The sequence below is a fragment of the Lactonifactor sp. BIOML-A5 genome, from assembly GCF_009677585.1.
Lineage (GTDB): Bacteria > Bacillota > Clostridia > Lachnospirales > Lachnospiraceae > Lactonifactor.
Genome location: NZ_WKYV01000010.1, coordinates 1 through 57,671 on the forward strand (window position 1 = coordinate 1; position 57,671 = coordinate 57,671).

56 protein-coding genes and 2 pseudogenes (1 of these 58 running past the window's edge) are annotated in these 57,671 nt (G+C 46.8%); 22 read left to right on the top strand and 36 right to left on the bottom strand.

All coding sequences use genetic code 11. The annotated features are described in order from the left end of the window. The first annotated feature begins 214 nt into the window (after positions 1 to 214). Positions 215 to 2,836: an N-acetylmuramoyl-L-alanine amidase family protein gene (locus tag GKG41_RS23280; protein WP_154258355.1), complete on the top strand. Its 2,622-nt coding sequence runs from the start codon at positions 215 to 217 to the stop codon at positions 2,834 to 2,836. A 96-nt stretch (positions 2,837 to 2,932) separates the two neighbouring features. Here the strand turns inward: GKG41_RS23280 and GKG41_RS09915 are convergent, their stop codons facing one another. The 9 genes and pseudogenes from GKG41_RS09915 to GKG41_RS09955 form a co-directional block, all read right to left on the bottom strand. After that, positions 2,933 to 3,955: a sensor histidine kinase gene (locus GKG41_RS09915; RefSeq protein ID WP_154258356.1), complete on the bottom strand. Its 1,023-nt coding sequence runs from the start codon at positions 3,953 to 3,955 to the stop codon at positions 2,933 to 2,935. Further along, positions 3,952 to 4,623, bottom strand: coding sequence for a response regulator transcription factor (locus tag GKG41_RS09920; protein ID WP_154258357.1), 672 nt, complete (start codon positions 4,621 to 4,623; stop codon positions 3,952 to 3,954). The genes GKG41_RS09915 and GKG41_RS09920 overlap by 4 nt, the downstream gene beginning before the upstream one ends. Before the next feature lie 21 nt (positions 4,624 to 4,644). Beyond that, entirely contained in the window at positions 4,645 to 6,753 is a 2,109-nt protein-coding gene (locus GKG41_RS09925; protein ID WP_154258358.1) for an ABC transporter permease, read from the bottom strand. Further along, positions 6,743 to 7,510, bottom strand: coding sequence for an ABC transporter ATP-binding protein (locus GKG41_RS09930; protein ID WP_154258359.1), 768 nt, complete (start codon positions 7,508 to 7,510; stop codon positions 6,743 to 6,745). Before GKG41_RS09930 ends, GKG41_RS09925 begins: the two co-directional genes overlap by 11 nt. A gap of 141 nt (positions 7,511 to 7,651) precedes the next feature. Further along, positions 7,652 to 7,899: pseudogene (locus tag GKG41_RS09935) on the bottom strand (phage portal protein); the annotation flags it as partial. Positions 7,900 to 7,909: 10 nt separating this feature from the next. After that, positions 7,910 to 8,125 (bottom strand): type II toxin-antitoxin system RelE/ParE family toxin, encoded by a 216-nt coding sequence (locus GKG41_RS09940; protein WP_154258360.1) that lies wholly within the window; start codon positions 8,123 to 8,125, stop codon positions 7,910 to 7,912. Positions 8,126 to 8,157: 32 nt separating this feature from the next. Beyond that, positions 8,158 to 8,385, bottom strand: coding sequence for a type II toxin-antitoxin system RelB/DinJ family antitoxin (locus GKG41_RS09945; protein ID WP_154258361.1), 228 nt, complete (start codon positions 8,383 to 8,385; stop codon positions 8,158 to 8,160). Positions 8,386 to 8,755: 370 nt separating this feature from the next. After that, on the bottom strand, positions 8,756 to 9,250 hold the full coding sequence (locus GKG41_RS09950) for a CarD family transcriptional regulator (protein ID WP_072852925.1): 495 nt from the start codon (positions 9,248 to 9,250) through the stop codon (positions 8,756 to 8,758). Then, positions 9,243 to 9,680 (bottom strand): hypothetical protein, encoded by a 438-nt coding sequence (locus GKG41_RS09955; protein WP_154258362.1) that lies wholly within the window; start codon positions 9,678 to 9,680, stop codon positions 9,243 to 9,245. Before GKG41_RS09955 ends, GKG41_RS09950 begins: the two co-directional genes overlap by 8 nt. Between GKG41_RS09955 and GKG41_RS09960 the strand changes: the two genes are divergently transcribed. Then, complete coding sequence (locus tag GKG41_RS09960; protein ID WP_154258363.1) at positions 9,662 to 11,278, top strand: zinc-ribbon domain-containing protein; 1,617 nt, start codon at positions 9,662 to 9,664, stop codon at positions 11,276 to 11,278. The genes GKG41_RS09955 and GKG41_RS09960 overlap by 19 nt on opposite strands. Here GKG41_RS09960 and GKG41_RS09965 read toward each other — a convergent pair. Both GKG41_RS09965 and GKG41_RS09970 read right to left on the bottom strand, forming a co-directional pair. Then, complete coding sequence (locus tag GKG41_RS09965; RefSeq protein ID WP_154258364.1) at positions 11,260 to 12,090, bottom strand: DNA-formamidopyrimidine glycosylase family protein; 831 nt, start codon at positions 12,088 to 12,090, stop codon at positions 11,260 to 11,262. The genes GKG41_RS09960 and GKG41_RS09965 overlap by 19 nt on opposite strands. A 94-nt stretch (positions 12,091 to 12,184) precedes the next feature. Beyond that, positions 12,185 to 12,502 (bottom strand): annotated as a pseudogene (locus GKG41_RS09970) (GNAT family N-acetyltransferase); the annotation flags it as partial. Between the two features lie 332 nt (positions 12,503 to 12,834). On the opposite strand from GKG41_RS09970, the gene GKG41_RS09975 reads away from it, so the two are divergent. From GKG41_RS09975 to GKG41_RS09985, 3 genes are all read left to right on the top strand, one after another. Then, positions 12,835 to 13,758, top strand: a complete 924-nt coding sequence (locus tag GKG41_RS09975) for a LysR family transcriptional regulator (RefSeq protein ID WP_072852917.1) — start codon at positions 12,835 to 12,837, stop codon at positions 13,756 to 13,758. 116 nt (positions 13,759 to 13,874) lie between these two features. After that, entirely contained in the window at positions 13,875 to 14,429 is a 555-nt protein-coding gene (locus GKG41_RS09980) for a hypothetical protein (protein ID WP_154258366.1), read from the top strand. Between the two features lie 109 nt (positions 14,430 to 14,538). Continuing rightward, positions 14,539 to 15,135, top strand: a complete 597-nt coding sequence (locus tag GKG41_RS09985) for a S24/S26 family peptidase (protein WP_154258367.1) — start codon at positions 14,539 to 14,541, stop codon at positions 15,133 to 15,135. Positions 15,136 to 15,155: 20 nt separating this feature from the next. On the opposite strand, the gene GKG41_RS09990 is transcribed toward GKG41_RS09985, so the two are convergent. After that, positions 15,156 to 15,626 carry a hypothetical protein gene (locus GKG41_RS09990; RefSeq protein WP_154258368.1) on the bottom strand — a complete coding sequence of 157 codons (471 nt, stop codon included), beginning with the start codon at positions 15,624 to 15,626 and terminating at the stop codon, positions 15,156 to 15,158. Continuing rightward, on the bottom strand, positions 15,623 to 16,591 hold the full coding sequence (locus tag GKG41_RS09995) for a uroporphyrinogen decarboxylase family protein (RefSeq protein WP_072852909.1): 969 nt from the start codon (positions 16,589 to 16,591) through the stop codon (positions 15,623 to 15,625). The genes GKG41_RS09990 and GKG41_RS09995 overlap by 4 nt, the downstream gene beginning before the upstream one ends. 161 nt (positions 16,592 to 16,752) lie before the next feature. Here GKG41_RS09995 and GKG41_RS10000 point away from each other — a divergent pair, with 161 nt between their 5' ends. Then, positions 16,753 to 18,279 (top strand): helix-turn-helix domain-containing protein, encoded by a 1,527-nt coding sequence (locus tag GKG41_RS10000; protein WP_154258369.1) that lies wholly within the window; start codon positions 16,753 to 16,755, stop codon positions 18,277 to 18,279. Between the two features lie 63 nt (positions 18,280 to 18,342). Here the strand turns inward: GKG41_RS10000 and GKG41_RS10005 are convergent, their stop codons facing one another. Both GKG41_RS10005 and GKG41_RS10010 read right to left on the bottom strand, forming a co-directional pair. Then, positions 18,343 to 18,597 (bottom strand): hypothetical protein, encoded by a 255-nt coding sequence (locus tag GKG41_RS10005; RefSeq protein ID WP_154258370.1) that lies wholly within the window; start codon positions 18,595 to 18,597, stop codon positions 18,343 to 18,345. A gap of 19 nt (positions 18,598 to 18,616) precedes the next feature. After that, positions 18,617 to 18,898 (bottom strand): HU family DNA-binding protein, encoded by a 282-nt coding sequence (locus GKG41_RS10010; RefSeq protein WP_154258371.1) that lies wholly within the window; start codon positions 18,896 to 18,898, stop codon positions 18,617 to 18,619. A gap of 150 nt (positions 18,899 to 19,048) precedes the next feature. Here GKG41_RS10010 and GKG41_RS10015 point away from each other — a divergent pair, with 150 nt between their 5' ends. After that, positions 19,049 to 20,500, top strand: coding sequence for a GntR family transcriptional regulator (locus GKG41_RS10015; RefSeq protein WP_154258372.1), 1,452 nt, complete (start codon positions 19,049 to 19,051; stop codon positions 20,498 to 20,500). A 3-nt stretch (positions 20,501 to 20,503) separates the two neighbouring features. Here GKG41_RS10015 and GKG41_RS10020 read toward each other — a convergent pair whose 3' ends face one another. From GKG41_RS10020 to GKG41_RS10030, 3 genes are all read right to left on the bottom strand, one after another. Beyond that, on the bottom strand, positions 20,504 to 21,406 hold the full coding sequence (locus GKG41_RS10020) for a helicase associated domain-containing protein (RefSeq protein WP_154258373.1): 903 nt from the start codon (positions 21,404 to 21,406) through the stop codon (positions 20,504 to 20,506). Between the two features lie 368 nt (positions 21,407 to 21,774). Beyond that, a complete protein-coding gene (locus GKG41_RS10025; protein ID WP_072852895.1) occupies positions 21,775 to 22,611 on the bottom strand; it encodes a tyrosine-type recombinase/integrase in 837 nt (278 codons plus the stop codon). Between the two features lie 295 nt (positions 22,612 to 22,906). Next, positions 22,907 to 23,773, bottom strand: a complete 867-nt coding sequence (locus tag GKG41_RS10030; protein ID WP_154258374.1) for a LysR family transcriptional regulator — start codon at positions 23,771 to 23,773, stop codon at positions 22,907 to 22,909. A 121-nt stretch (positions 23,774 to 23,894) separates the two neighbouring features. On the opposite strand from GKG41_RS10030, the gene proB reads away from it, so the two are divergent. Then, positions 23,895 to 24,689: a glutamate 5-kinase gene (gene proB / locus GKG41_RS10035; protein WP_154258375.1), complete on the top strand. Its 795-nt coding sequence runs from the start codon at positions 23,895 to 23,897 to the stop codon at positions 24,687 to 24,689. On the opposite strand, the gene GKG41_RS10040 is transcribed toward proB, so the two are convergent. The 15 genes from GKG41_RS10040 to GKG41_RS10110 form a co-directional block, all read right to left on the bottom strand. Then, entirely contained in the window at positions 24,672 to 25,424 is a 753-nt protein-coding gene (locus tag GKG41_RS10040) for a hypothetical protein (protein WP_154258376.1), read from the bottom strand. The genes proB and GKG41_RS10040 overlap by 18 nt on opposite strands. A 134-nt stretch (positions 25,425 to 25,558) precedes the next feature. Then, on the bottom strand, positions 25,559 to 26,842 hold the full coding sequence (locus GKG41_RS10045; RefSeq protein WP_154258377.1) for a GHKL domain-containing protein: 1,284 nt from the start codon (positions 26,840 to 26,842) through the stop codon (positions 25,559 to 25,561). After that, positions 26,842 to 27,555 carry a LytTR family DNA-binding domain-containing protein gene (locus GKG41_RS10050; protein WP_154258378.1) on the bottom strand — a complete coding sequence of 238 codons (714 nt, stop codon included), beginning with the start codon at positions 27,553 to 27,555 and terminating at the stop codon, positions 26,842 to 26,844. Before GKG41_RS10050 ends, GKG41_RS10045 begins: the two co-directional genes overlap by 1 nt. A 21-nt stretch (positions 27,556 to 27,576) precedes the next feature. Next, the gene (locus tag GKG41_RS10055; RefSeq protein WP_154258379.1) at positions 27,577 to 31,791 is read right to left on the bottom strand and encodes a leucine-rich repeat protein; all 4,215 of its coding nucleotides are present in this window, start codon (positions 31,789 to 31,791) and stop codon (positions 27,577 to 27,579) included. An 81-nt stretch (positions 31,792 to 31,872) separates the two neighbouring features. Next, positions 31,873 to 32,481: an LPXTG cell wall anchor domain-containing protein gene (locus GKG41_RS10060; protein ID WP_154258380.1), complete on the bottom strand. Its 609-nt coding sequence runs from the start codon at positions 32,479 to 32,481 to the stop codon at positions 31,873 to 31,875. A 55-nt stretch (positions 32,482 to 32,536) separates the two neighbouring features. Continuing rightward, positions 32,537 to 33,538, bottom strand: a complete 1,002-nt coding sequence (locus GKG41_RS10065; RefSeq protein WP_154258381.1) for an LCP family protein — start codon at positions 33,536 to 33,538, stop codon at positions 32,537 to 32,539. Continuing rightward, entirely contained in the window at positions 33,528 to 34,310 is a 783-nt protein-coding gene (srtB, locus tag GKG41_RS10070) for a class B sortase (protein ID WP_226904267.1), read from the bottom strand. The genes GKG41_RS10065 and srtB overlap by 11 nt, the downstream gene beginning before the upstream one ends. After that, positions 34,294 to 35,070 (bottom strand): Wzz/FepE/Etk N-terminal domain-containing protein, encoded by a 777-nt coding sequence (locus GKG41_RS10075; RefSeq protein WP_154258382.1) that lies wholly within the window; start codon positions 35,068 to 35,070, stop codon positions 34,294 to 34,296. The genes srtB and GKG41_RS10075 overlap by 17 nt, the downstream gene beginning before the upstream one ends. 38 nt (positions 35,071 to 35,108) lie before the next feature. Further along, entirely contained in the window at positions 35,109 to 35,801 is a 693-nt protein-coding gene (locus GKG41_RS10080) for a CpsD/CapB family tyrosine-protein kinase (RefSeq protein ID WP_226904268.1), read from the bottom strand. Continuing rightward, entirely contained in the window at positions 35,782 to 36,516 is a 735-nt protein-coding gene (locus tag GKG41_RS10085; RefSeq protein ID WP_154258383.1) for a CpsB/CapC family capsule biosynthesis tyrosine phosphatase, read from the bottom strand. The genes GKG41_RS10080 and GKG41_RS10085 overlap by 20 nt, the downstream gene beginning before the upstream one ends. Before the next feature lie 44 nt (positions 36,517 to 36,560). Then, entirely contained in the window at positions 36,561 to 37,316 is a 756-nt protein-coding gene (locus GKG41_RS10090) for an immunoglobulin-like domain-containing protein (protein WP_154258384.1), read from the bottom strand. A gap of 160 nt (positions 37,317 to 37,476) precedes the next feature. Continuing rightward, entirely contained in the window at positions 37,477 to 37,998 is a 522-nt protein-coding gene (locus tag GKG41_RS10095; protein WP_154258385.1) for a VanZ family protein, read from the bottom strand. 39 nt (positions 37,999 to 38,037) lie between these two features. After that, positions 38,038 to 39,573 carry a BCCT family transporter gene (locus tag GKG41_RS10100; RefSeq protein ID WP_347563319.1) on the bottom strand — a complete coding sequence of 512 codons (1,536 nt, stop codon included), beginning with the start codon at positions 39,571 to 39,573 and terminating at the stop codon, positions 38,038 to 38,040. 378 nt (positions 39,574 to 39,951) lie between these two features. Further along, positions 39,952 to 41,409, bottom strand: coding sequence for a recombinase family protein (locus tag GKG41_RS10105; protein WP_173015583.1), 1,458 nt, complete (start codon positions 41,407 to 41,409; stop codon positions 39,952 to 39,954). Between the two features lie 15 nt (positions 41,410 to 41,424). Continuing rightward, a complete protein-coding gene (locus GKG41_RS10110) occupies positions 41,425 to 41,907 on the bottom strand; it encodes a helix-turn-helix transcriptional regulator (RefSeq protein WP_154258387.1) in 483 nt (160 codons plus the stop codon). A 383-nt stretch (positions 41,908 to 42,290) separates the two neighbouring features. Here GKG41_RS10110 and GKG41_RS10115 point away from each other — a divergent pair, with 383 nt between their 5' ends. Further along, positions 42,291 to 42,596 carry a helix-turn-helix transcriptional regulator gene (locus GKG41_RS10115; RefSeq protein ID WP_154258388.1) on the top strand — a complete coding sequence of 102 codons (306 nt, stop codon included), beginning with the start codon at positions 42,291 to 42,293 and terminating at the stop codon, positions 42,594 to 42,596. 38 nt (positions 42,597 to 42,634) lie between these two features. On the opposite strand, the gene GKG41_RS10120 is transcribed toward GKG41_RS10115, so the two are convergent. The 3 genes from GKG41_RS10120 to GKG41_RS10130 all read right to left on the bottom strand — a co-directional run bounded on the left by GKG41_RS10120 (position 42,635) and on the right by GKG41_RS10130 (position 45,708). Beyond that, positions 42,635 to 43,204 (bottom strand): hypothetical protein, encoded by a 570-nt coding sequence (locus GKG41_RS10120; protein WP_154258389.1) that lies wholly within the window; start codon positions 43,202 to 43,204, stop codon positions 42,635 to 42,637. Continuing rightward, on the bottom strand, positions 43,201 to 44,127 hold the full coding sequence (locus GKG41_RS10125) for a Kiwa anti-phage protein KwaB-like domain-containing protein (protein WP_154258390.1): 927 nt from the start codon (positions 44,125 to 44,127) through the stop codon (positions 43,201 to 43,203). Before GKG41_RS10125 ends, GKG41_RS10120 begins: the two co-directional genes overlap by 4 nt. Positions 44,128 to 44,226: 99 nt before the next feature. Beyond that, positions 44,227 to 45,708, bottom strand: coding sequence for a recombinase family protein (locus GKG41_RS10130; protein ID WP_347563320.1), 1,482 nt, complete (start codon positions 45,706 to 45,708; stop codon positions 44,227 to 44,229). A 234-nt stretch (positions 45,709 to 45,942) separates the two neighbouring features. Between GKG41_RS10130 and GKG41_RS10135 the strand changes: the two genes are divergently transcribed. From GKG41_RS10135 to GKG41_RS10190, 13 genes are all read left to right on the top strand, one after another. After that, on the top strand, positions 45,943 to 46,956 hold the full coding sequence (locus GKG41_RS10135; protein ID WP_154258392.1) for a DUF6017 domain-containing protein: 1,014 nt from the start codon (positions 45,943 to 45,945) through the stop codon (positions 46,954 to 46,956). 23 nt (positions 46,957 to 46,979) lie between these two features. Then, positions 46,980 to 47,201 (top strand): DUF5348 domain-containing protein, encoded by a 222-nt coding sequence (locus GKG41_RS10140; protein ID WP_002569164.1) that lies wholly within the window; start codon positions 46,980 to 46,982, stop codon positions 47,199 to 47,201. Positions 47,202 to 47,242: 41 nt separating this feature from the next. Continuing rightward, positions 47,243 to 47,719 carry a PcfB family protein gene (locus tag GKG41_RS10145; protein ID WP_002569165.1) on the top strand — a complete coding sequence of 159 codons (477 nt, stop codon included), beginning with the start codon at positions 47,243 to 47,245 and terminating at the stop codon, positions 47,717 to 47,719. Continuing rightward, positions 47,716 to 49,524, top strand: coding sequence for a VirD4-like conjugal transfer protein, CD1115 family (locus GKG41_RS10150; RefSeq protein ID WP_002569166.1), 1,809 nt, complete (start codon positions 47,716 to 47,718; stop codon positions 49,522 to 49,524). Before GKG41_RS10145 ends, GKG41_RS10150 begins: the two co-directional genes overlap by 4 nt. Further along, positions 49,511 to 49,681: a hypothetical protein gene (locus tag GKG41_RS23135; protein ID WP_002569167.1), complete on the top strand. Its 171-nt coding sequence runs from the start codon at positions 49,511 to 49,513 to the stop codon at positions 49,679 to 49,681. The genes GKG41_RS10150 and GKG41_RS23135 overlap by 14 nt, the downstream gene beginning before the upstream one ends. Before the next feature lie 421 nt (positions 49,682 to 50,102). Beyond that, positions 50,103 to 50,318 (top strand): Maff2 family mobile element protein, encoded by a 216-nt coding sequence (locus GKG41_RS10155; RefSeq protein ID WP_002569168.1) that lies wholly within the window; start codon positions 50,103 to 50,105, stop codon positions 50,316 to 50,318. A 19-nt stretch (positions 50,319 to 50,337) separates the two neighbouring features. Continuing rightward, complete coding sequence (locus tag GKG41_RS10160) at positions 50,338 to 51,207, top strand: VirB6/TrbL-like conjugal transfer protein, CD1112 family (RefSeq protein ID WP_002595174.1); 870 nt, start codon at positions 50,338 to 50,340, stop codon at positions 51,205 to 51,207. Between the two features lie 177 nt (positions 51,208 to 51,384). Continuing rightward, positions 51,385 to 51,786, top strand: a complete 402-nt coding sequence (locus GKG41_RS10165) for a PrgI family protein (protein WP_002569171.1) — start codon at positions 51,385 to 51,387, stop codon at positions 51,784 to 51,786. Beyond that, complete coding sequence (locus GKG41_RS10170; RefSeq protein WP_002569172.1) at positions 51,737 to 54,175, top strand: VirB4-like conjugal transfer ATPase, CD1110 family; 2,439 nt, start codon at positions 51,737 to 51,739, stop codon at positions 54,173 to 54,175. Before GKG41_RS10165 ends, GKG41_RS10170 begins: the two co-directional genes overlap by 50 nt. Continuing rightward, entirely contained in the window at positions 54,172 to 55,131 is a 960-nt protein-coding gene (locus tag GKG41_RS10175; RefSeq protein WP_002569173.1) for a site-specific DNA-methyltransferase, read from the top strand. Before GKG41_RS10170 ends, GKG41_RS10175 begins: the two co-directional genes overlap by 4 nt. A 35-nt stretch (positions 55,132 to 55,166) precedes the next feature. Beyond that, positions 55,167 to 57,236 (top strand): CHAP domain-containing protein, encoded by a 2,070-nt coding sequence (locus GKG41_RS10180; protein ID WP_002569174.1) that lies wholly within the window; start codon positions 55,167 to 55,169, stop codon positions 57,234 to 57,236. Between the two features lie 34 nt (positions 57,237 to 57,270). Further along, positions 57,271 to 57,549 carry a DUF4315 family protein gene (locus tag GKG41_RS10185; RefSeq protein WP_002569175.1) on the top strand — a complete coding sequence of 93 codons (279 nt, stop codon included), beginning with the start codon at positions 57,271 to 57,273 and terminating at the stop codon, positions 57,547 to 57,549. Next, positions 57,542 to 57,671: the beginning of a DUF4366 domain-containing protein gene (locus GKG41_RS10190; protein WP_002569176.1), read on the top strand. 572 nt of this gene lie beyond the right edge of the window; 130 of the gene's 702 nt are visible here — the first part of the coding sequence; the start codon lies at positions 57,542 to 57,544; its stop codon lies beyond the right edge, outside the window. The genes GKG41_RS10185 and GKG41_RS10190 overlap by 8 nt, the downstream gene beginning before the upstream one ends.

Sequence of the window (57,671 nt, forward strand, 5' to 3'; positions counted from 1 at the left end):
GATTTTGGGACGTGTTCTTTCTAGAAAGAACACGTCCCAAAATCAACCCGCCCTGTCCCTTTTTACTTTAAATGTAATTGACTCTAACCAGCTAACCCCGTATAATTGTCTATATACATATAGGTAAGGTATATTTTAATCGAACAATTTATTTATACCACATTATACTGTCTGCAATATCATCTGCAGATCTTGTATCGAAAAGGGGGATTTTATGAAAAGAAAAAGACAACACATGAAAACGCTGTATCTGGCATTCACTGCCGCAGTCTTCCTGGCTGTTCTATGGGCGGTTCCTGTTCTGGCAGGCTCTGCGCCGGCACATGCAGGTGCGCAAATCAGTGCGGAGAATGTCCACAGTCTTACTATTCAGGATTCTGTTACCTGCAGTGACGGCAATACGCTGGTATTTGACAGAGATTTTGCCGAAACCTCCGGCGGGGAGAGGTTTTATTTTGCTGATGTGAAAATAGCAGCGGGTTCACCTTATTATTTTGCCCCTGTCACCCAGGAGGGCTGGACATTTACCACCGGCGACATATCCGGTACCGCCCCGGATCAAGATCTGGTTTTGGTCTTTCATTACACGACAGATCTTACTTCTGAAGAAGTTACCTATGATTATTCGGATGACTCTTACATACCTGAAAGCCGTACCGGCAAAGCAGTGAGAACACTGCAGTTCGAGGCAGAAAGAAATGGCGAACCGTGGCCCGGTATTACACTTAAAACAGAGAGTCCCATTGCCCTGGGTAAATACCCGGGCAGTTATGTACCAGACAGCTCTGCGGAGGAAATGGAATGCTATGAAGAGACAGAACCACTGTCTTTTGTCACCGGAGAGGACGGACGGAACAATCTTGTAACAGAGTTTCCTGCAGCCGGAGAGTCCGGGGATACTGCTTATTATACGATCCCCCAGCTGCAGCTCTCTTCCACCATTACCATGATTTATAACAACGGGATCGGTACGCTCAAAGACCCCTATGGAAATACCTATGGAGGATATTCTCTATATGAACCCTCAGATTCCTTGCCTTCCAGTACTGTCATCAGTGTATTCAATGGGGAAAACGAAAAAGCACTGCAGGCTTCTGTCTCTCTTTCCTACGAAGAAAATACTTACTACTTTACAAGTGATAATGAATCAGATAATTTCTGGCTTCCGGATACTTCCTTTATAACAGAATATATAAAGAAAGGCTGCTCACTGGATGTGGAAAACACGTCAACCGGATCCACGGTCATTGCTGAACTAAATGCAACATATGTAAAGCCTTCAAACCCCGGCTCAACAACCAAACCCCCTGTTAAGTGGCTGATAACCAACAAAGGCCAGCGGCGGTATATCCGCCCGGACGGCACCTACCCCATAAATATGTGGGAATGCGTTGACAGTACCTGGTATTACTTTAACAAAGACGGCTATTGCGTCAGAGGATGGCAGTACCTTCACGGAAAATGGTATTATATGAACTCTGTTGGCGCCATGCAGACCGGATGGCAAAAAATAGACGGTTCCTGGTATTACTTCGACAGTTCGGGAGCCATGCAGACCGGATGGCTTCTTGACGGCAAAACCTGGTACTTCCTGGACAGCAGCGGTGCCATGAAAACCGGGTGGGTGCAAACAGGCGGTTCCTGGTATTATTTTGAACCCTCCGGAGCGATGAAAACCGGGTGGCTAAAAAACGGCAGCTCCTGGTATTTCCTGAAAAATTCGGGAGCCATGCAGACCGGATGGCTTCTGGACGGCAAAACCTGGTACTTCCTGGACGGCAGCGGCGCCATGAAAACCGGATGGGTGCAAACAGGCGGTTCCTGGTATTACCTGGAATCCTCAGGAGCCATGAAGACCGGGTGGTTTAAGCAGGGAAGCACCTGGTATTATCTCACCGGCAGCGGTGCCATGAAAACTGGGTGGCTTCTTGACGGCAGCACCTGGTACTACTTCAATTCCAGCGGAAAGATGCAGACCGGATGGTTAAAACAGGGGAGAAACTGGTATTACCTTACTGGCAGCGGCGCCATGAAAACCGGATGGTTCCGGCAGGGCAGCTGGTACTATTTCCGCACAGACGGAACGATGGCCACCGGATGGTATCTGGATAAAAATACCTGGTATTACGCTAACAGCGGCGGTGCCATGCAGACCGGATGGCTTCGCCAGGGAAACACCTGGTATTATCTCACCGGCAGCGGCGCCATGGCCACCGGATGGTATCAGGTCGGCGGCACCTGGTATTACGCTGACAAGAGCGGAAAAATGTTGACCGGATGGATCAAAGACGGCAGCATCTGGTATTATCTTACTTCCTCCGGTTCCATGGCAAAAAACCGTTGGATCGGCAATTACTATGTGGGAAGCTCCGGTGCCATGTATGTATCGCGCTTTACCCCTGACGGCTTCTACGTAAACGGATCCGGACAGTGGATCCCCATCTCCGGCAGTGAATTCAAGCAGGACGGCCTGCGTTTGGTATCCAGCTACTTCTATCTCACGCTTCCTGAGTCATGGGCCGGCAAAGTGGCTTATTATTCAGAAAAAGATTTCTGGGGGATATGGTATAATGAGACCGCTTCCTCTGCAGAAGGTGAGATATCCGCTGATATCCTGGATGTCTTTGCCTTCAATAGTGAAAGTGAAAGCCTTGCAGGACTCACAGAACTTGAAAACACCAGGAACCATGGACAGCATGCAGGACGATGGTTTATATCCGGCAACAGCACCTCAGATACTATAGATATCAGTATATTTACTCAGGAACAGCAGGAGGAGATTCAGAAATTAAGGACAGAAGCCTCATCCATCCTTGATTCCATCGTGTTCAGATAAGCTTAAATTCGATTTTGGGACGTGTTCTTTCTAGAAAGAACACGTCCCAAAATCGATCTGCCCTGTCCCCAACCGCTTTCGCTACTTATTCCCTATTTAGTTTCTGTCCATTGTGAGTACAGGAAAATGTACCGATATTTTAAAATACCTTTTATATTCAGACTCAGCCTCCAACTTCAAGTTAAGATCATCTGCCATTTTCTTAGTCAAATACAATCCCATGCCAGTAGCTTTGTTTCTGCTGTCAGTGGAATCACCAGTAAAACCTTTTTGGAAGATATAAGGGAGATCATAACTTTTTACACCATTACCATTGTCGGTTATAGAAAGCACAATTTCAATGCCAGTATGCTCTGCTGATATAATAAGCATAGGGCTGTCACTGCTATATTTAATGACATTACTGATAATTTGCCCTAGCATAAATTGAAAGCCCCTGCGATCTGTAAAAACTGTTTCAGCTCCTATTTCATTTTGAACGGTAAACTGCTTTTCTTCGAGAAGCGGAGCATAATCTGCCAAAACTTCTACCAAGAGATATTGTAGATTTAATTCTTCAAACCGATAATCTTTGGTACTGCTTTTTAATCTGGCATAGTAGAGCATCTGTGAAATATCCTCTTGAAATTGATTGCACACATAATCTAATTTAGTTTGAATATCAGATGGGATCTCATTTGCTCGATTATCTAAAATCATGGCAAGCAAAGACAGCGGTGTTTTGGCTTCATGTGCCCAGCTTTCCACATATTCCTCATAATCCCGGAGTTCTTCTGCAAGATTATATTGGATCAACTGTCCTTTTCTCAGAACGGAAGCTAAAAGCTGAATTTGTTCCCTTTCCTGCTGACTGACTGCTCTAATTAGTCGTTCTTCATTGACTGCATCTGGATTTGAAAGGAACGCTTGAAACAGACTTTGTTTCCTCCGCTCTTTTAAATCGGTATAAACCAGCACCAAAGCAAAAAGTGTCAGGCTCCACAGCAAAATCATACCTGCTAATGCCTGAAATGCCTGAACATTGGAAAGCCAAAGTAATAGCGCAGAAAAAATACTTGCAATCAATAACACGAGCAGCCATGGGGCATTTCGTTTTATAGTAGTCCAAAAATGTTTCATAAGTCTACCGCTCTTTCCAGCCGATAGCCCACACCGCGAACTGCCACAATTTTTTGTCTCATTCCCAATGCTGCCATGGTCTTTTTTAATCGGGACAAATTTACCTGTAAAGCATTTTCGTCAATGAACTCCATTGTCCCCCAGAGAGTTTTGCAAAGTTCCTCCGATGTTGCCATGTCACTGGAGAGAAGTGCTTCCAAAAGTTTCCCTTGATTTTTGGGAAGTACCACCGAAGTGTTATGAATATAGAGAGTATAAGTTCCCCGATCCAACAAAAAATCCTGTCCTTCCAGAAGATTTGGACGGCCTTCATATCGTTTAAGAATATTAGTTATCCTTGCAAGAAGCCGCTCTTTACGGCAGGGTTTTGTTAGATATTCATCAGCTCCCAGCCGAAGCGCTTGCAGTTCATCCTGCATCTGATCTCTGGATGTCAAAACCAGAACAGGGATGGCTGTTTTTTGTTTCAAATCCTGACAAATTTGAAATCCGCTAATTCCGGGGAGATTAAGATCCAAAAGCACAAGGTCAGGAATGAGGACTGTTAAATGTTTTACAGCATCTTCAAAGACCGTCACTTCTAATGCCTCATATCCTGCCTTTTTTAGCATACTGCAAAGTTCTTCCCGCATATAAATTTCGTCTTCCACAACTGCAATTTTTTTCATAACAGCCCCGCCTCCTTTCTTTTATTCTTCTCTTTGTGGCTGCATTAACGTCAGCAGATACCGATCACTGGAACGCTTAATAACAGCCATGTAAATATATTCAACTACACAGAGCAGCATAATAATAATTGCAGAGATAGTAAGCATTTTTCCCTGAATACTTTGTGCTTCTGCAGAGAGAACACCAGTGAACAGCGCTTTAACCCCGAACACACTACTGATAGCGGCAACTAAAACAGGAAGCCCCATAAACCAGTTAATTTGTTTTCTTGCAGAATGACACAGGGTTTGATATGTAGCTCCAAGTCGTGCCAGGGTTTGATATCTGCGCCCTGTCCTCTGCTGACTCATTAAAAACTGAACTCCCATAATCGTGTTGGATACTACCAAAAAGATAATAGCAAGATAACTTGTAATATAACTGGCGGCCACCATATAAAAGAGCTGCCTGCCCATGTTTTGGAGATAGCTTTCATATTCAAAGCCTTTTCTTTCTAAATCAAGGGTATCTAACTTTTCATTGATTATAGAATAAGCGTTCATCAATTCGCTCCCCTTAGTTGCCTCTTCACTTAACACACCATTAACATAAACATCATAATTTCCTTGTGTATAGTAAAAGAATTGTTCATCTGGTAAAATCAGAGCAAAATCAAGAGTAATGGAGCGATCCGTCACTAAAGAAACGGATTGTACTTTACCAACCAGATAAATAAGATTACTGTCCATTTCAGTTTGAGGATGTGTGGCAAGGATCTTATTTAGCATAGCATTTCTTGTCTCATTTGTTGTACTATCAGGATCACGGTACACTGCCGCTTCATCAGAGGCAAGTTCTAAAACAGGCTTACCGGCTAACTCCAATAGTTTATTATAGTCTGAAAGGCAGATTATATATGGATAGTCCGCATAGCCTAGATTGTTCAATAGAATATCACGGTCTTGCGACTCCGGCAGTTTATACAGTGATTCCATGACAGACTCCATGTTGAAAACATTTTCGGTTTTACCCGTACTGTAAATGTGCCCCAATCTTATTGGAAACAATTCTGAAAACTGATTTGTGAGTCCATTATCTTCCAGTATGGTCTGTATGCCTGGGAAAATTTGAGCAGGGACTGGTTTATTATCAAACACAATATTATCGTTTAGCTTAAAAGTATAGTCCAGCGTATGCGCATTCGATTGGCTGCTTGTATTTGCAATTCCAATTCCTGCACCAAAGAAGCATAAAGCTGCTAAAATCAACATAGAACTAACAGCTAAAGAAGTAGACTGCTGAATAACATTCTCCTGAATTTGACGGAAATTAAAAATGCGAAGTTTCCCGCCGGATTTTCCTGCCTTAATGAGCAGCGCGATAAATGATCGCATACCATAAAACAGAAGAATAGTTCCTGTCATGCCAAGCAGCAGAGTAAGTAACATCATGGTTGGTTTCTGCCATGCGATCCCTTTAATTGCCATAGCATAAGCAATTACCAGCATAGCAATTCCGCAAACAGAAGAAAGTCCGTAAACAATCCCTGGTTTTTGCTTTTTTGCATTACGAGATGTGTTTGTCAAGAGAGCGCCTATTTCTTGACGGCTGATATTCCCGCTTAAAATTAAAAATGCCATCAACTTGATAACCAAAAATCCAATAACAGTCAGAACCACAGCAGGCAGGGAAAGGGTAAAGCGATGCCCGATAATTCCCATTCCGACCAGTTTGGCAGTAATAAGACTAATCATTTCAGAAAGCAGGACTGCCACAGGAAGCCCAATCAATAAAGCCAGAATACTACTGACAAAGTCTTCTGCCAAAAGCATAGAAAAAAGTTTACTTCTGCGCATACCCATCATCAAATAAACACCGAACTCATGCCTGCGGCGTTCCAGCTGATACTTGCAGGCAAAGTAAATCAAGAAAAACAGTATTCCTAAAGTCATTGTATAGAATACCGGGATCATGAGCAATAGTTTATCTACTGCATCGCTCTCCATTTTCCGCAGGAAGCGCATTACGTCCTGATTAGAGATAGAAAGAATAATGTAAAAAGCTATTATGGAAATTACCAGCGAACTAAAAAACAATCCGTTTTCCTTTCGGTTGCGTTTACTATTTCTTAAAATTAAATTAGAGAACATTACAACTGCCACCTCCCAGCTGAGCCATGACCTTTAAGATACGCTCGTAAAAAACCCGCTGGGTTTCGTCCCCGCGCCGGAGTTCATGGAAGATCACGCCATCCTGAATGAATAGTATTCTCTTGCAAAAGCTGGCGGCGTTGGAATCATGGGTCACCATTAGTATAGTAGCCTGTTCGTTCCGATTAAGGCCAGAAAGTTTCTCCATAACATTCTTCGCGTTTTTGGAATCCAAAGCGCCTGTGGGCTCGTCGGCAAGAATCATTTTAGGATGGAGGATCATGGCTCTGGCGGCTGCTACACGCTGCCGCTGACCGCCGGACATCTGCATCGGAAATCTATCTAGCACATCAACAATTTCTAAATATTCCGCAAGTCTTTTCAAACGCAGGCGGCTTTCTTTTTCAGGCAGATTGTGAAGTGATGTAGGTAATAAAATATTTTCACAGCCAGTGAGATTGTCCAATAATTCAAAATTCTGAAATAAATAGCCAACCTTTTTTCCCCTGTACTCTGCCAGCTCCTTTCCATTAAGAGAACTGAGATTATTCCCTTCTATCGCAATACTACCGCCACTGGATTCAATGACCGTTGCAATACAGTTAAGAAGTGTAGATTTTCCCGAACCGCTGCTCCCCATAATACCAAGGAACTCACCTGGCATGACCTGAAAGGTAATGCCATTCAGAGCCTTTGTTTGGTTGGGGATATTTCCATAAATCTTTGTTAAGTTTTCTATATTTAGAATGGGTTCCATTTTGCTGCCTCCTATGTTTTCTATATAAAATGATAACATAAGGTTTCCTAAAATAACACTTACAGTCCATGTAAGGTTTCATCAGCACAACTTGACGCCGACGCGTTCGCTGCAAAGTCCCAGTCAAAGGTTTCCTGTTAAGGAAGTCATCTCCGGGTTCAGCTCATCATGGAGCAGATGGTACAGCGAATGGTCATACACCCTCTCTTTTCCGTTATCCGTATAACGGTACACCTGACAGGCAGGAATGCTACGGTTTCTGCAAGAATCCGCACACAGGAATACACCGCCGTGATCTGCATGGCCGGCCGCTCATTCACATATTTTCCGTTGGCACTCCTTTCAAAAGATATAGAAAAAGAAAGCACCCCTGAAGAAATGCTTCCCATTCCCACTATATTATATTGTCGTATTTCTCAACTGCACATCTATGTACGGTTCTTTTTCATAAAGTTTAAACTTTCCTGGCATATCTGCCAATTTCAAAATGTTTTCTTTCAGACGGTCAAGCTGCCCTGCCGCATTTTCCGGTTCCACGAGGCTGAATGCAATATACTCATAAATCCCCCGCAAATCAGAATCTGCCTGTTCTGTAAGGGCTATATGGTATATCATAGGCCATAATCCTTACGGATTTCCGCAAACGCCTACGCCGCCGGTTTTGTTTTGCTCTGCACAAAATCCGTATACCCTTTCTCCAGTTCCTGGTTCATTTCTGCTTCTGTCAATGCACCGGCTTCTAGAGGTTTTGCGGCAGGCAGCTTCACATCAAAGGGAATCCCCCTTTGCATGACCACCTGTTTTAAAAAAATATTAACCGCATTGGACACCGGAATCCCAAGTTGTCCAAGCACACTCTCTGCCTCTTCTTTCAGCCCCGGTTAATTAAATTTTTTATATCTGACAAAGATTTCCTTCTCGACATTGTTCAGATTATATCCTAAAAATCAAAATCCCTCTGTCATCATAAACACTTCCGCCAATAATTTCTTCATTTCGTATCGCCCGGTCAAGCGCCATCACCGTTGCCACAGCCCCGTCGATCCTCTCCGTAGACTTCTCCCTATCCGTCTATATATACCTGCAATTATTGTTCTAATTTTGTAGTCCATAACCGTCTACTGCAACTTCCAGAAAAATAAGCACCCCGCTTTCGCGCAGAGTGCCTACTGTCCTATTATATTTAATTACCTTTTAATCTCAATCTGAATCCATTTTCCCGGCAGTCCCGTTTAAATAGCCTCTCTAATTCTCATACAGCACAGACATCTTTTCCTTCACCTGATCCACTGAGCTGTTAAATACTACCGCCAGTTCACCCAAGAGTATTTTTTCCACCCGTTTCAGGTTCTTATCATCATCTGCATTCAGTTTCTTACCTATCGCTAATCTTCTGTGTTCTTCCTGCTTAATTCCTTTGAGCATACGAAAACAGCCGCCGCACTCGCTGCTTTTCAGAACACCCTGATACTCTCTGTCTCTGGCTCTGCTGTCCTTATCATATAAACTGTCCAGATCCCTAAGTTCAGACAAATAACTCTCAGCTTTTTGTCTGCTGATCAGGTTACGCATAGAAATCTTATTGCTGGATGTTTTCACATAGATCGTGCTGCCGTCACTGCAGGCCGGCTCCAGACTATAATATTTCTCATTGGAATCCAGAAAGTCCAACTGGCCGATACTGGCAATCCTATATACGCCTCTGTCTCCATATACTACAAAATCATTGACTTTAAACAATATAAACACCTTGCTTTCTTAAAAGTCCCAAAAAGGGAAAAACTGTTTTCATAAGCATTGCAATGCTATCAAAACAGCCGGTTACTTTATCATTATAACACATTTTTTCAGAAATTTCTATCAAAATGTTCATCAGCCGGAACAGCGGGCGGAAACGGCAGCATACCCGCACTGTAAAAAGGATATTGATTCCACATTTTGACAAATTCCCCGTAATACGGTAAAGTTTTATAGTAAGAAAATCCGTAACAGAAGAGGACATCCTATGAAAGCAAAAATCACGTTTCAGGACTGGTGTGTCAGGAACCAGGAGCAGCAGCTTCTCCAGTTCTACCAGCTGGGCGGCAACCCCATACCGGCGGATCAGCTGGGAAGCTCCGCGGGAAAGGACATCACACTGCAGTGTCCGGTATGCAGCCTGCAGTGGCACACCACACCCAACCATCTCACACGCCCGGGCGAAAATATGACTGCCCCTACTGCAGCCACAGAAAGGCCAGCAGCTTTTATAACCTGGCAGAAGCCTTTCCCGAGCTTCTCCGGTATTGGGACGAATCCCGCAACACAGAGCCTCCCACGCTCTACACCCCCAAAAGCCATGCATCGGTCCACTGGCGCTGCAGAAAAGGGCATACCTGGACCAACATAATCAAGGAACAGGTCCGATCCGCAGAACGATGCCGGAAAAATGGCGGAGAAATCTGCCCTTACTGCAGCGGCCAGCGGGTCTGCCCCACCTACAATCTGGAAATCCTGTATCCTGACGTTGCCTTCCAGTGGAATTATGTGAAAAATGAGGGAAAAAAGCCATCTGACTTCCATCCCTTCAGCCAGGAAAAAGTATGGTGGACCTGCGAGTTTAACCCCTCCCACATCTGGACAGATAAAATCAGCAACCGGACAGCGCTTCTTCGGGGATGTCCCCAGTGTTCCAGGCAGTTCCGCATTTCATATGCCTCAAGAGCCATCTTCTACTATCTGTCCCAAATATTTCCCGGCTGTGCCTGTGAGGTTCCGTTCCGCGACAGGTATATTCTGGACCTGCTGCTGCCGGAAGAAAAAATTGTGATAGAGCATGACGGTTACTACTTTCACAGTTCCGCCGCGGCAGAAGAAAGAGCACGGCGCAAGGATTTCCTTGTGAAAAAAGAAGGGTATCGCATGATACGGATACGGGACTCGAAAGAACTCACAGAGGGGATTCACTATGCCGATCATGTGATCACTTACCCCTGGAGCGAACAGGACGATTATCTGGATCAGGGCATTTCCTATCTGCTTTCTCTTCTTACAGACATAGCCGTCACACCCAATCACAAGAAAGATCACTGGGAAATTGAGCGGAAATACTATCACGAGAGAAAAAAGCGTTCCCTGGCTGTGCGATATCCCCAGCTGGCACGGGAGTGGAGCCAGCAAAACAAAGAAGATCCGGATACGGTGCCGGCGGGCAGCGGCAAAAAAGTATGGTGGAAATGTCCGGACTGCAAAAGAGAGTATGAGGCTTCTGTCATAAACCGGACACAGCACGGTTCCGGCTGCAGCTATTGTTCCAACTACAAGGTTTGTGATTCTAACAGCCTGGCCGCCCGGCGGCCTGAGATTGCCGGGGAATGGAACTATGAAAAGAACGGCAGCCTGACACCGGAACAGGTTCTGCCGGGTACGGAAAAGAACGTATGGTGGAGATGTGCCCGGGGGCATGAGTGGCCTGCTATGATCTACAGCCGCACCGGCCCCCGAAAAAGCGGATGCCCTTACTGCAGCCACCGCAAAACCGCCCCTGAGACCTCACTGGCTTCCCTGAATCCGGATCTGGCCAGTCTGTGGGATACGGAAAAAAATCACGGCCTGACGCCTGAGGATGTCACCCTGAAATCCAACAAGCCTGTCTGGTGGAAATGTCCCCAGCACCATTCCTTTCTGCGCTCTCCCAACAGCCTGCAGAAATGTCTTCCGGAAAACCGTTGCCCGGAGTGCAGGAAAAAGAACGGGCAGCCTTCCCGCCCCTACTTAACCAGCGGCTGACAATCCGGACAGTAATACACAGACCCGCCCATATAGCTTTCTTTCACAATCTGCCCTCCGCAGCAAGGACAGCCGCTGGTCTGCGTGTTTCTGGACATAACAGTGGCATACCCGCCGGTCTGTCCCAGCAGATTTTTCTCCGTATCCCGGCCTCCTTTCTCTGCCATCTCCCCCAAAATCTTTTTCACACTGGCAAGCAGTCCCAGCAGCTCCTCCCGGGAAAGTGTCACCAGCTTTCTCTTGGGGTGGATGCCTGCGTAAAACAGGATATCCTGAAGCGTGCCGTTTCCCAGCCCTAGGAACCTCTGCTGCGTAGCCAGAAAAGCCTTTGCACTGGTATTCGGCTTCACCGACTCAGTAAGCTTCAGAAAATATTCTTCCGTGAACCCCGGGTCAAGGGGCGTAATCCCGGCCCGGTTTTTCAGATAATATTCATTATCGAACTCTCCCTGATGGCAGGCAATCCCCCCGTACATGGCAACGGTAAATACAAGTGCGCTTCCGTCATCAAACGCGATCAGAAGCTGATATTTCTTCGGCGGTTTTTCCCCTTCCTCAAGAAGCCGTACATTGACCCCATCATTGAAATTGAGGTATAACCCTCCCTCAAATGTAATCTCAACAAAGATTCCATAAGCATCCGCACGCTCCACTGATTTTCCTTTTAATAAACTGTCGTATGCATTCACATCCCCATGAAACCAGCAGAACTTATGCGGCGCGGACGGGGGACAGACAGCTGCTACAGTTTTGCCCAGTATATACTGATTCAGCATACTGGCATAGGTGATGGATTCCGGTAATTCTATCATAACTTCTCTCTCCTTTATGTCTTTGATCCCATTTTAACATAGAAACCATGACAACTGTATGTACCCTTTACAGTTCCATGTAAGTTGTCTCAAATTATTGCAAACGGCAAAGCATTATATATTCTTCCTCGTTTTCATCCATAATTACAAATCCCGTTTTCTGATACATTTTTACAGCATAATTTGCTTTTTGCACCGCAAGTGAGGCTTGTTTATACCCTCTGTCTTTCAGAATACGGAGCATTTCTCTCATCAAAGCAGTACCTATTCCCAATCCCCTATAATCTTTATACAAGGAAATGGCAAAGGACGGAGTGTCGTTGTCTATATGTCCGTAATCATTCATAATGCGTACCCAAACTGCACCAACAGCCTTGTTATCAACTTCTGCAGCCAAGCCGATATCGTCGCGCAAGCTGTCTTCTCCCTCTGACATTGTTCTGATTCTATAGTCCATAGCTGCCTCCTGCAATACCAATTTGTTAATCTGATTCTTCTATTCTACCACATATCCGGGAGTGCAGAAATAATGCTTTTCACGCGGGATTTCCGTGGAAGTCTGTCCGCCCCTGCTTCTGGCCACGCCGGACGCCGGGAAAAAGAATACTCCCAGTCACACCTAAATAGCAGAATTACTTGCTTATCCTCTAATAAAAAGGTAGAATGGATACATGTGTGTCTCAGGCACACCTTAAATATAAATAGAATATGCCTGTCCCTCTAAAGGCGAACCGGAGAATACCAATGGAGTTAAAATTTTTAAAATATTTTGTTGAGATAGCCGAACAAAAAAGCATGAGAAAAGCAGCTGACCGGCTCTATGTCACACAGCCTAACCTGACACGGGCCATGCAGAGCCTTGAGGACGAGATGGGCACTAAATTATTTGTCCGCACAAATCACGGAGTTACTCTGACCACAATCGGGGAAAGTCTCTATTTTTATGCCCATTCCGTGATAAGCCAGATGAATGAAATAGAATCTTTGAAGATGAAAGATAAGGAATTTGAGCAGAATAAAATGGCTGTTTCTGTTGGAAACATCGTATTAAAGGATGAAATAATGCTGCATTTTTATCAGAATCTGCAGACCAGACATGCAAATATATCCATACATGAGACATCCGTAGAACGAGTCCTGGAGCATGTAGCCGGCCTGACGTCAGAGGTGGGGATAATCGTTGTGAATACCAAGCAGCTGGCAATACTAAAGAAAATCTGCGATATCAAAGAACTGGAGCTGCATGAAATTGCCTCCAGCCCTTACTACGTTCACGTAGGGACGCAAAACCCTTTTTATCAGGCAGCACATATGAATCCAAAAGATCTTCTCCCCTTTACCTATGTACATCTGCCGGCTGACTACTTTGCTAATATTAATCAGCTTATCTCGCTGGGTGAGATTCGATTAAGTGATTTTGAAAAAACAATTGTAATTAATAATTATCACGGAATTGTCAATCTAATTAAACGCACAGACGCCTTTATCTTCGGTGGAAAGTGGCAGATCGAAGAGCTTGGGAAAGGTCATATCGCCAGTATCCTTCTGGATTACTGCGAAGATTTGGAAAAGAAGCTTCTCTGGGTGAAGCGAAAAAAAGAAATTTTGTCAAAACAGGCGGAAGAATTCCTGGAGATCATTCAGGATAATTACGGCGATACTCCTTAGGGATCCGCGATAACCCCCATTTATCGCTGAGGCATGAGAAACAAGCATTAGTCAAGACTAAATTCCTCCAGTATAATGAAGACAGATTAAAAAAAGAATGTCTAGGAGGACTACATATGTTTAAAAAATTAGGAAAAAAACAGTTATTAGGTATTTTAACAGCTGCGGCAATTGTTGTAACGACAGTTGGATCTTTCGCAGTGTGGGATACTCTCAGCGCATCGAAGAATGCCAGTTTAACATTAGATAAGCCTGTTACCGTAACAGCAGGTGCGGAAGATGTTACATTTACGGCCGGAGCCCGTACGTTGGAAACTGCCAATACCTATACGGCAGACAATTTAAAATTTGATGTCAGCATGGGAGACAACGCAGTCACAAATCCGCAATTAGCATTAGAAACAAAAGTCATAATAGAAGAGAATTCCACAAAAACGGACGTTACAGATGCATTTACAATCAGCTTAAAGAAGGCCAATACAGAATTAACAGGCGGAGTTGATACAACTGTCAAAGATGGTGAAAACCTTTATACAGTGGTACTTACTCCAAATGAGCCAAGTGAACCAAATAGTAACCCAAATTATACAAAGGTACTGGAAGCAGCAACTGCTGGCACGGCATTAAAGGTTGAAGTAACCGGAACATTAAGCGCGGGATCTGGAGAGTAAACAATCCCTTAATTAGCTTATATACATAGAGAAATACCATCTGATGATGGTATTTTTTCTTTCAACCACGTAATACAATGCAGACAGTGCATTCATTAGGAGATCTGACATGAAAAAGGCCCTCAAGCACATATGGAATACTGCATTCGGCATCATTGCCGTTCTGCTCATCCTCTACATAGTGGGAATGCACTTTTTCCCAGACCAATTAAAAGATTTTGTCGGCTACCAGACCTTTGTGGTTCTCACCGACAGTATGGAACCCACTATACCCGTGGGTTCCCTGGTTTTGGATAAAACAATTGATAAGGATCAGGAGATCTCTCCGGATACCATTATCTCCTTTCATGTCAACCGACTGGGCAAGGACGCTGTGTTCACCCACTATTTTAAGAAAAAGGAAGTAGACGACACCGGCAGAGAGCGGTACTACACCCAGGCGGAGAACGCTGACCGCTATGACGACTACGCTACCTACCGGGAAGATCTCCTGGGCACCTATGTGTTCCATATCCCCTACGCGGGCAGGTATGTCCAGTTTCTGCAAAGCCCCTTTGCATTGCTGGAGCTTGGACTTATCATGATTATCTCCATCATCTACCATATCCTGTGGGCAAAGTTTGATCGGGAAGAGAAGGCAGCCCAGTGCGCAGAGTCCCAGGAACAGGAAATCACTGAAAAGACCGATAACAAGAGAGTCTCGTAGTCTGCCCGCCCAATATGTACCTATATCGCCTTCATACACTTTTGTGCAAGCTTCAGGCAAATCGGTTTTGTAAAAAAACTGACAAAATAGGCCACAATCCAAACAGGCACATAGCAGTCAAGAATGCCCGGTATCAAAGCCTGCAGCGGCGCATGACCAAACAGACATACATTCACATAAGTCATGACAATAATCAGCGCCGTTGTATTAATGGTATTTACAATCAGGTTCACCAGTGCGTTATATTTCCAGCTTCCTTCTTTTGCGCCGCATGCGCTGGCAAACCGCATGCCCCAGGGTACGCTGGGAAAGATCAAACCAATGAAAAACCCCGTCACATATCCAATGGGAAGATTTAAAAAGAAAGATTTCCAGTCAAACGCCGGGGCTGCCCCGCTCCAAATGGCCAGCTGCTGCACAAACCAGCAGAAAACAATGGTCATAGGAATATTCATAAATAAATTATTTACAACTTTTGTCGTCTTCGTCATCCGTTACTCCTATATTTCTTCCATTCATCTTCTATGAACGCTAAACGATCATCTCCTACAAGTACGCTGTTTCCCCTCTCGTTAAACATCACCGGACATAATATAAAACCTGGATATCTACCATAGGTATCCATACAGCGTCTTGTTTCCGCTCTCACTGTCTCTTCTGTCGCTGTGATAAAGCTCGGTTCTCCCTGGGAATCCCATCCCCCTTCCACAACAATACGCCCCTTATAATCCTGCAGTATTTTTTCAATATTATTAGAAATCTGCGCACTGTGCCAGGCCTGTACTCCTATATCAACGTAATCATTCAGAACGTCCTCGCATTTACCGCAGGTATGCATCTGAAAAATCAGGCCCCGGGAATGTACATACTCTACAATCCTTTTGTGAAATGGCTTTAACACCTTGCGGTAAGTATCCAGCGATATGAACAAAGAACTCGATGTGGCAATGTCTTCAAAATAAGTTACCATATCCGGGTTATAGGCATCAATTGCCCTGCCCATATAATCAATCACATACTCCGTCAGGTATTCAAATAAATCCATGCATCGTTCCGGTTCACTGGCGATGGCAATCAGTCCCTCCATAAACCCCATAGTATTTACCAGACGCATAAATAATCCGTTCTGACAAAACAAAGTTCTGACCTTGTTAGAGGAATCTATCATGCCATATTCCATTTCAGCAAAACGTTTAAAGTCATACACACTCAGGTCCGGACGTTTTATATACTTTTCCCACTCACAGATATCGTCAAAAAGGGTAAAGCCGGAAGCTACCATTGCGCCCTCCCTGCTCTCTACCCACGGAACGCCAAATAAATCCTTTCCTCCCTTCATCGGTCCGTCAAAATCTCCGGGGATCATTCCAACCAGTTGAATTGCATCTGTTGACAGCGGCACGTATTCCGGCTTTCCCCAATGCAGCACTTCCAATGCGTTCTCTCTTGCAGTCATATTTCTGACTCCTTTCATGCTTATTTTGTACCAATTATTGTTTTTAACAGTAACTTGATTACTCAAATTATATCAACTATAATGGTAGTATCCTACATTTAGAAAGCACAAGATTCATTCTATAATTCGGCATTTTATACGAACTTTGGAAAGGAGCCCTTATGGAGCTTAACCTGCAAATAATTGCCTCCGATATGAAAGATATTTGTCTGAAATCTCATTTCCTTACTTCCTACGATATACGCAATCTGCGTTATCCCTGCTTTTATCAGGAAGGAAGGCCCCTTGATCCTACTGTTTTATATCTTGTAACCCAAAAGCAAAACATGAAAAAACCTCCGGAAACCGGCATTCTGTCTTTTCTATTCCTGCAGCAGCCTCCGGATATTGTCTGTTCCTCCTGCAACTGCCTTATCATTCACCCAAACGTTCCGCCCGAAGAGCTGCTGGTCAGACTGCAGGAACTCTTCGCTTACTATCAGCAATGGGAAAACCAGCTGTACCTTGCCTCTATGAAACAATGCAGCCTCAGCGAATTCGGAAAACTCTCCCTGAAAATATTCGATAATCCCATTCAGTTCTATAACCAAAAAACATTAAACTGTGTATTTGCTGTAGCGGATTCGTCGCGATATAACCTGCCTGACAGTTTTCCATCCGTGGATGAAAACGGCTATATGAGCATGGAGCATTTACTGAATTTAAAACTGGAAAATGTACTTGATACCCTGGCAGTCCGTCCCATGTACATCAAACGGGACACCCTTACTCTCCCTGCTATTATGCAGGATATTATCATTCAGCATTCCCATATTGGAAGGATCATTGTCCTTGAGGTGCACAAGCCGCTGGATGAAAGAGATATGGCACTTGTCATGGTACTCACAGAGCACATCCGGCAGTTTCTGCTGCATAATCCTGCGCTCTACGGTGCACATTCCCGATACATAGACCGTACGCTTTCCAGGCTTATCTGCGGGGAGCATGTTAAAGACGCCACTATTGTATCCGCGCTGCAGTTTCTTGAGTGGGAGCCGCAGCATGAATACTTTTGTCTCACTGCCAAACTGCCGGAATATGATCACAGCAGAAATTCACTGCACATGTTAGCGGTCACAATCAGCAGCATCACAAAAAGCAACTGTTTTTTAATCCATGAGGATTCTTTAATCTTCCTCTTCAATTTAACGGTATCAGGTTTGACAAGGGACGAACATCTGAAAACACTGCTGCCTGTTCTTCGGGATAATCTTCTTAAGGCAGGCATCAGCACCCCGTTTAATGATTTCAAACAATTATATAATTACTATAAGCAGGCTTCCATAGCCCTGCAGACAGGGGTGCAATCGGATCCTTCCTTCTGGTATTTCCGCTTTGAAAACTACGCTTTAAAATATATGGCGGCAAAGATTTATCAAGATATGGAACCCACCGTACTCTGTCCGGAAGGTCTGGTTCAGTTAATAAAGTATGACCGCAAAAAGGACAACCACTATGTACATATATTAAAAACATATCTGGAATGCAATATGAATATCAGTGAAACAGCTAAACGACTGTACATGCACCGAAACACCCTACTATATAAGCTGGAACGCATAAAGGAAATTCTGGGAGTTACTTTGGAGAAACACGAGACAAGGCTTTTGCTTATGCTGGCTCTGTATATCCTGGAAAATCCGGCATAGATAAAAGAAAGGGAAGGGTGTGGCTCATCTGAGTCTCCCCTTCCCTATGCTGTCCTCCGGGCGTTAGCCCCGATACAGCGAATACTCCCCAAGAAATTCCGCCGCCTGCTCTGCCGTTTCAAACTCTCTTTGTTCCCCTGTAATGTACTGCACTGCGTCCTTCCACTCCCGCAAATCATATTCCCGCGCATCCAGCCCCCGGATCACATGCTGGATACAGGGCAGTTCCCAAGGCTGGTGCAAGTCTGACAGAAAGCCGCATCCCATTCTCCCTGCAATCACTTCCAAAAGCTCCTGTCTTCTTTCTTTTTTCTCCATTATCCTTCCTCCCGGCAAATCATTTTTCTTTTGGCAGCTGTATCTTTAACCGCTGTTTCATCCCGCTGTTCTCCCTGAAAACAACTTTATAGCGGCTGTCTTTGGGTGTCCTGGGGGAACCCTCCGCCACAGCCCCGGTGCGCAGTTTTACACTGAACACACCGAATTCCGTCCCCAGATCTACCTTATGTCCCCGGGCCAGCTCCTCCACAATTTCACTTAAAAATAAAGCAATGATCTGCTCCGTCTGTTCTCTCCCGCATCCGGTTTTCCGGCTGCATACTTCTAACAAATTGTCCAAGAATATCACTTCCTAACTCTTTTTTGCTGCTTTCCTCTGGTTATGTTATGATGTCTGTTGCCAGACAGTTATTAACTCATTCTGCAAAACACCCATCCGGGGAATACTAATCTTATAAACCCAGCTTATCAAATCAACGGAGGTGACCCTTTGCAGTCAAAACTACATGCATACGAGATTGTCTATACAATCCTAAAAGAGCAGATTCTAAACAGTCAGCTGGAATACGGCAGCCAGCTGCCTTCAGTCCGCCAGCTTGCCCAACAGCACCGCGTGGGCACAAAAACCATAAAAACCGTCCTGAAGCTTCTTCAGAGGGATGGCCTGATCCGTACCCGGGAGAGACAGCGGGCTGTGGTTATCTACCAGGCGCCGTTTCTAAAAAAGGAAAATGCCTCTGTCCGATCCATTGTCAGAAAGCGCACGGCCATCTTAGACATCTACCGGACTATGGAACTCCTCATGCCTGAAATCCTCGCTTTCTGCGCCAAATCAGTCAGCGTATATGAACTGCCGAGCTATGAAAAGGCTGTGAAATGGATCAAACGGCCCAGACTCACCGGGAGCTGGCAGCTCTGCTCAAATATAATACATGACGTACTTCTCTCCTCCGGCAACTTTCTTATCAGCAGCTTTTACGCATCCCTGGAGATCTACGCGGAAGTACCCTTTCTGGCAGAATACCAGCGCCTCATTACCGGCTATACTCCATATACCGAATTACACCACGCGGACTGGCTCTTAGATTGTCTGCAGTCCGACAGTTATACGGTACAGCGCAGCTTTGCCGCCCACTACCGCGCGGTCCTTCAAACTGCGGAAAAATCCTTTGACCTGCTGACGGCTCTGCATCCGGATGTCAGAGATGACGGGGAGCCTGCCTTCAACTGGAACGCAGGATGGGGATGGGATTCTCTCTATAAAAAAATCGGCAGGGATCTGGTAGAAAAAATCGGCACCGGCATATATTCTCCGGGAACGCTGCTTCCATCCCAGTCCAGTCTGGGAAAAGAATACCAGGTGTCCTTATCTACCATACGTAAAGCACTGAAGGTCCTTCAGTCCCTGGGGTTTATCGAGACCATCAACGGCAGGGGAAGTGTGGTGCTCCCCCACGAAAAATGGCGAATCCACCAAAGGTCCCGGCATCCAAACCACCGGCAGGATACCTTTATGTTTTTATGCGGCCTGCAGCTCATCACCTTCCTCATCCGCCCTGTCGCTGCATTGGTCATTGACCGGCAGGACACAGCGCTGGAGCAGGAACTGCAGGACCGTTTCGCCCGCTCTCCCAAGAGCTGTCTGAAGGAATGGATGGACTGCCTGCTGCCCCGCGTGCCTTTGTACCCGCTGAAAGTGATTTTAGGAGAAGTCACAGACATCTTAAATTGGGGGTATTTTTATTCCTTTTACACCAGTACCAGTCCAAGTATGCAGAAATTAAACAAACTGGGGGAACACGCATTTCTCTCTCTGCAAAAGGGAGATCGGGAGGGCTGCCTCAGGGATCTCAACGAGGGATATATGTACCTGTTTCAAACCATTCACAGCTCCTGCATCCAAAGAGGAGAATCCGGGGCCGGACTGCTGAAGGTTCCCTAAAAGCTATAAGGGCGTCTTCGTACTGCCAAAGGGATAGATTCCCAGACCCTCCAACCGCATTTTTCTGTCCTCTGCCACCTTTCCCCTGGTAAGCGCCGTCCTCTGAAGAGAAATCCAGTTTCCCATGCTGCGCCCGTCCGGCGCCTTCACGGAGGGTCTCAGGGGCAGACAGCCATACTGGTTTTTATACTCCTCGATCCACCGGACCATGGCATTCCACTTTTCCTCCCTCACCCGGTCAAGCCCCCAAACCATGGAAATCTGTTCCAGGGCTTTTACCTGCTCCCGGGACAGCGGCCTGCGGCCATTAGCGCCCCAATACCGCTCCCGCTGTACAAAGATCCAGCTCCCCAGCCGGTCCCCGTCTGCAGTTTGATAGGAAGCCGGAACCAATAGGTTCCCGTGTTTCTGGTAATACATCTCTGCCAGCCGGAGCCAGTCCTTCCAGTCTTTTCGCTCATAAAAGCTCCAGATCATGTCAAAACGCTCCAGATCCCGTATCTGCTTCTCTGCCAGATAACCTCCCTTGTACTTTTTCCGCTGTTCTTTGATCCAATAGCCCAGCTGACATCCGTTTTTAGCAGTATAATCTGTGGGCACATCCAGGTCCCCATATTCCTGATGATATTCCTGCACCATAGCCATCCAGGTCTCCCACGAGAGCCGCTTCTCCAGCTTCCACACCATGCCGATGCGTTCCAGCGCAAGGCAGCGTTCCCGGTCCAGGGAGGACGGAATCACTCCATTATGCATGGCTCTCTGCCGTTCAATCCAGCGTCCCAGGCGATACCCGTCTGCCGTCACATAGTCGTGGGGAACCAGCAGATTCCCAAAAGTATCCGCATACGCCCTGGCATTCTGATACCATTCTTCCCACTGTTGTCTTCGATACGTTCTCTCTCCCATATCTGTTACCGCATCCTAATCCGCTTGCCGTATTTCTCCCCCAGCCAATGCCGGAGGGCTTGACTGCCGTTTACTCCTTCAGGTATTACATAATATTCATTATGTGACATTCTTGCCGGCTAGTACATAAATATTGTGTCACATATGAATAATTCATACTATATAATAGCACCAAACGTCTTTTTTCTCAAGGGAAAATAGGCGTTTCAGGGCGTTTTTTAAAAAAAGGCAGCAAAAACAAGCCGATGGTGAAGCATGCTTCTGTCGGCTTTGTTTCTGCGCCTTTTTTACTATTTTCCGACATATGAGCAAAAGTATCCGGGCCCTTTTGCCTGGCTCATACACCCCAATAGGTCACATAATGAATATTATGTTGTGAGCAGTATCTTTTGTACCTGTTCCATACGGCTGATATGCTGATCCCCGGTCTCCATGGTGTAGATTCTTGTGGTATTTATGCTGCTGTGTCCAAGCAGATCCGCCAGACGAACGATGTCTTTTTCTATGCTGTAGAAGACTCTTGCAAAAAGGTGCCTGAGATTATGGGGGAAGACCTTTTCCGGCGCCACCTCCGCTGTTCTGCACAATTCTTTCATCTTTCTCCAGATATAACTCCTGTCCAGGGGTTTTTTATTTTTCCCTAAAAATACCGGACCGCTTTGAAGACCTGTTTTTTTCATATACTCCTTGAGCAGCTTTTGCAGAGGTCCCGGAATAAAAATGATCCGTGTCTTATTCTTGCAGTTTACCGCTGCTTTTCCCTGGTACACTGCTTCTGCCGTGATATACTGCAGCTCCGAGACACGGATTCCCGTCCCGCAGATTGTCTGCAGTACATAGGAAGTCTGGGTGCCCGCTGCCGCCTGTACCAGACGCTTATATTCCTGGCGGGTAAGTTCCTTTTCCTCCCGGCAGAAAATCTGCCTCTGGATCTTCAGAAGTCTGACACAGCATTTCTGCATGCCGAAAAACCGCAGAAATCCGTTTACTGCCACGAGCATAGAATTCACACTTACCGGGGCATAGTTCTGCGCCAGATATTCTTTGTAGGCAATGGTCTCTTCCTTGCTGACGGTACGATCCTCCAGAAATGCGAGAAAATGTCGGATATCCCGCATATACTTTTCAAGAGTTGCCTGACTTTTCTCCTCTTGTCTCAGGCATTTCTCATACACAGATAATTCATGATTTGTGATACGCTGCATGTATATTCCTCCAAAATCTATTTTTACATATTATCATTTCCGACACATGCAATAATATGTAACTATATAAAATCAAATCCAGCCGGAGGTATGAGCTGACGCGGAGTATATCGTTCATATCCTGGTCATGGGATTTTATACTAGATATTGTAAAAAATTCCATACTGTAAAATCAACGCCGATCTGTGACCCTGGGCATAAAGGTGAGGCGGCTGCAGACATGAGAAAAGACACCTCATATCTGAAGTGTCCTTTCATCCTCTGTAGTAAAGGGGCGTTCCATATTTCCGAAAACTTAGCGATATTGCAGATAGTCTAAAAACCGTTTCACTGAGAGAGAAGCTTTTTTCTTACTCCGAAGAGCAATGCCTATTTTTCGGTATGCGGGAACATCTAATTCTTTTGCGATAATCCGATATGGAACACGCTTTAGAATCAATTCCGGTAAGATACTGATGCCAAGACCGCTTTCCACCATTGACATAATCGCGTAGTCATCCCATGTGGTAAAATGTACTTTAGGTGTCAAGTTACAGCGTTCAAATATTTCTGAGACCTCAGCTTTGGCGCCCTTTTCCAAGAGCATAAACGGTTCGTCACAGAGGGCCACAACCGGAAACTTCTCAAGGTGTGCCAACGGGTGATGTTCCGGCAATATGGCGAGCAGTCTGTCCTGCTCTAAAAAAATCGTTTCAAATTCAGGGCAGGTTGGCAAACGCAGGAAGCCGCAGTCCACACGTCCGTTCAATATCCATTCTTCAATTTCCGTATAGTCTCCAAGCAGCAGCTCATAATCAATGTTCGGGTACACCTTTTGAAATTCTCTGATAATTTTCGGAAGCCAGTGTGCGGCCACACTGGAAAGCGTACCGATACGGATAAGTCCCGATTGCAGACCGTTCAGTTCATTCACTTCCATTTGCAGCTTCTCATATTCCCTGCAGACATTTTCTGCATGAGGAAGCAGCTTCATACCGTCGCTGGTCAGCTTTACACCGGATTTTCCTCTCTCCAGCAAAACGAGTTTCCACTCCTTTTCCAAGTCATTAATCATACGGCTAATGCCAGATTGAGAATAGTTCAAACGCTCAGCAGCTTTTGTAAAACTGCCGTATTCAACGGTTTTAACAAACGCCATGTATTTTTGAATATTCATATCCATATGTATCACCCTGTTTTTAATATCTGGTTTTATTATGATTCCCATGCTAAACATTCGCTTTTGTAATTATATGATAAATGGTAGACTGTAAACAAAATAAAGTCAAGCAGGAGTGTGTGATATGGGACTTTACCAAAACAGAATCGTGATAAAGGTGGGGACTTCCACTCTTACAAATGAAATGGGAAAAAGCGATCTGCGTTCCTTTGACCGGCTCGCATGTGTCCTGTCTGATATTCAAAATATGGGCTATGAAGTAATTTTGGTATCTTCCGGCGCAATTGCAGTTGGAACAAATAAGCTAAAAATGAAAGAGCATCCTTCCAGCATGCGGATGAAACAGGCGGCAGCCGCAGTAGGTCAGTGCAGCATTATGCATCTGTATGACAAATTCTTTGGGGATTATGATAAAACAATCGCCCAAATTCTGCTAAATGCGGAAGATATTGAACAGGAAGAAAAAAAAGAAAACCTGACAAATACCTTTAATGCGCTTCTTGAAATGGGAATTATCCCCGTTGTGAATGAAAACGACTCCGTAAGCTATACGGAAATTGAGTCCGCCGAAAGATTGTTTGGGGACAATGATATGCTTTCCGCTGTTGTTGCGGTTCTATGCCGGGCAAAACAGCTGATTATATTATCCGATATAAATGGTCTGTACGACGCAGATCCCCGCCTTTACCCAAATGCAAAGCTGATAAACCGGATCGAGCAGATTGACGAAACCGTATATTGTCTTGCAGGCAGCGCTGGTTCCCGCCGGGGTACAGGCGGTATGCGCACAAAGCTGCAGGCTGCGTCTCTTGCCACAGCTCAGGGCATTGATACCATAATTGCCAATGGCAAAAGACCGCAGTCGATATACGATATTGTCAAAGGCGTAAACGCAGGTACGCTATTTGTGGGGAAATAATATTTCCTCTCCCCACTGTTCCATCTTCCTCTCGTACTCTGCTTCCAGATGTTCCAGCCTCTCTTCTACCTCTTGCGAATACTTCTCTGCATTCAGGTTTCCCATCACGGCACGGATCAAAGGCTCATCCAGATGGAGCTTCCATTCCCCGTCTTTCTGATAAAGGGTGGCAGTGACCACTTCCGTACGGGTTCCTTCTGCCTGCTCCAGATAAGTAAGGACCCTGCCTTTGTCATAGTCTAACTCGGACAGACTGCGTACCAGCTGCCCCAGTCCGGTTCCGTCAACTTTGATCATATCCTCCATTATGTGAATCGTATAATGCCCCATAACGTCCGTCATATCCGTATTGGTGATCTCCAAATCAATCTCTGCTTTATCGCCCTGCCTTCGTACCTCACCCAGATTCCAGGACAGGTTTCTGACAACCTCTTCTGCAAACCGCTTATTGGCCTTGTATTTTTTCCCTTTTTTCATCCCCGGCTGCTGCAGCTCGTTAAATATCCGGTATTCCCGTTCTGTGGGAATCCCCAGCCAATTTTTATAGGTTTTTACATAATTGTCGGAATATTGGTTACATGTTTTGAAATCCAGCTCCTTTACTGCCTCCAGGACATTTTCCACTGCATCTGCAGGAGTCCCGGCCTTTGTCACACCGCCTTTTCCTCCGCAGGCAGTCATACACAGGGACAAAATCACAATGGTCAGTATTCCTCTGCCGGCTGCTTTTTTCATGGGCGTTATCCTCCTCTGCTGCTCTTTGTTCTAACTCCCATAGTACCCAGTCCCCTGTGAGGATTCAACAGGGAGAGCACCATTAGACGGTCAGAAAGCAAAAAAAGGCGCCTCTTTTCGGCAGACAGACGGCATTACTGCTGCACAGGAAACATGGCCGCGAAATAAAACCATCCGTCCCTGCACTGCAGTGTACTTGTTCCATGATTTTTCTTTATCACTTCTTCCACATTAAGCAGCCCGATTCCATGTCCGGGTCCTTGTTTTCCGGAATTCACCACCTTATTTCCCCTTATCTCCACAGGCTCTTTTACCGGGTTTCGGACGGAAAGGATCAGCTGTTCCTCTTCCTGTATCATCTTAAACTGTATCACCTTTTTTCCGCCTTCCAGCTTTTCACATGCCTCTATGGCATTGTCCAGCAGGTTTACCAGCAGAGTAACCAGGTCCTCATCCTCCATTGTCAGTCCGGAAAGAGCGTTTACTGCCAAAACCATGGCAATGCCCTTTTCCTCTGCGTACCGGTATTTTTGGTTTAATACTACATTTACCACCGTGTGATTGGCATTTACCGTATCTGCGCTCTTCTTAAGGCTACCCGCCAACTTTGCCACATAGCCGGCAGTCTCCTCTTCCTTTCCCTCTGCCAGCAGCCCCTGTATGCAGGTGAGCTGGTTTTTATAGTCGTGGAGGAATTTTCTCTGCTGCTCATAGCTTCTTCGCATGTTCTGATACACAGCCATCTGGTTCCTGGTCCGCTCCTGGGAAAGCCGCAGGTTCTGCATCTCCTCTTCCTTTTCCAGGATATCTCCTGTAAAGTACAGGGAAATTGCAAAAAACACCCCAAACCCCATAATTACTACAAGTCTTGCCGCGGCATTCACTGCGCTGCTGTCCCAGAGCACCATACTGAGAGCCACAGCCACTACCATGCAGCATACTGGCAGATATCCGAAACGAATCCATCCAGCGCCTGAGCGAAGCCGGCTTCTCCTCCTGCAGCGGAAATGAAACAAAAGCGTAAGTAAAACCAGAACCCCTATGGCCAAAGGCTCTATCATCTGCTCCGGGATCACATGTCCCCAGGGCAGAGCATAGAGCACCGCCCCGGTGAATATCTCCGTCATCCAGAAAACTGCACAGAGCAGCACCGTCAGTACAAAATTCTGCAGAATCCTGAGCTGATAATAGATCTGTGCCACTATAAAGACAATCAGTATCAGACGCACAGGCTGAAGAATAAAGGGAGGAATCCGGGTAAATGAAATCACCAGAAATCCCAGTGTGAACCCCAGCAGGCTTGTGCTGCCGAGCCATTTCACCTTCGGTCTCCGCCTCTTCGTCAGTGTCTCAAAGTAAATCTTGCAGCACAGCCCCATCAGCAGGGATAATCCAAGGCTTCTCAGCACAGTTCCCATCACAATGCCCCCTTATAAGCCACAAACGCCTCTTTTACCGCCTGGTATCTGCGGCGGGGTACGGAAAGCTCTCCTCCCACATCCAGCTCGGCTTTGTAATTGCTGATTCTTTGGATGTGCTTCATATTCACCAAATAACTCTTGTGGATCCGCAGAAATCCATGTCCCTCCAGCTTCTTTTCTATGTGATCCAGCTTGTCGTAAATGGTAAGATTTATCAGCTTTGATTCCAGACAGAAAAAGACTGCTTTGTGCTTCCTGCTCTCAATATATAAAATATTGTCCGTGTACAGCCTCTGTTCCCCCTCCAGAAAGGAGAAGGATACCTGCCGCAGCTGCCGCTTTCTCAGTATGGCATCCATACATTCCTCCACTGCGGTGTCCAGGGTATCTTTCAGAATATACCGCACGGCATTTACCTTATAGCCTTCCAGGACATAGTTGAAAAATGCTGTGACAAACACAATCTCTGTCCGGGACTGAAAGGCGCGAATCTGCTGGGCCGTCTCAATGCCGTCAATGGCATTCATACTAATGTCCAGAAAAACAATGTCATATTGTACAATATTTTCCCTGCGGCTCAGAAAATCCTCCCCGGAGAGAAACCGAGTGATGGCATACTCCAGCTGCCGCTTCTTGAGATACCCTGCCAGAAGCGTCTGTATTCGGTCTCTGTAATACTTTTCGTCATCACATATAGCAATTTGCAGCATAAGAATCTCACTTTCCGTCAGTTATCTAATCCAGCGGCCATCGGCCCCTACATAAGAATTTCCTACCCAGGTGTTAACTGCCATGGCTCCGCTTCCGTTAAAATAATACCAGTCCCTTCCAATCTTCTGCCATCCGGTCTGCATCGCTCCGCTTCCGCTCAGGTAGTACCAGGTCTTTCCGTCCAGTACCCAGCCCGTCTGCATCGCCCCGCTTCCGTTCAGGTAATACCAGGTTCCTCCGATCCTCTCCCAGCCGGTCTGCATCGCCCCGCTTCCGTTCAGGTAATACCAGGTTTTTCCAGTCCGCAACCAGCCCGTCTGCATCGCTCCGCTTCCGTTCAGATAGTACCAGGCGCTGCCGGATTTCACCCACCCGGTCTGCATGATACCCTCCGAATTCAGATAGTACCAGGTTCCTGACGGCCGGATCCAGCCGGTCTTGCGGTACCCTCCCTCATCGAAATAATACCATTTTCCGTCAATCAGTTCCCACTTGCTTTTTGGATAGCCGCCGTGGGCATAGGCATACCACCATCCCCTGGCATCTGACCGCCAAACCCCTGAGATATAGATGGCAAATTCTTTTATCACAGTCCCTGTCCAGCTGCCCTTCCCTGTAATCACAATCTTTCCGGTTCCCGGGTTCTTATTGTCTCTGTAAGAGAGCGTATAGTCTGTTCCTTCGATCAGTATATTTCCCTCTGCATCTTTTACCGTTACAGACGGCTTTATCTCTTTTCCTGTGTAGACTGCCTTCTCCGAAGAGGTGACAGACGCCGTGTTCAGCTCCTTAATTTCTCTCTCATGATAGGTGAGATACAGTTCATTATTATAGATATCCAGCGTCAGCTCTGCCTCAGGAGCATCTGCCTCATATCCCTGGATCGCAATGGCTGCTTCCCTCACCGTCTCACCCGCCGTCCCTTCTCTGGTGACGGAAGGGCTGATAAATCTGCCGTTTCCATCTACATAGTGCACAGTGTAGGATACTTTATCGGGAAGGATTGTAATAGGATAGGAAGTATTTTGATCTCCATAAAACACCTGCACGGAGCTTTCTCCGATGGTCCGCGCAGTCACGGCAGCGGTCCATCCCTCCCGGATGACTTCAGAAGCTCCGCTGCTGTACTGCACCGTAAGCTCCATACCGGCGGTGTCAGCGTCGTCAAACAGGCGGTATTCCAGCTTATCCGGCAGTTTGCTCACCGATATACTCTCCACCTTAGGTTCTTTGGGTACGAAAGCAGATCCGCTTTCTTCTGCGATCACCTCCCCTGAGGTCCCGGCAATCCCGGCGACTTCGGCAAGGGGAGCATTCTCAAAGCATTGTTCCCCGAATACGGCATTCTCTGAGAGAATTCCCATTCCTTCCAGCGCCGTACAGCCCGCAAAGGCCCGGGCGCCCACGGCGGCTGCGGAATAGGGGATCTCTGTCTGGCCCAGGCTGACACAGTTAGCAAATGCTTCCTCCCCGATCTCCCTGATTCCTTCCCCCATAGAGAGGACGGCAAGACCGGTACAGTCCGCGAAAGCAGACGCCTCCACGGTATGCACCCCGCTTCCTATATAAACCTCTGTCAGATTCGTGCATCCCCGGAAAGCCTGGGATCCTACGGCTATTCCCTCCGCCTCGATCACCAGTGTCTGTATATTGGTATCCCCCAAAAACGCATTGTCTGCAATCCGGCTCACCGGATATCCCAGAACCTCATGGGGAATGACCAGGTGCTTGGGCGTCTCCTCCAGCGCATATCCAGTCACTGTAAATGTTCCGTCCCCGTTTGGTATCCCCTTCAGATTCGTTGCCTCATCCCTCAGAATCTGGGCTTTGCACATTTCCAGATATTTCTCTACACTATATTTATCGTATATGGTCTGGGCATCTTTCAGTCTCTGTTTGGTGCGGGTATAGCCAGGTTTGTCTACCAGCTTTTGTGTCAGTGTAATGTCCCGCTGCAGAGACTTCAGGTACGTCCCGTAGAGGATTTTATATTTTTCTATCTGATCCTCTATGTCATCCGGACACACGCCCTGATTTTTGTATTCCAGAAACGTAATCTGCTGTCCGGTAATCAGCCTGGCGCGTATACAGTCAGTAAAAGAACGCTGTATTGTGGCTTTTATGGTCTTATCCGCATTGGGAAGCATAAGGCCCATAATCTCTGCGGTTCCCGCCACAACCAGCTGTGCCACCATAGTTACCGCCTCTTCACCGGCGCTTCCGCTTTTCCAGAAGCGGCTGACCAAATTTAGCAGTTTTTCATCTGCATGACCGGAGATCCACCCTAAGGCTTTGCCGGAAAAGAACTTCTCCAGAAAGAATGCTGCGGGTGTGTTCTCATTGAGGCTGATCTCCTTTTCCAGAAGATCCAGTCCCCGGTACAGCTCCGACTGGATGCCATACTGTCTGCATTCTTCCTTTAATTCACCAATCAGCGTCTTATCCGTCTCAAGGAGAAGAATGCCTGTCACTAAAATATCTCCCACAGACAGGGCCGAATTCAGCTTCTTTAAGTCCTTGCTGATTCTTCCGAAATCACTTTCACACTGCTTCAGCAAAGAGATGCACTTCTTCTTTGAGAGATCCGGGACTGCCTGATGGAGCGCATCCGCCCAAAGCTCCACATTAATGGTATCTCCTGCCTCCAGGATGGCGTTCAAACCCTTCAGTTCCTTCAGCACTTCCCCCGTTTGGCTCTTCAGGCTGTCAAAATAGCGTTCCTTCTCTGACAGGTCACTGATAAACTCCTGGGTCTGTTCCTTGAGGAGCTTATCGTAGAGCCGTTCATAGGGGCTGTATGGCAGACCAAGTATATCGCACAGTATTCCCAGATGCTCCTCCAGCAGAATGCTGGTGCCCCCTTCCTTCAGCGCGTACTGGTATGAAGACAGAAAATTATGCTTGTACACTTCATCCAGGGCGCCGGCTGTAGCGTCCCACATGAACTGCTCCACCTGAGAAACGGAAGTATTGCTCAGATACTGGGGGTATTCTGTAAACAGCTCCAGATCTGTGATCTCCCGGGACGGCTGGGTGTCAGAAATGGTGGGATCCGGCCTGTCCAGCATGGTCCCCGGCTCCATATACTTTAGAGGCGTCTCAATGGCCTCTGGAGCGCCGTCCATATTCTTACTGTATTCGTTAAATCCCCAGACCCAGACACTTCCGTCCTTTTTCACCGCAAAGGAGAAGTCCGAGAGCTTTACGCATTCCACCTCATCCATGATTTTAACAAATTCTGTGGTGCTTCCCTCCGTTCCATTTCCAAGGGCGCCCCAACTGTCCCCTCCGGTTGTCCACAGGGTACCGTCATTTTTCACCACAGCAGAAAAACCGGTTCCAAAAGTGTCCGCCATCTTCACGTCTTCCATTACCATAACCGGCTCTGTGGAATTCTCTCTGGTTCCGTTTCCAAACTTGCCCCCGTTTTCTCCCCAGAACCACAATGTCCCGTCGGTCTTCAATACGGCAAACGTCCCGTTTTCTCCCACACTCACGTCGGCCACCCCATCCATCACAGGGCTTGGTACCGGGCTGTCCTCTGTAGTCCCGTCCAGAAGCTGCCCCATGTCATTCCTTCCCCAGATCAGCAAAGTCCCATCGGTTGTTATAGCCGCAAAGTTGCCGCTTCCCATGACTGCTTTCTGCACATTGTCCAGCAGCTTCACCGGGTGGTATATTTTTTTCTCCTCCGTAATCTCCTTTTCCACAAATATCCCATTGTCATTGGCTCCCCAGAACCACAGGCTGCCGTCCTTTTTCACTGCAAAAGACATTAGATTCCCCGTAGATGCCTGCGCCACCTCATCCATCACCTGTACAGGTTCCGCATGATTCCCGTAAGGCGATTCGATCCCCAGGGTACCGCTCTGGTTATTTCCCCACATCCACAGACTGTCATCTTCCTTTACCGCCAGGCCATTGGTATGGGAAATCACCGCAGACACCACATTATCCATAACTTTTTCCGGGGCGGATACATCACTGAAGCTCCCGTTGCCCAGCTGCCCCCAGTTATTGGGCCCCCAGGTCCAGAGACTGTTATCCTTTTTCACGATTCCGTGGGCGGCATTTACGCCGCTTCCGCTGTGAGAAACCCTTGTCCTGTAGTCAAGCTCCCTCACCCCTGTATCTGACGGTTTCCCTTCATTTGCCGCCCTGAGGCTAATCGGCTGGCTCAGGAAAACAGTAAACGCAGTTACACAGGCAATCAGCCTTTTCGCAGTCTTTTTCATGATAAATCCTCCCTCGTATGTTTATCATTAGGATACTAAAAGAAAAAGCCCGGAAATCTCCGGGCTTATAACCTTACCTTCTTATGCTTCTTTTCTCTTCCTTGAATAAGTAACAGCCATTCCGCCCAATGCGATAACAGCTACGATACCAGCCATTCCGAGAACATTGAATTCTCCGGTCTTTGGAGATGTAGCAGAAGAGCTTGCTGCTTCTGCCGCTTCTTTGTCTACTACGAAAGCTACTGGGGATAAAGAATCGAATGTAGCGGAAATCGTTCCATCACCGGACTTTACATCCTTTGTTATTCTTTCCCATGCAGACCCATTATAATGCAGAACTGCTACTGTACTTCCGGCTTTCACACCCGGTACCTGGAATGTAATAGTTACAGGGAATGTTGTCCCTTCCGGAACCGATACTTCCTTAACGTCTACTACCTGCATGCCCTCTTTAAAGTCATCACCCAAAAGTTCCTTAACCTTAGCTTCCGTTTTTACTTCTTCAACCGCTGCTTTGTATTCTTCCGGAACCTCTTTGATCTCAACTGTTACTGCATTGCCGCTGGCATCAACAGCACTCTCAATCTTGGTTACTACACCGCTTACGCTTACACTGGGTAAAGCGAACGCAGTTACCGCAGTTGCTACAGTCAGCACTGCTGCGCTTAATAAAGCAATCATTTTTTTCATTACTTTTATCCTCCTGTCTTTTACTCCTCACTTGAAACATGAGTTCATTATAACACTATTGGTCCACTTTGTAAAACATCTCCATCAATAAATCCTTTAATTTTGCCTCGTCGATGATGTATTCTTCATGCTCTTCCCCGCTGCGGACCTCCCCGGGTACATACTCCGTCTCATCGTAGAGAAGCTGATATTCCGACAGCTGGTTGATCTGGTCCGCGCTCAGGTCTGTCACCATATAAGAGGACACCAGGGGGTAAAAGGTTTCATAGTAATCCCCGGCCTTGCCTGCTTTTCCTTTCAGAGCTGATATCAGTGCGGGCAGATACTGTACCTGGCGCTCCATGCGCTCATTGTTGCTGCCTTCTTGGTTCGTATTCCGATAGCGGACATACTTTTCTGCCTGTTCACCAGTGAGAGTGATGGTGCTCCCCTCTGTGAAGGCAGGATCAATTCTCGTATAATCTTTTGGAACAGTAATGGTCACACCGCCCACAGCATCGTTGATGGTACTGATAGCCTCTATGTTCAGGGAAATATAGCCGTCAATGGGCAGATCATACAGCAACTCAGATACTGTTTTTTTCATTGCATAGCAGCTGCTCTGTCCCCCGTTGCCGTAGGCATACTGAGTGGCTAACTGCGCCTGAACTGTGGTATAGTAATTCCCGTTAGCATCGTAGATATCAACATCCGTCATGGAATCTCTGGATAACTGGAGAATCCTGGCCGTCTTGTCCTTTTTATTCAATGACAAGATCATAACACTGTCCGCCTGGCCGGCCTTCCCCGGAGTATCCTGGAGCACAATCTGTTCCTTTTTATCCACCCCCATAAATAAAATATTTTCTATATCACGGTTATACCGGTACTCCTGCCCCTGATAATACACAGCATCTGCGCTTACCGGGGCAGTGGTCCCGGCAGTATCTTCACCGGATACTGCATCTCTCTTCTCTTCCATCCTTCCGGCCAGCCAGAAGATCAGGCCGCCTATGATCAGCAGAAGGATAAGAATAAGTATAGTCAAAATCACTGTTTTTTTCTTTTTACTGTTCATCTGTCAGCACCGCCTCCACAAGAAACCTCTGCTGCACATTCCCATTGCAGGTGGACAGCGTCAAAATCCGGTTCTCTGCACTTACGGAAATGTCATCCCTCACATAGCTGGCCATGCTCCGGGCATCCCGGAGGGAATCCAGAAATTCCTGGAACTGCGTCTCCTGGGTAAAGTCAAAGCTTCTCAGAATATGTCTGTTGTCATAGGTCACTGCTGCAAATACCTGATAGGTATAAATGTGCTCCGGTGTGTATATATAAATCAGCGGATGCTCTTCCATGTACGTACTGTCCATGTATTTCTTCAGATGTCCGAACATCGTGCCGTCCCGCATATCGTGTCCGTAGATCACGGTGTTAGGGTCGGTAAAGTCCCTTTTGTTCAGAGATTCTGTGAATATAGAACCCGGAAGCCCCTCTGCCCCCTCCACGGTATGATTCAGGTAGTAGGTGTCATCCTCCGGCCGCTGAACCACGGGATAGTCTACTTCGGTATCCGGAATACGGATCCAGGCATAGATCTCAGGATTCGTGCTCTGCAGCCCTGGAAAATCAATGGGAATCTCCGGCTTTTCTTCCTCCGCAGGAGGCGGAGTTTCCGCTTTTGGAGGTTTTTCCTCTTGTTCCGGCTCCTCTTTCACCTGGTTCTGCTCTGCCATTTTCTCATACACAGCTTCTTTTTTCTGCTGGCTGGTGTAATAATATATTCCGAAACAGACAGCTCCCAGAAAGATTACAAAAAATACCCAGAATAATTTATTGTTTCTTTTCACTCAATGCCTCTTTCTTATGTTCCTTCAGCGCGCGCTGCTTCCCGACTTTTTCCTTTTCTCTGCTCTTTACATAAGGTATAGTTGCCAATGTAGGAAGTCCGAGATATTTCTCAACGTCTTCTTCTGTCTGAATGTTGTCATTCAGCATAAAGCGGATGACAAGGACTGCGCATACCAGGACAATACCTACCAGAAAGCCAATGGCTGTATTCTTCTTCATGCTGGGGCTTACCGGCTTCTCAGAAACCTCTGCGGGTTCTACCGTAGTGGGGGGATCTGCTTTCATAATGTCAGCCATCCGATCAGCCGTCTCACCTGCCACCGCATTGGCTACAATGCAGGCATCCTGGGGATTGGCTGAGGTTGCGGAGATTGTCAGAATACGGGTCCCTGTCTTGTTACTCACCTGAATCATCTCCAAAATATCCTTTCTTGTAAAGGTTTTCCCATCTTCCTCTTTGAGCCGCTCAATTGCAGCATCGATCACAGGTTTACTAGTTGCAATCACCTCAAAATCGGCGGTAAGCTCTGTACCTATCTGAATATCTGCCAGGGAGGTCACGCTGGTAGTTTTGTTCAATATATAGAGCAGGGCATTGGACTGGTACATAGGAGTCAGCAGACCTGCCGTGATACCAAGGGCTATGATCCCCCCCATAAATGCACAGATAGCGATGAGCCACCATTTCCGCAACAGTACATGGAGAAGGGCACCCAGGTCAATTTCAATTTCATCTTCAAATTCTCTGTTCATGTTCATCTTGTTCCCCTTTTGGAATGTATTTCACGTTTTCTCTTTTAGTAATAGCTGGTGTACTTTCCATAGTAACCGCCGTATTTCTTCCCATAATATCCATTGCCCTTATAATCTACTTTATTCAGGACAACGCCCAGGACATTGCTGTTGGCAGCCTTCAGCTGGCCCACCACGCTTTTAGCCTCATTCCTGGAGGATTTGTCCGCTGCCAGGACAAGGACGGAACCGTCGCATATCTTGGCAATCACTGCCGCGTCGATGACACTTCCAAGAGGCGGTGTGTCTACAACTATGTAATCAAAGGTACCCTTAAGCCCCGCCACCAGTTTTTCGAATCTTCCATTGCTCAAGAGCTCCGTGGGATTGCTGGGAAAGATCCCTGAGGGAATCATAAATAAATTTTTCTTATTGGTGGAATAGATCACATCATTGGCTCCCGCCTGTCCGGACAGCAGATGGCTGAGTCCTTTGGAGGGATTCTTCAAATTAAGTCTGTGAACCAGAACGGATTTCCTAAGATCCGCATCTACAAACAATGTATTCTTTCCGCTCTCTGCCAGAGCAAGAGAAAGGTTATAGGACACCACGGATTTTCCGTCGTTGGGTGTGCAGCTTGTAACCGCTATGGCCCGGTTCTCCACACCTGTAAACTCCAGATTGGTTCTGAGGGTACGGTAGACCTCTTTCTCCCGGTTGCTCAGCTCCACATCATCTCTAATTTCTAACTTCTCCACTGATATTTTCTCCTCTCAGTAATTTTTCAGGATTATCTCTGGTAATACTTCTCACACAGTCTTTCCCTGCCTTTTTTTCCAGATAAGCAAGGCACTCCTGCATCTTCGGCCGCCTGTGCTCCCATCCATGGGCGTCGGTTCCTATAAAATGAATCAGGTCACGGCGCGCCAGCCGCAGAAGAAAGCGCCGCATCTGCCACCCGGCCCGTCCGGTCAAACTGGATGCATTGACCTGGATATAAGCGCCTATATTAACAATCTCTGCAATCTTTTCTTCCTTCAGCAGGTTTTCATAGCGTTCTACATGTGCCAGCACCGGCAGATAACCGGCGTAGCGGAGCTTCTGAACCGCCCTCCGGATATAACTGAACTCTTCGTAAATCGGAAATTCCACCAGCACATACCGGGTATGATTCAGGGTAAGGGCGTCCCCGGAATCCAGGGCGTCTATGATTCCCTCACTATAAAATAACTCATTGCCGGGATATAAGGCTACCGGCAGCTTTGCCTTCTGAATATATTGGGAGAGGCTCTCAAAAGCTTCCGCCCTTTTTTCTATGACTGCCTGGTCCATGCCGCACTCAAAATGCGGGGTGGTTATGATGGCATCAATCTTCTCACTCACGGCAATGGCAAGCATCTTCTGGGACTCCATTATATCACCTGCACCGTCATCTATGCCTGGTAAGATATGGTTATGTACATCAATCAACAATATTCGTTCTCCTCATCTGTACTCTATCCTGCAGAATCCGTATTCTATTCAACAGTTACCTGAAGCTTCTCTACATTAGACTGATGTCCGTCACTGTCTGTCACGGAGTAGGATACCTCGTAAGTCCCGGCCTGTGAAGTCTTAACCTCTCCGCTTACACGAATTTTACGGTACAGATCTTCTCTTGAGTCCTTATCATCGGTAATCTCCCGGATGTAGTCCATGTAATTAAACTTTGTCCCTTTTTTCAGCGTTATCTGGTGCTCTGTCAGCCGGAAAGCGGGACTCCCTTCCGGAAGCTGGGAGATGGCAGCTTCCGTTTCATCCGCAGAGGGAGCCTGGGATTCCGGAGCGCCGCCTGTCTCCTGCGCTTCCGGAGTTTCTTCTCCCGTCTCCGGCGTCTCTTCTGCTGTATCCTTTGCCTCTGTGTCTGTATTCTGATCTTCCGGGGGCGCTTCGGTGTCTGCGCCGGCTGCACCCTGGTAGTTGATTTCACATTGATATTTGGTTACATTATTGTGCTTGTCAACGGCAACAAAGGTAACCGTTGCCTTATTTCCTGAAAGGGCAGGTACGATGCTTTCAACCATCAGGGTGTCAGAGACATCCCCGTCCTTTTTGTCAATGGCTGTTACTCCTCTTAAAAGTTCCTCTTTGTTCTGGCCTTCCGTGTAAGTAAGGTCAGTTGTCTCATCGATCTGTATTACAGGGCCTTCTCTGTCTGTTGTATATACTAAGCAGGCTACGCCGGCGGTTATGATGATACATCCCGCCAAAATTAAAATAACAGACTTCTTCATTTTTTGTTTTGCTCCTTCTTCTTTACATAATGTTCCAAAGTCCCCTAAATGTCTACGTTTTCAAGGACAATTGCCACAAAGGGATTTTATCATATCCAAGTAAATAAGTCCACTAAGTCTTCTGTCCGGCAAGATAGAAGGCAAACTATGCAGAGGGCAACTATCGCCTGACCACAGTATTCGTGAGCCAACAGCCTGCCATACACCCCAGTGCATTATGAATCATATCGTCCCATTCGAACAACCCCCTGCAAAATACCAGCTGGCAGGTTTCAATTACTGCAGATACCAGAAGTCCCCACAGCAGCCCCTGCCGCCAGGTTACTTTCCGGTGCAGAAGGATGGGAAGCAGTATTCCCATTGGAACAAGTAAAATGCAGTTCAGCAAATTTTCTTTCAGCAGCTCCCTGTTATGGTTTACGATGACTTCCCTCCAGGACCAGAAGGGCTGCAGTTCAAACTGCCGCTTGGAAGGCATCCTGGTAAATACAGTGGAGCCGAATACAACGGAAAGGAAAAGCAACAGAGATATTCCGGCCAGCGCCTGGGAAGGCTTTATCTTTTGATGCCGGAACAGATAACCTGCCGCAAACAGAGCAGCGGCCAGCAGCAAGGCGACACAGAGCATTTCCCGGGCCGTCCACGGTCTGTTATGTGTAATAAAAATCTGATATACGTCCAATTTGCTGCTCCTTTATTCTTTGCTTCGTATGCCGGTCAGCTACTTTTTCCCTTTCATGTACTTCTTGGCATCTTTTAAAAAGCTCCACACAATCAGTACCATTATAAAGCCGATAGGAAACGCGGAAACTATGCTCACTGACTGTAGGTTGCTCATAGAGCTTTCCGCAAATATAAGTGCAATGGGAAGCAAAATCAATAAAATGCACCACATCAGCTGGATTCCTCTGTGGGGCTGTTCCCCTTCCTCCAAAACGTGGTAGCTGTAACAGGATGCCGTCAGTGCAATAGAGTCAAATGAGGTAGCATAAAAAGCGATCATAGTTACCAATACTACCACTAACACCAAGGGGGCACAGGGCATGGTTCCGATAATATCCGTAATCAATCCGTAGGCATCTCCTGTCTCCTTATATTTTGCCAGGAAATCCGCAGCTCCATTCATCTGTTTTCCCAAAGAATAGTTTCCCAGGATAATAAAGCTCATGAGCGTAGAACCTACGCCAAAAACGTACCCGCCCAAAATGGTCTGTCTTACGGTACGCCCCCTGGAAATATTGCCGATAAAGAAGGGGGCGGCCACGCACCATACCATCCAGTACGCCCAGTAATAAATGGTCCAGTTTTGCGGAAAGGAGGTTGTCCTCTGTGGATCGGTGGCAGTTGCCAATTCAAAGAAATTCTGAACCATCCTACCCAGGGAAGAAAATCCTGTTTCTATGATATATCTGGTCTCCCCGCCGAAAAACAGAACGTATGCCAGAAGGCCAAAGAACAAGTAAATACATGCCTTTGCCAGAATACTGATTCCCTTAAAGCCGTGAAGCAATGAATATGTATAAATAAAGCAGGTAATGACAAGTATAACGGCTGTCACAACGGAACGATTGAGCTGGATGCCGAACAGACTGTTAATGATATCAACCATCAGCGGGGTCGCCACACTAAATGTAGTTGCTGTACCCGCCAGCAGGGCAATGACCGCCAAAAGGTCTATGAGACGGCCGGCTATGCCATCGGTATGTTTTCCAAGAACCGGGCGGCATGCCTCAGAATATTTCTGACGTTTTCTCTTTCTTACATGAAGCATAAATCCAAAAGCAACGGCAAGAACCAGATAAAAGCCCCAGGGAATCAGACTCCAATGAAATATGGGGTACACACTGGCCCAGTCCTGAATACTTCCCATCTCTGCGATATGCGGATCTGCCGCATACATGAACCATTCAGAGAAAGAATAAAACAGGATGTCTGCCGCCAGTCCGCAGGTAAACATCATGGAACCCCATGCAAAAAAGGAATATTTAGGTTTCTCTCCCGGATCTCCCAGAACTATGTCACCGTATTTTGACACAGCCACGTAGATGGAAACCAAAAATATGCCGAGTCCTATGATTAGGTAATAGGTTCCGAAGGTATTTCCGAAGAAATACCGGATTTGGCTCAATACGGCGTTGGATTGTTCGGGCATAAAAAAGAATAGAATACACAATACCACGATAAGCAGGAAGGGTACAAGGGTTATCATCCAGTCGACTTTTTTCTTGATTAAGTTTTTGTTAGAATTATTGTTCACTTTTTGTTCTCCATAAATGTAGTTTAGGCTCTTGGAAGTTACAGTCTTTTGCTGGTACAGAGTTGAGGCTGCTCAATTCTATCAGCACATTTAAGTTTATCTTCCTATGCTGGTTTTGTCAAATTTATATTATATCTTCTTTCTTACCGCCAAATAGCTCACAAACAGCTTCTGCCTGCGTCTGAATCGTACAAGCCGGTGCCTTTTGAACCAGTATTACTTTCCACGATTGCGGACATCATATTCTGTGGAACTCTCTACTAGAATAATAGAAACTTTTCCCAAGTCCTCTTTTTAATTCATTAACTACATATCGCGTATCAAGCTGACTCTTATATCGACATATGCACAATCCTACAGCAGCGTTATGATTACATTTTAAAACAAATTGATCTGGAAGACTCTCGAAGTCAACGAACTGGCAAAGCCTGAGCAGCTCTTTGGTCTAACAATCCATTTGCTGTTCTGTAATGATCCCCATTTAATCGCATTTGGATTATCTTTATCGCACGGTCTGACTGCTATGCATTTTTCCACAGAATTCAGGAGCAACTCAACATACTCCACATCTTCAAATTTCTTCAAACAAACGGTATTGAATCTAATCTGGCCTCTTGCAATTGACATGTATGGTCTGCCAGAATCGTAGAACAACTGATTACTTACTACTTGGTATCCATCTAATGAAAATTCATCTTTTGATTTTACAGCATCTAAAGATTCCTGCTCCTCATATACACTTTCACAGGCTTCACAATAGTCGCTTTCTGAAAAGCCGGACCATAATCTGTTTACTGAGACATATCCTCGCAAAGCTCCGTGCTCTATAACTTCCAAAGCAGGCAATGGTATCCCTTTTCTCAGATATTTTTCTGATGCCAATTTATGCTGCGCTGCATCAAAGATCTCGTGACTAACTATGCCTTCATGATGATCTACCTTTAATACCTGAGGCTTATCATGATTATTCTTTCGTTTTTTATGTTCCCAAAAATCATAGGTAAATGTTTTCCAGCTAAGAACATTTCCACAATTTCTTTCATTTTGCATAATTGATCTGACTGTGCCAGAACACCATCTGGTATTGCCTAGTTTTGTAGGGCGTTTCAGCTGTGACAATATCTCAGCTATTTCTCCAGTAGGAAATCCGGACAAATACATATAATAAATAAGTTTTACCGTCTGTGCCTCTTCTTCATTAATTATCAGGTTACCGTCCTCATCATGGTCGTATCCAAGCAATACCGGTGTAAGAAATTTACCTTTCTTAAATCTGTTTTCCAGTGACCAATTCATAGCATTGCTCTTTGTTTTAGATTCTTCTTGCGCAGCTGCAGCCATTACAGCAAGAATCATCTCAGATGTACTATCCAGGGTATTGATTCCCTCTGTTTCAAACTTTACAGCTACCGGTGGTTTCAGATTTGAAAGATGGCGCACCATAGAAAGACAGTCCACCACATTTCTTGCAAAACGTGATACTGCCTTAGTTACAATAATATCTATTTTTCCCGCTTCTGCCGCGGCGATCATACGATTAAAATTATCTCTGTGTTTCATGGAAGTCGCACTGATACCTTCATCTGCATATATTCCTGCAAACTCCCAGTCAGGATTCTTGTTTATCTCTTCTTCATAGTGCTCTTTCTGTAGCTCATAAGAAGTAGTCTGTGCCGGATCATCTGTAGAAACTCGACAATAAGCACATACTCTTTTCTTCGGACTGTCTTCTGTCACTTCCAAAGGTTTTCTAGCCGGAATGTAGATTAGATCATCCGCATTAAGTTGTTTATATTTATCTTTGATCTTTTGTCGTTGTTCTTCTCGGCTAGACATACTACTTCTCATCTCCTATTCATTATTCCAATGCCAATACCAGGCATTTTCTTTTCGATACGCAGTAATTCCCAATTCTTTCTGTGCTATGCGAATTGTTTTATCCGCAATACCAAAACTATTTATTCTTGTCATAATCTCTGTCGAAGGTAAATCTTCAGACATGAGCATTAATTTCAAATATTCTTTTGCCCGATCTTTTTTCGTTAATGTCACATCAACATCTTCAAACTGTGATGGATCCCTATCGCATTTCCCAATCCATTGAAATCCCTGATCTGTGCTAAGTGAAAATGCAATCGTCTCTCCTTCAGGTGCCAAACTTGCTTTTATCGGATACATATACCTAATCTCAGAATTTTCCTGATCCCTCGACACCATTAATACACTCCTGGCTATAGCTGATTTATTAACACCAATAAGATTAGCTACCTGTTCCTGCCTTAAATGTTTGCTGTTTCTTAGTTTTTTTAGCCTGCTCCCCAATGTTTCGATCACTTGTATGCACCTCATTTCATGCATCATGACAGTGCGCCTATTTTCAATCTGATTATCCATTTCGATAATATCAAAAACCAGTTGCCAATTGGTCATTTCCAGTTACCAGTCTGTTAACTGAACGAATAATCTCTTGAAATAGTCCTACAGATATCTTACTCATAATTCTCAGAGACATATTTTTAACATCCCCAACGTATATAGGTCTGCCATCTTACCACCTTACCATCTTGATGCTATTTAAAATCTGGTAATTCAAGATCTCTTTTCCCCTTCACTTGAGTTACTAATTACAGTTTAACTTAACGGTATTTTCATTACAAGTGAACTGTACATAACTTCTCAGCTGAACGGTAAAATATTTTCAGATGAGGTGATTTTCAATGGATATATTACAGAAATTACGAGTTCTCTTAGAGGAACGTGGTTGGACTGAATACAGACTTGCTAAAGAATGCGGATTAAACGAATCCACCATTGCTAATATATATAGAAGAAACAGTGTTCCTTCGTTTCCTACTTTAGAAGCAATCTGCAAAGGATTCGGCATAACACTCGCCCAATTTTTTGCCGAAGGTGAAATGATCGAACTTACTCCCGAAATCAAAAACTTAATCGATTCCTGGGTTGGACTGACTGTTGAGCAGAAAAATGCCGTTTTAAATATGATGAACGCATTTAAAAAATAGCAATATAAAACCGTTGATCAATCTGACCAACGGTTTTCTTAATCTATTATCAAATATGTATTCCGAACCAATTCTCTTGCAGGTATGCCGTCTGGTGTTTCATCCAGTTTTAATCGATAACGATCCATCGACATTTTCGTAATAATTTTTATGTTTCCAGATTTAAACACTCGATATTTTCTTAAAAAGAAAATTGGTAGAATGTAAATCTTATCGGTTTTATCGCAGACTACTCCTATTGCCACAAACAACGCTACTGTCAAAAGAATACCATATAGATTAATGGTTATCGTAAGGACTGTTGCCATATACGCGATCAAAGAAATGGCAATTTCACCTATAATGTCATCTTCTATTTCGTATTTCACTCTGGTATTAGCTTTTACCCTAGTTATCTGTTTCTCTATTACCCACGAAACCAGAAACATCACAAGCAAAACCAATAAAATATACCGCTTTGCTAAAAGTGCTTTCAGAATCACTTGCAGACCGGGCACTGTATTCTTCGTACGAAGTGTTTCTGCAATAATTACACTTATGCACTGTAATAAGTATGCCCACTTATAAGATGCAATATACAGCAGCCATTTTGAAATTCTCGTCATCATGATAGAGCCTCTTCTGTTTTTACAATACCTCTTCTTTTTGCAAGTAGTGATTCAAAATACGAGTCAGACATCAGATTAACAATATGGTACAATTGAGATTTTTCTTTATAATCAATCCTTCCCTCATCGTCAAAATCAATATCTAAGCCCAATTCCTCAACTATTTCTGGAACTTTCTCATAATTGTCAAAAAACAATGGCAATCTTCCTTGTGTCATCATGTTTGTAAAACGTTTCATTATTCTAACATCTCGACAGCAATCTTCACTAAATTGCTCCATATTTGCGATTGCATTCTGCCTAAGAAGTTCCCCCATAGCTTCATTTGTTTTTTGCAGGTACTGATCTCTATAATTAAAGATTCGCTCCAATGAAATATGATTAAAGATATACGCAACATCATCTGCATATATCATGTCTACAGTTTCATCAATACCCAAGAAATTGCCATCCATCGCTTTTAATTCATCATTAAAAAATTGAGCAATATATCCACTTCTCAATTTTTTCATCTTTGCAAATTGTCGAAAGCAGTAAATGATCTTCTCGTTATATTGAATCTTAAAGCAGTAAAAACTAATTTTGGGTATTTCTAAGGCCTTCATTTCTTTATAGATTTTTTCATCAGAAATACTATCGAGAAAAGTATCAATTTGTTCGATGCTGTTTTTGTTCAAATATTCTATTTCACCATCTGCAACCCCTATAGGATTATATTCAACTAATGCTGCGTTATCTAACTGTCTAAGAATATTGGGTATAATCATGCTTAATATATCTGATTGCACCTGAACCGAAATCTGTGGCTGAAACGATTGCATTTTCACAGAGCTTGGCTTCTTAACAAAATATGCAGATAAAATATTACTATTCTTCGCAGAGTTTATAGCTGTGATAAAAGATTTTAATTCATCTTTTGTCATTTTCACACATCCTTCCAAATAAAAATATGTAGTAATTATAACACCATTCAAGCAATATTTGAATTAGCATTGTATTCAGAGCTATGTGATTAAATATCATTAAATATCATTTACCTCCTCCATCAATTCTCTGATACTGTCCTCAAACAAAAATACAATTTCAACATTCTCCGGATCATATACATACACACAATCAATAAAAGTCTCAACCATCTCCCTTGTCAGTATCTTGGCCCCGGAATACTTTCCGGAAAGATTTGTCATTTCAACTGCTTCTTCTCTCAGTTTATCCTGAGCCATAACCTCTGACTCCTGCGTTTTCATCTTCTGCTGAAGTTCTTCAATTCTTATAGTCAGATCATCTTTTATTTTAATATAAGCTTCCTTGGTGATCAGATCATCCGCGAATCTCGTATACTGGCGTATCTTTTCCTGCTTCAAAGATGCAATTTCTTTAGAAATGTCATGTGCCTTCGCTTTTCCTGATTCAGCTTTCCGTCGCGTAACCTTCTCACCTTTATCTCCCAGCCATTGCATAGTATCTAACATCTGATTCAAAGAATATAATACAATGCCTTCTATCCGCTTCATGGAATAGTTTCCTTTAAAGCAGCTGGAATGCTTGCCAATTTTTGTACCATGCTCACAGTTCACGATATCTGTGCCGGTATTTGCTTCATACCGCATCATCAAACGGCAGTTACCACAGCGAAGCTTGCTTTTCAAAGCAAAATCGTAACCTATTTTATAATCAGGCTTTCTCCTGGTTTTGATTACAAGGTTCGCCTCTTCGAATTCTTGCTTCGTCACGATAGCTTCATGTGCATTTTCCACTACAACACAGTTTTCCAAAGGCTGTGTTTTTCTGCTCGTTCTGCCAATAGTGACACCGGTTCTTTTTCCCATCACCATGGCACCCGTATATTCATATCTCTTCAGAATAACGCCCACTTTATTAATATCCCATAGCATTTCGTGTTCTGCTGTGGCAAACTCAGCTCTTACCGGAATATTATGCAATCTATTATAGACAGATGGAACCGGCACCTTATCCTCATTCAGTACATATGCAATCTGTGAAGTAGAACGGCCTTCCAGTGCCAGATCAAATATACGTCTGACTATCTTGGCTGCAGGTGCATCAACTACATATTTCCCTTTTTCCCTTGGATCCTTTTTATATCCAAATGGTGCTTGTGCTGAACTGTTAATCCCCTTTTTCCATCTTGCCTTATTAGCGCTGCGTATTTTCTTAGACAAATCTCTGCTATAAAAAGTATTAATCAGGTTGCTCACAGCCATATCAAAACTCATATTGGAATTGCTGTGATTATCACTGTCAAAGCCGTTGTTGATTGCAATAAACCTGACCTTTAATATTGGAAATATCTGCTCAATGTAATCACCGGCAGTAATATAATCACGTCCCAGACGCGAAAGATCTTTTACAATGATTGTTGATATCCTGCCCGCTTTCGCATCTTCAAGCATAACTTTAAAAGCAGGACGGTTAAAAGCTGACGTTAGATAACGATACTTTTGAAAACACTGGAAAATCAAGGTTTTTCGAGCGACGGACAAGCAGGGTATTGTACTAAAAACTGAATACGACGCAGAAGCGGCGTTTCTTACTCTCTACATGGGAGAACAGGAACGCCGCTTTTTTATGCCCTTTGTTACGCAGTAGGGGCAGAAAAAGCCTTGCTACAAGCGATTTTGCGGGCGCGTATCTGGCGCGGCAAGGGATTTATACCTTATCCCCCGAAACCGCGCTTCTACTGCGTAACAAATCCACAGCAAAAGGAGTGATTTACTATGGCAGTTTTCAGAGTGGAACGGAACAAGGGCTACACCGTAATGAGCAACCACCACCTACGCAACAAGGAGCTTTCCTTAAAGGCAAAAGGGCTGTTGTCGCAAATGCTGTCACTCCCCGAAGATTGGGACTACACCTTGAAAGGCTTATCCCTTATCAACCGGGAGAAGATAGACGCTATCCGCGAAGCCATTAAGGAGCTTGAACGCGCCGGGTATATCGTTCGGTCAAGGGAGCGCGACGAGAAAGGACGCTTGCGGGGCGCGGACTATGTGATATTCGAGCAGCCGCAGCCGCCTACGCCGGATTTACCTACATTGGAAAATCCAACATTGGATAATCCAACGCAGGAAAAACCAACATTGGAAAAACCTACGTTGGAAAATCCAACATTGGAAAAACCTACGTTGGAAAATCCAACGCAATTAAATAAAGATATACAAAGAACTGACTTACCAAAAAAAGAAAAATCAAATACAGATTTATCAAGTACCCATTCCATTCCTATCCTTTCCCCTAACCCCTCTCCTTGCAGAGAAGCGGCTACGCCGCCGGAACGGAAAGGAACGGAAGCGGCAGCACAGAGCGCAGTTGATATATACCGGGAAATCATCAAGGACAATATCGACTACCACATTCTCAAACAGGACATGAAGTTTGACGGGGACAGGCTGGACGAGATTGTAGACCTCATGCTTGAAACCGTATGCACCGCCAGAAAGCGGGTACGGATTGCGGGGGACGACTACCCGGCAGAGCTTGTGAAATCTAAGTTTATGAAACTGGACGGCGAGCATATCCGCTTTGTGCTTGACTGTATGCGGGAGAACACAACGAAAATCCGCAACATCAAGCAATATCTGAAAGCAGCCCTTTTCAACGCCCCGTCCACTATCGGCAATTATTACACTTCCCTTGTCGCCCATGACATGGCAAGCGGCGCACTGTCACCGAAGAAGCCGCAGTACGGCGACCCGGACTATTATTCATTCAAACCGGGCGAAAGCCTGTAAAACAACAAAAGGAGGATTTTATTATGGCACAGAAAATGACAGGAGCATTGGTATTTGACGAGCGCACCGACCGTTACGACATTCGCTTTGACTTAAACAGCTACTACGGGGGCTTGCATTGCGGTGAGTGCTTTGACGTATTCGTGCGGGGCAAGTGGAAGCCGACCCGGATTGAGTACGGCGACAACTGGTATCTTGTGGGTATCAGAGCCGAGGACTTGAACGGGCTGCGGGTGCGTATCTGACCGCCGCCCCATAAAGAAACGCGAAAGGAGGACGCGAGGAATTGCAGGACGAAGTAAACGAAAAGACCATAGCCCTTTACATCAAGACCGGGAAGCTGACCGCCCAGACGCTCCAAAAGGCAATGAAAGCCATACTGTCAAAGGGCAAAAAGCAGCTTGCAAAACCGCCACAGGGAAAGCAGAGCTTAAAGCAGCTTATGAAGCAGAACGCGGGCGTTTCCAACATTGAGATTACCGAGGGCAATATCAAAGCCTTTGAGAGTACGGCGAAAAAGTACGGTATCGACTTTGCGCTGAAAAAGGACGCAACGGAAAGCCCGCCCCGCTATCTGGTTTTTTTCAAGGGGCGGGACGCGGACGTGCTGACCGCAGCCTTTAAGGAGTTTTCCGCAAAGAAGCTGACACAGGAGAAAAAGCCCTCTATCCGAAAGCTGCTCTCTACGCTCAAAGAAGCCGCACAGGGCAAGAACGCGGAACGGGCAAAGGTCAAGAACAAGGACAGGGAGGTATCGCTATGAAGCCGGAAATCAAGAAGCTGCTTATCCTAAATCTCCCGTATCTGCTCTTTGTCTGGCTCTTTGATAAAGTGGGCGCGGCTGTCCGTCTATCCCCCGGCGCGGACGCAAGCGCAAAGCTGCTACATCTTGGGGACGGTTTTACCACCGCCTTTTCCAGTATCGCGCCGAGCTTCCACCCGGCAGACTTACTTATCGGCATTGCGGGGGCGGTCATTGTCCGGCTGATTATCTACACCAAAGGCAAGAACGCGAAGAAATACCGCCGCGGGACAGAATACGGTTCGGCGCGTTGGGGCGGGGCTGACGACATAAAGCCGTACACAGACCCGGTATTTGAGAACAATATCCCCTTAACGCAGACGGAACGGCTCACCATGAACAGCCGCCCGAAGCAGCCGAAATACGCAAGAAACAAAAATATTCTTGTAATCGGCGGTTCCGGCAGCGGCAAGACCCGGTTCTTTGTGAAACCGTCGCTCATGCAATGTACGTCAAAGGATTTTCCAACGTCGTATATCGTCACTGACCCGAAAGGAACACTGATTTTGGAAACCGGGAAAATGTTGCAGCGGTACAAATACCGTATCAAAGTGCTAAATACGATTAACTTCAAAAAATCCATGAAATACAATCCCTTTGCCTATCTGCGGAGCGAAAAGGACATTTTGAAATTAGTCAATACCATTATCGCCAACACCAAAGGCGACGGGGAAAAATCCGGCGAGGATTTCTGGGTGAAAGCGGAAAAGCTCTACTACACCGCACTAATCGGCTATATCTGGTATGAAGCCCCAGAGGACGAGAAGAACTTCACGACGCTGCTTGAAATGATAAATGCGTCGGAAGCCCGCGAGGACGACGAGGATTTCCAGAACCCGGTTGACCTCATGTTTGAACGTCTGGAAGAAAAAGACCCGGAACATTTTGCAGTCAAGCAGTACAAAAAATACAAACTGGCGGCGGGCAAGACCGCAAAAAGCATACTTATCTCATGCGGCGCGAGGTTAGCCCCATTCGACATTAAGGAGCTGCGGGAGCTTATGGAAACCGACGAAATGGAGCTTGACACCATAGGTGACAGAAAGACCGCCCTTTTCGTGATTATCAGCGACACCGACGACACCTTTAACTTTGTCGTGAGTATTCTCTACACACAGCTATTCAACCTCTTGTGCGACAAAGCAGATGATGAATACGGCGGGCGGCTTCCCGTCCATGTACGGTGCTTACTTGATGAATTTGCGAATATCGGGCAAATCCCCAAATTTGAGAAACTAATCGCAACCATACGGAGCCGGGAAATCTCCGCGTCAATCATCTTGCAGAGCCAGTCACAGCTAAAGGCAATCTACAAGGACAACGCCGATACCATAGTCGGCAACTGCGACACCACGCTTTTCTTGGGCGGCAAGGAAAAAACCACGCTCAAAGAAATATCGGAGATTTTAGGCAAGGAAACGATAGACAGCTTCAACACTTCCGAAACAAGGGGGCGGGAGCTTTCGCATGGGCTGAACTATCAGAAATTGGGAAAGCAGCTTATGACGGAAGATGAAATCGCAGTCATGGACGGAGGGAAATGTATCTTGCAGCTACGCGGGGTGCGCCCGTTCTTTTCGGACAAATTCGACATAACGAAACACCCGAAATACAAGTACCTATCCGACGCAGACCCGAAGAACGCCTTTGACATGGAAAAGCACCTTAAACGCCGCCCCGCCATTGTCAAGCCCGACGAGGTTTTTGACTATTACGAGATTGACGCAGCAGACTTACAGGAGGACGCAGACCATGAGGAAACGTAGCGCAGAGGAAAAACAAAAGCAGCTTGAACGGTTTTTAATGAATGTTGCGGAAGCCGCCGACGCTGCATTATGGGAGTATTGGCGGGAAAAGGAAGCGGAACACCGCCGTTTTGCAACGGAGTATGTCACGCGCCGGGGGCTTATCCCTCAACAGTGACAGCATGGCAGACCGCCGGGGAGGGGGGGGGGGACAGGGGAAGCTACACTTCCCCTACGCTGCCTTGCGGCAGCTACCCCTTTGTGAACTTGCGGGAAGCGAACACCTTGCTATGCAAGCTATTCACTTCCCGCAAGTCTGAATAATACCCGTCCGGCAGCACAGCGGGACACCGAAAGGAGGAATCGAAGCAATCACATATATCAATATCGGCTACATGATACGCGCCCCTACTTTCCGGCGCAGCACACAGCGGCAGGAGCCGCACCCCCCTACAACTGAATACCGCCGCGCCGCAGAACTTACGCAGCGCGGGGACAGCCGCCTTTACCAGAGGGCGGTTTTTTTATGCGGCGGCATACGCTGACCGCCTTTTGTCCGCTTGCCGGACAGCCGCAGACGCGGCAGAAAGGATTTATTTATGGCATTTTTCAATAGCGCAGTAGACGTTTTGCAGACCCTTGTTGTAGCACTTGGAGCCGGGCTTGGTATCTGGGGCGTTATCAATCTCATGGAGGGCTACGGCAACGACAATCCGGGCGCGAAGAGCCAGGGCATGAAGCAGCTTATGGCGGGCGGCGGCGTTGCCCTTATCGGCATGACCCTTGTACCGCTGCTTTCCGGCTTGTTCGGTTAAGAAGCGCGGGTAAAGGCTTATGCAGAGCATACTTGACGCGATTAACGAATGGATAAAGGAAATCCTCATAGGAGCCATAAACGGTAATCTGTCAACTATGTTCGGGGACGTAAACGAGAAAGTCGGCACTATCGCCGCAGAGGTAGGGCAGACCCCGCAAGGGTGGAACGCAAATATATTCTCCATGATACAGACCCTTAGTGAGAATGTAATCGTACCCATTGCGGGGCTTGTCATTACCTACGTCCTATGCTATGAGCTTATCAGCATGGTAACGGAAAAGAACAATATGCACGACGTTGACACTTCCATGTTCTTCAAGTGGGTGTTCAAGGCGTTTGTGGCAGTCTACCTTGTGACGCACACCTTTGACATCACTATGGCGGTGTTCGATATGGCGCAGCACGTTGTTTCCGGCGCGGCGGGGGTAATCGGCGGCAGCACAGAGATTGATGTTGCCGCCGCCCTTGCTTCCATGCAGGACGGGCTTGACGCTATGGAAATCCCCGAACTGCTCTTACTTGTCATGGAAACAAGCCTTGTGAGCTTGTGCATGAAAATCATGTCCGTACTGATAACCGTTATCCTCTACGGGCGCATGATAGAGATTTACCTTTACTGTTCGGTATCGCCTATCCCGTTTGCAACAATGACGAACCGGGAATGGGGGCAGATAGGAAACAACTACCTCAAATCCCTGTTCGCTATCGGTTTTCAAGGCTTCCTCATTATGATATGCGTCGGCATTTACGCGGTTCTGGTAAACAACATGATAATAGCGGACAATCTGCACAGCGCGATATTCTCCCTTGCAGCCTATACCGTTATCCTCTGTTTCTCCCTGTTCAAATCCGGCGCACTGGCGAAGTCGATATTCTCCGCGCATTAGCGGCGTGTCAAGGGCAGGGTGGAGATTTTCAGAGCGAAGCGGCGAAAATACGACCCGACCTTGACGCGGATAACCCCCATATAATACGGGCGGGCAAAGGGCATAGATTGACCTTTGCCTTGATTACCCTTATGGGAAGTTACAGCAACACCAAACCCAGAGAAAGGAGGTTTTCACTTGGCGTATGTACCCGTACCCAAAGACTTATCCAAAGTCAAGACAAAAGTAGCGTTCAACCTTACCAAACGGCAGATTGTATGTTTTGCGGCGGCTCTCCTGTTCGGCTTGCCGCTTTTCTTTCTGCTCAAAGACAGCACAGGCACAAGCCTTGCGTCTATGGCTATGATTGCCGTCATGCTGCCCTGTTTCCTCTTTGCCATGTATGAGAAGCATGGACAGCCCCTTGAAGTGGTGGTGAAGAACATCATTCAGACGAAATTCATAGCCCCCAAAGAACGACCATACAGGACAGACAACTTTTATTCCGTCTTAGAACGGCAGAGAAAACTTGAAAAGGAGGTATCAGCGATTGCAAAAGGAAACACGAAGAAACAGCGCGGCGGGAAGCGCAAAGCCTAACCCGCCCCGCAAGCTCACCCGCGCCGAGAAAAAGCAGATTGCGGAAATCATCAGACAGGCAAAGGGCGACGGGAAAGCGCACACCGCGCAGCAGACAATCCCTTATATCCAGATGTACCCGGACGGTATCTGCAAGGTTACGGGACGGAAATACTCAAAGACCGTCGCCTTTGAAGATATTAACTATCAGCTTGCACAGGCAGACGACAAGACCGCCATTTTTGAGAACTGGTGCGACTTCCTCAACTACTTTGACGCTTCCGTTTCGGTGCAGCTCTCTTTCATCAATCAGGGGACGCAGCGCGGCGAAGCGGAAAAGGCGGTCAATATCCCGGCACAGGAGGACGCTTTCAATTCTATCCGCACAGAATACCGGGATATGCTGAAAAACCAGCTTGCAAAGGGCAACAACGGGCTTGTCAAAGCAAAATATATCACCTTTGCCATTGAAGCCGACAGTCTGGGCGCGGCGAAATCCCGCCTTGCCCGTATCGAAACGGACGTACTCAACAACTTTAAGCTCTTGGGCGTGTCTGCCCGCCCCATGACAGGCTATGAACGCCTTAAAATGCTGCATGGCATTTTCCACCCGGAGGGCGGGCAGTTTGCCTTTGATTTTTCATGGCTTGCCCCGTCCGGGCTTTCCACAAAGGACTTTATCGCCCCGTCCTCTTTCCGTTTTGGCGAGGGGCGGTATTTCCGCATGGGGCGCAAAATCGGCGCGGTTTCATTCCTTGAAATCCTTGCGCCGGAATTAAACGACCGTATCTTATCTGACATTCTGGACTTGGAAACGGGCGTTATCGTCAATCTGCATATCCACAGTATCGACCAGACCGAAGCCATAAAGACAATCAAGCGGAAAATCACCGACCTTGACAAAATGAAAATCGAAGAACAGAAAAAAGCGGTACGCAGCGGCTACGACATGGATATAATCCCGTCCGACCTTGCCACTTTCGGCAGCGAAGCGAAGAACCTCTTACAGGACTTGCAGAGCCGGAATGAAAGAATGTTCCTCTTGACGTTCCTTGTGGTGAACATGGCAGACACAAAAAGGAAACTGGAAAATGACGTATTCGCGGCGGCGGGCATTGCACAGAAGAACAACTGCGCCTTAACCCGCCTTGACTACCAACAGGAAGCGGGGCTTATGTCCTCTGTACCGCTTGGGGAGAACCTTATCCCCATTCAAAGAGGGCTTACCACGTCAAGCACCGCTATCTTTATCCCCTTTATCACGCAGGAGCTTTTTCAGACGGGCGCGGCTTTGTATTACGGCTTAAACGCCCTGTCTAACAACATGATACTCTGCGACCGCAAGCAGCTAAAGAACCCCAACGGCTTAATCTTGGGTACGCCGGGAAGCGGGAAATCCTTTGCCGCCAAACGGGAAATGACAAACGCTTTCCTCATTACCGACGACGACATAATTATCTGCGACCCGGAAGCAGAGTATTTTTCCCTTGTGCAGCGGCTTGACGGGCAAGTGATACGGTTATCGCCTACGGGCAAGGGCATTGACGGGAAGCCCCAGTATGTGAACCCTATGGATATTAACCTCAATTACAGCGAGGACGACAGCCCCCTTGCGCTGAAATCCGACTTTATCCTCTCCCTCTGCGAGCTTGTCATAGGCGGCAAGGAGGGCTTGCAGCCCGTCGATAAGACCGTCATTGACCGCGCTGTTAGGAACGTGTACCGCCCTTTCCTTGCAGACCCCGACCCGGAGAAAATGCCTATCTTGGGCGACCTCTACAACGAGCTTTTGAAGCAGCCGGAGCCGGAAGCGGCGCGTATCGCGGCGGCGTTGGAGCTTTATGTTTCCGGGAGCCTTAACGTCTTTAACCACAGGACGAATGTAGAGCTTTCAAACCGCCTTGTCTGCTTTGACATCAAGCAGCTTGGGAAGCAGCTCAAAAAATTAGGTATGCTCATTGTGCAGGACCAGGTATGGAACCGCGTCACCGTCAACCGGGCAGAAAGGAAATCCACCCGGTATTTTATGGACGAATTTCATCTTCTCTTGAAAGAGGAACAGACCGCCGCCTATTCCGTTGAAATCTGGAAGCGTTTCAGAAAATGGGGCGGCATACCCACAGCAATCACGCAGAACGTCAAAGATTTGCTTGCTTCCCGCGAAGTGGAGAATATCTTTGAAAACTCTGATTTTGTCCTCATGCTCAATCAGGCGGCGGGCGACCGGGCTATCCTTGCAAAGCAGCTCAACATCTCCCCGCAGCAGATGAAGTATGTCACCCACACCGAAGCGGGCGAGGGGCTTATCTTCTACGGGAACGTGGTGCTGCCCTTTGTAGACCGCTTCCCGAAAGACACCGAGCTTTACCGGGTAATGACGACGAAGCCGGAGGAAGTGGGCGAAGCATGAACGGGCTGAAAACTGACACAATCATCAACCGGGACGCGCTCTATGCCTTGCGGGAGCTTCCAGAGGAAAGCGTACACTGTTGCGTCACAAGCCCGCCCTACTATGCGCTTAGGGATTACGGGCTTGATATGCAGATTGGGCGGGAGGACACGCCGGAGCAGTACATTGACAGGCTGACCGAGGTTTTCCGCGAGCTGCGCCGGGTACTGCGTTCTGACGGTACGCTCTGGCTGAATATCGCGGACACCTACTGCGGCACAGGAAATAAAGGCTACCATGCAGACCCGAAGAACCCGAAAGGCAGAAACGGACAGCAGATTGCAAGAAACAACCGCGTTTCCGGCTGCAAACAAAAGGACTTAATCGGTATCCCTTGGCTTTTAGCCTTTGCCCTACGCGCTGACGGGTGGTATTTACGGAGCGACATTATCTGGCAGAAAGAAAACCCCATGCCGGAGAGCGTGAAAGACCGCCCTACCCGCTGCTATGAACATATCTTTCTGCTTACGAAGTCAAAGAAGTATTTTTATGACGCAGCCGCCATAGCCGAGCCGTTAGCCCCCACAACGGCGGCGCGGTACCGCACCGGGCGCAGCGCGGGACAGAAATATGCGGACGAAGTACCCGGACAGGGGAACGTACAGGGGCTTAACCGGGCGCGAAGCGGCAGCTACTACGACGAAGCCCTCATGCCGACCATGCGGAACAGGCGGGACGTGTGGCTTATCAATACCGTTCCCTACAAGGGCGGGCATTTCGCCGCGTTCCCGCCAAAACTTGCCGAAACCTGTATCAAGGCGGGCTGTCCGAAAGGCGGCGTTGTGCTTGACCCCTTTTTCGGCAGCGGCACGACGGGGGCAGCCGCAAAGCAGCTTGACAGGCATTATATAGGCATTGAGATAAACGCCGAGTATTGCGCCCTTGCAAGGGCGCGGATTGGAGGGACAGACACATAAAACAATATAAGGCGCGTGAAAAAGTCACGCAGAAAATGACCCGCGAGGGGGCTGTCGAGGTAAACGCCGCTACCGGGAAAAAGAAACGTATCAGCAAGCGGATAAGGGACGCGGACTTTGCAAAGACCGAAGCCCCACCGCAGCCGGAACAGGCAGCGCAGCCCCTACCGGGCGGCGCAACTTCCCCGCCCTTAACCGACACGCCGCCGCTTCCCCATGCGCCGGGGGCAGAACGGGAACAGGACACCGCAGCAGCCGAGCGCGTCTTGGAACGTATCGACGGGGCGCGTACCAGAAAGGCGAGCAAAAAGGCGGCGAGGAAAGCACAGGCAGAAGCCACAGCAAAAGAAAAATCTTCCCGCTTGCAGTTTACCGACGAGGAACGGGCAACGCCGGAGCTTGAAAGGTATATCCGAAAATCGGACAAAGCAGCCGACCGTCTGGACGCGGCAAAGGCGGCTATCCCCAAAGAAAAGAAACTTGTACGGGAGCGCACCTTTGATGAAGCCACCGGGAAAGGCAAGACCCGCCTACATTTTGAGGAACAGGAAAAGCCCATAGGAAAGAATAAGCCCCACAATAACCCGCTATCCCGCCCCGCACAGGAAGCGGGTATTTTCGTCCACAACAAGATACATTCCGTTGAAAAGGACAATTCCGGCGTTGAGGGGGCGCACAAATCCGAAGAACTGGCAGAGCGCGGCGCAAAGTACGGGGCGCGGAAAGTCAAGGAGGGCTACCACAGCCACAAGCTCAAACCCTACCGGGCGGCGGCAAAGGCAGAGAAAGCGGCGTTCAAGGCGAATGTGGATTTTCAGTACCATAAAGCCCTGCATGACAATCCGCAGATTGCGGGCAATCCCCTTTCCCGCTTCATGCAGAAGCAGCAAATCAAGCGGCAGTATGCAAAGTCGGCAAGGAAAGGCGGCGCAAAAACGGCGCAGAAAGCCGCAGAGAACACCCGCAAGGCGGCAAAAAAGACCGCCGAGGAAACAAAAAAGGCAATCGCTTTTGTAGGGCGGCACCCGGCGGGCGTATGTATCGCCGTTGCCGCGCTACTCTTATTCATCATGGTATCGGCGGGGCTTTCCTCTTGCGGTTCCATGTTCTCCGGCTTGATGAACGGCATACTTGGGACTTCCTACACGTCGGAGGACAGCGACCTTGTGGCGACGGAGAACAATTACGCCGCAAAGGAAAACGAGCTTCAGCAGCAGATTGACAATATCGAAAGCACCCACCCCGGCTATGACGAATACCGCTATGACCTTGACAGTATCGGGCATAACCCCCATGAGTTAGCGTCCTACCTCACCGCCCTTTTACAGACCTACACCCCGCAGAGCGCACAGGCAGAGCTAAATCGCGTCTTTGCCATGCAGTACACTTTGACGCTGACAGAAGAAACGGAAATCCGCTACCGCACAGAAACAAGCACAGACCCGGAAACAGGGGAAACGACCACCGAGGAAGTACCCTACGAGTACCATATCCTCAACGTGAAGCTGACGAACAAGCCCATTTCCGAGATTGCGGAGGAACTTCTAACGCCACAGCAGCTTGAAATGTACCGCGTCTATCTGGAAACAAGCGGAAACAAACCGCTGATTTTCGGCGGCGGCTCCCCCGATATGGGCGCGTCCGAGGATTTAAGCGGCGTACAGCTTGTAAACGGCACACGCCCCGGCAACACCGCCGTTGTAGACCTTGCGAAGCGGCAAGTCGGCAACGTGGGCGGGCGACCCTTTTGGAGCTGGTACGGATTTAACAGCCGCGTGGAATGGTGCGCCTGTTTCGTTTCATGGTGCTACAATCAAGCCGGAAAGAGCGAGCCGCGCTTTGCCGGGTGCCAGTCACAGGGCGTACCCTGGTTCCAGTCACGCGGGCAATGGGGCGCGAGGGGCTATGAGAATATCGCCCCCGGCGACGCTATCTTTTTCGACTGGGACGGGGACGGGAGCGCAGACCATGTGGGGCTTGTTATCGGAACGGACGGGGAGCGCGTCTATACCGTCGAGGGCAATTCCGGCGACGCCTGCAAGATAAAGAGCTACCCCGTCAATTACTCCTGTATCAAAGGCTATGGGCTGATGAACTGGAATTAACATATTTTTGAGCAAAGAAAGGAGAAATTTATTGATGGCTATGAACAAAATTGAACGTATCGACAAAGAGATTGCAAAGACCCGCGAGAAAATCACCGAGTACCAGAACAGATTAAGGGGGCTTGAAGCGCAGAAAACCGAAGCGGAAAACCTGCAAATCGTACAGCTTGTGCGCTCCATGCGCCTTTCCCCGCATGAGCTTTCCGCTATGCTTTCCGGCGGCGGTATTCCGGGCATGGAAGCCGCGCCGGGCTACCCCGCAGAACCCGCAGACCACGACACCGAAGAAATGGAGGACACCGAGAATGAATAAGAAAATCCTTAGAACCTTGACCGCACTCTGCGCCGCCCTCATGCTGACGGGCGGCTTTTCCGTCACCGCCTTTGCACAGACCCCGGAGGGACAGGACGCGACCGACGACAGCGGCGTTGTCT

What these genes read in the sequence shown, in the direction of transcription:
- GKG41_RS10040 (WP_154258376.1), bottom strand. Translation starts at nt 25,424, where the DNA reads ATGAAAAAAGCAGCCGGCAGAGGAATACTGACCATTGTGATTTTGTCC.
- GKG41_RS10175 (WP_002569173.1), top strand. Translation starts at nt 54,172, where the DNA reads ATGAACGGGCTGAAAACTGACACAATCATCAACCGGGACGCGCTCTAT.
- GKG41_RS09960 (WP_154258363.1), top strand. Translation starts at nt 9,662, where the DNA reads ATGCAGCCTGCAGTGGCACACCACACCCAACCATCTCACACGCCCGGG.
- GKG41_RS09915 (WP_154258356.1), bottom strand. Translation starts at nt 3,955, where the DNA reads ATGAAACATTTTTGGACTACTATAAAACGAAATGCCCCATGGCTGCTC.
- GKG41_RS10135 (WP_154258392.1), top strand. Translation starts at nt 45,943, where the DNA reads ATGGCAGTTTTCAGAGTGGAACGGAACAAGGGCTACACCGTAATGAGC.
- GKG41_RS10055 (WP_154258379.1), bottom strand. Translation starts at nt 31,791, where the DNA reads ATGAAAAAGACTGCGAAAAGGCTGATTGCCTGTGTAACTGCGTTTACT.
- GKG41_RS23135 (WP_002569167.1), top strand. Translation starts at nt 49,511, where the DNA reads ATGAGGAAACGTAGCGCAGAGGAAAAACAAAAGCAGCTTGAACGGTTT.
- GKG41_RS10045 (WP_154258377.1), bottom strand. Translation starts at nt 26,842, where the DNA reads ATGGGAACTGTGCTGAGAAGCCTTGGATTATCCCTGCTGATGGGGCTG.
- GKG41_RS10125 (WP_154258390.1), bottom strand. Translation starts at nt 44,127, where the DNA reads ATGACAAAAGATGAATTAAAATCTTTTATCACAGCTATAAACTCTGCG.
- GKG41_RS10075 (WP_154258382.1), bottom strand. Translation starts at nt 35,070, where the DNA reads ATGAACATGAACAGAGAATTTGAAGATGAAATTGAAATTGACCTGGGT.
- GKG41_RS09985 (WP_154258367.1), top strand. Translation starts at nt 14,539, where the DNA reads ATGAAAAAGGCCCTCAAGCACATATGGAATACTGCATTCGGCATCATT.
- GKG41_RS09920 (WP_154258357.1), bottom strand. Translation starts at nt 4,623, where the DNA reads ATGAAAAAAATTGCAGTTGTGGAAGACGAAATTTATATGCGGGAAGAA.
- GKG41_RS10005 (WP_154258370.1), bottom strand. Translation starts at nt 18,597, where the DNA reads ATGGAGAAAAAAGAAAGAAGACAGGAGCTTTTGGAAGTGATTGCAGGG.
- GKG41_RS09995 (WP_072852909.1), bottom strand. Translation starts at nt 16,591, where the DNA reads ATGACTGCAAGAGAGAACGCATTGGAAGTGCTGCATTGGGGAAAGCCG.
- GKG41_RS10060 (WP_154258380.1), bottom strand. Translation starts at nt 32,481, where the DNA reads ATGAAAAAAATGATTGCTTTATTAAGCGCAGCAGTGCTGACTGTAGCA.
- GKG41_RS10120 (WP_154258389.1), bottom strand. Translation starts at nt 43,204, where the DNA reads ATGATGACGAGAATTTCAAAATGGCTGCTGTATATTGCATCTTATAAG.
- GKG41_RS10090 (WP_154258384.1), bottom strand. Translation starts at nt 37,316, where the DNA reads ATGAAGAAGTCTGTTATTTTAATTTTGGCGGGATGTATCATCATAACC.
- proB (WP_154258375.1), top strand. Translation starts at nt 23,895, where the DNA reads ATGGGACTTTACCAAAACAGAATCGTGATAAAGGTGGGGACTTCCACT.
- GKG41_RS10020 (WP_154258373.1), bottom strand. Translation starts at nt 21,406, where the DNA reads ATGGGAGAGAGAACGTATCGAAGACAACAGTGGGAAGAATGGTATCAG.
- GKG41_RS09965 (WP_154258364.1), bottom strand. Translation starts at nt 12,090, where the DNA reads ATGATAGAATTACCGGAATCCATCACCTATGCCAGTATGCTGAATCAG.
- GKG41_RS10180 (WP_002569174.1), top strand. Translation starts at nt 55,167, where the DNA reads ATGACCCGCGAGGGGGCTGTCGAGGTAAACGCCGCTACCGGGAAAAAG.
- GKG41_RS10065 (WP_154258381.1), bottom strand. Translation starts at nt 33,538, where the DNA reads ATGAACAGTAAAAAGAAAAAAACAGTGATTTTGACTATACTTATTCTT.
- GKG41_RS10160 (WP_002595174.1), top strand. Translation starts at nt 50,338, where the DNA reads ATGCAGAGCATACTTGACGCGATTAACGAATGGATAAAGGAAATCCTC.
- GKG41_RS09990 (WP_154258368.1), bottom strand. Translation starts at nt 15,626, where the DNA reads ATGACGAAGACGACAAAAGTTGTAAATAATTTATTTATGAATATTCCT.
- GKG41_RS10150 (WP_002569166.1), top strand. Translation starts at nt 47,716, where the DNA reads ATGAAGCCGGAAATCAAGAAGCTGCTTATCCTAAATCTCCCGTATCTG.
- GKG41_RS10155 (WP_002569168.1), top strand. Translation starts at nt 50,103, where the DNA reads ATGGCATTTTTCAATAGCGCAGTAGACGTTTTGCAGACCCTTGTTGTA.
- GKG41_RS09980 (WP_154258366.1), top strand. Translation starts at nt 13,875, where the DNA reads ATGTTTAAAAAATTAGGAAAAAAACAGTTATTAGGTATTTTAACAGCT.
- GKG41_RS09925 (WP_154258358.1), bottom strand. Translation starts at nt 6,753, where the DNA reads ATGTTCTCTAATTTAATTTTAAGAAATAGTAAACGCAACCGAAAGGAA.
- GKG41_RS10025 (WP_072852895.1), bottom strand. Translation starts at nt 22,611, where the DNA reads ATGCAGCGTATCACAAATCATGAATTATCTGTGTATGAGAAATGCCTG.
- GKG41_RS09930 (WP_154258359.1), bottom strand. Translation starts at nt 7,510, where the DNA reads ATGGAACCCATTCTAAATATAGAAAACTTAACAAAGATTTATGGAAAT.
- GKG41_RS09975 (WP_072852917.1), top strand. Translation starts at nt 12,835, where the DNA reads ATGGAGTTAAAATTTTTAAAATATTTTGTTGAGATAGCCGAACAAAAA.
- GKG41_RS10115 (WP_154258388.1), top strand. Translation starts at nt 42,291, where the DNA reads ATGGATATATTACAGAAATTACGAGTTCTCTTAGAGGAACGTGGTTGG.
- GKG41_RS10185 (WP_002569175.1), top strand. Translation starts at nt 57,271, where the DNA reads ATGGCTATGAACAAAATTGAACGTATCGACAAAGAGATTGCAAAGACC.
- GKG41_RS10050 (WP_154258378.1), bottom strand. Translation starts at nt 27,555, where the DNA reads ATGCTGCAAATTGCTATATGTGATGACGAAAAGTATTACAGAGACCGA.
- GKG41_RS09940 (WP_154258360.1), bottom strand. Translation starts at nt 8,125, where the DNA reads ATGATATACCATATAGCCCTTACAGAACAGGCAGATTCTGATTTGCGG.
- GKG41_RS10105 (WP_173015583.1), bottom strand. Translation starts at nt 41,409, where the DNA reads ATGTCTAGCCGAGAAGAACAACGACAAAAGATCAAAGATAAATATAAA.
- GKG41_RS10000 (WP_154258369.1), top strand. Translation starts at nt 16,753, where the DNA reads ATGGAGCTTAACCTGCAAATAATTGCCTCCGATATGAAAGATATTTGT.
- GKG41_RS10140 (WP_002569164.1), top strand. Translation starts at nt 46,980, where the DNA reads ATGGCACAGAAAATGACAGGAGCATTGGTATTTGACGAGCGCACCGAC.
- GKG41_RS10030 (WP_154258374.1), bottom strand. Translation starts at nt 23,773, where the DNA reads ATGGATATGAATATTCAAAAATACATGGCGTTTGTTAAAACCGTTGAA.
- GKG41_RS23280 (WP_154258355.1), top strand. Translation starts at nt 215, where the DNA reads ATGAAAAGAAAAAGACAACACATGAAAACGCTGTATCTGGCATTCACT.